The organism is Bacteroides sp., assembly GCF_029057325.1.
Taxonomy (GTDB): Bacteria; Bacteroidota; Bacteroidia; order Bacteroidales; family Bacteroidaceae; genus Bacteroides.
Genome location: NZ_JAICZW010000154.1, coordinates 1 through 41,575, shown reverse-complemented (window position 1 = coordinate 41,575; position 41,575 = coordinate 1). Strand labels below are relative to the sequence as shown.

The window sequence follows — 41,575 nt, the reverse complement described above, 5'->3', positions numbered from 1 at the left end:
TCCTTAGCTCAGTCGGTTAGAGCATCTGACTGTTAATCAGAGGGTCCTTGGTTCAAGTCCAAGAGGAAGAGCAGAAAGGTTCATCACAACGATGAACCTTTTTTTATTTCCACACCACCATGACAACATAGCGATTAATGCTTTATCTTTGCACCACATAAATCAATGCGATTACTAAAAAACAAATCGGTTATGGATACAACTACTCTTTATTCAATATTCCAGCAGTGCTCCTGCGTCACCACCGACAGCCGCAATTGCCCCGAAGCCTCCCTGTTCATCGCCCTGAAAGGCGAGTCGTTCAACGGAAACGCCTTTGCCGCCAAAGCACTGGAAAGCGGATGCGCCTACGCCGTGGTGGACGAAACAGAATACGCCCCTGCCGGAGACGTGCGATACATTCTGGTGGAAAACGGCCTGAAAACCCTGCAAGAATTGGCACGCCACCACCGCAGGCAACTGGGCACGCCCATCATCGGAATCACCGGAACCAACGGAAAGACCACCACCAAGGAACTGATTGCCGCCGTGCTCTCGCAATCGCGCAACATCCTCTATACGCAAGGCAACCTGAACAACCACATCGGCGTGCCCCTCACCCTGCTGCGCCTGCGCCCGGAACACGAAGTTGCCATCGTAGAGATGGGTGCCAGTCATCCCGGCGACATCCGGGAACTGGTAGAAATTGCCGAGCCGGACTATGGCATCATCACCAACGTGGGAAAAGCACATCTGGAGGGATTCGGCTCTTTTGAAGGAGTCATCCGGACCAAAGGAGAGCTGTACGACTTCCTGCGAACCCGCAAAAACGCCACCATCTTTATCCACGCCGACAATCCGTATCTGAAAGAGATGGCGCATGGGCTGACCCCAATCACCTACGGCAGCGAAGAAGGATTGTACGTCAGCGGACACATCTGCGGCAATTCTCCATACCTCACCTTCGAATGGAAAGCAGACCGGGAAGAGGAACGCCACATCGTGCAGACGCAGCTTATCGGCGAATACAACCTCCCCAATGCACTTGCTGCCGTCGCCATCGGACGTTTCTTCAACATAAAAGCTGAACAGACAGACCGGGCACTGGCAGAATATGTTCCGCAAAACAACCGCTCACAACTGAAAAAAACGGTGGACAACACACTAATTATCGATGCCTACAACGCCAACCCCACCAGCATGAAGGCTGCCATCGGCAACTTCCGCCACATACAGGCAGAAAAGAAAATGCTGATTTTGGGAGACATGCGCGAACTGGGCAAAGAGAGTGCCAACGAACATCAGAAAGTGGTAGATTATCTGGAAGAATGCGAATTTGAGGACGTAGTATTGGTAGGAGAGCTGTTTGCCGCCACCCGCCATACCTATCCCACCTATCCCGACGCGCCATCGCTTATTGCCACCCTGCAAACAGAAAAGCCTTGTGGAAAAACCATCCTGATAAAAGGCTCAAACGGCATCAAGCTGAGCACAATAACGGAATACTTATAACCTTTACCACCTATCACCTACCAACAATCCGCGGCCTCACCAGAAAATAACCGGCCAAAGATGCCAACACAGCTCCCGTGGCATTGGCTGCAAAGTCCAGCCAATCGCCACCACGGTAGGTGGTGCAATACTCTTGAAGCAGCTCCACCACTCCACTGAACAACACCGGGCAAAGCAACGCTCCTACCCACGCATGCCACAGGGGAGCTCCGCCATCGCGATGCCCGCGAAGAAACTCCAGCCACAACATGCCGGACATGCCGAAGTACATGCAAACGTGCACCACCTTATCTATATGGGGGATTTTATACACTTCCAACTCATCGGAAGGCGGCTTGAAGAACGAAAGGTAAATCACCGCCAAAATGACGAACAACGACACCGGATATTTCTTAATATAATATAGCATATTTCAATTTATCAACGAACCATGTACAAAAATAGAGAACTTTTTCTATATTTGCACATTTTTGCTGGTATTAATAACGAATTGAAAGAAAAATCTACGTTTTATGACAAAAAGTGACAGAGCCAACTTCGGAAGTAAACTGGGCGTTATCCTTGCCTCGGCAGGCTCCGCAGTCGGTTTAGGAAACATCTGGCGTTTCCCCTTCGAAACCGGAAACCACGGAGGCGCGGCATTCATCCTGATATATCTGGTTTGCGTACTGCTTCTCGGAATCCCCATCATGATTGCAGAATTCCTTATCGGCAGACGCTCGCGGGCCAATACAGCAGGAGCATACCAAAAGCTGGCACCCGGCACGCATTGGCGCTGGGTGGGGCGCATGGGCGTATTGGCCGGTTTCCTCATTTTGGGATATTATTCCGTAGTGGCAGGATGGACGCTGGAGTTCATCGGCGAAGCCGCCACCAATAGCTTTGCCGGAAAGTCGGCAACCGATTTCATCGCCTCCTTCAACAGCTTTGTCAGCAACCCCTGGCGACCGCTCGTCTGGCTGGTGCTGTTTTTGCTTGCCACCCATTACATCATCGTGAAAGGAGTGGAGAAAGGCATTGAGAAATCGGCCAAAATCATGATGCCGATGCTGTTTGTCCTATTGCTTATCCTGGCCGTCTGCTCCATATCCCTGCCCGGAGCGGGTGCGGGCATTGAATTTCTGTTGAAGCCCGACTTCAGCAAAGTGGACAGCAACGTGTTTCTAGGAGCCATGGGACAAGCGTTCTTCTCGTTGAGCCTCGGCATGGGATGTCTCTGCACGTATGCTTCCTACTTCCGCAACGATACGAACCTGCCCCGAACGGCATTCAACGTGGCAGCCATTGACACACTGGTCGCCATCCTTGCCGGCTTCATCATCTTCCCCGCCGCCTTCTCGGTAGGCATACAGCCGGATGCCGGTCCCAGCCTGCTGTTCATCACGCTACCCAATGTCTTCCAGCAGGCATTCGGCAACCTGCCATGGCTGGCGGTGCTGCTCTCCTTGCTGTTCTACATCCTGCTGGCACTGGCGGCACTGACTTCCACCATCTCCCTGCACGAGGTGGTGACTGCCTATCTGCACGAGGAGTTCAAGTTCTCGCGCAGCAAAGCGGCAACACTCGTCACGGCGGGATGCACGCTCCTGGGAGTACTCAGTTCCCTCTCCCTCGGCATCGGCAAAGACTATACGCTGTACGGAATGACCCTGTTCGACCTGTTCGACTTCGTCACCGCCAAGCTGATGATGCCGGTGGGCGGCCTCTTCATCTCCCTCTTCACCGGCTGGTATCTGGACAAGAAAATCGTGTGGGAAGAAATCAGCAATAACGGCACCTTGAAAGTATCGGTTTACAGGTTTCTGATATTCATCCTGAAGTTTATCGCCCCGATAGGCATCACGGTGATATTCATCAACGAACTTGGATTCTTGAAATAAGCCGTCATGCGGAATCTCCTGAAAGAATTTTTCTATTTCTCCCGGGAAGAAAGACGTGGAATACTGGTACTGATGGCCGGCATCCTCCTCGTCTTCCTCTCCGGGCAAATCTACACATACCTGCGGAAGAGCCGTCCTCTTCCGAAAGAAGATATCGAACGGCAAGCCGCAGCCATGGCAGAATACGAGTCGTTCATTGCCTCCATCGAAAAGCAGGAGGAGAAGCAGAGCTACCGCTTCAAGCATTCCGCCCCGGAACATCCGTCAACAGCCGTTGCCTTGATGCCTTTCGATCCCAATGAAGCCGATTCTTCCACCCTTTGCCGCTTGGGTTTGCCCGGATGGATGGCACGAAACGTCCTCCGTTATCGCAGCAAGGGCGGCAAGTTTCGCAAAGCCGAAGATTTCAAGAAGATATACGGGATGACGGAAGAGCGGTTTCAAACACTCTTGCCCTATATTCGCATCACTTCGAAAGAGAAAGAAAAAGAGAAAAAAGAAAAAGAAACCACGCCAAAAGCCACCCCGCTCTACACCCCTCCGGCAAGCGGCGACAGCACCGTTCTAGCCCGAAGCAGGCAAGAGAAATATCCGGCAGGCACCATCATCGACCTGAACCGCGCCGACACCACCGAATTGAAGAAAATACCGGGCATCGGCAGTGAAATTGCCCGAATGATAGTCGGTTATCGACAACGCTTAGGAGGTTTCTACAGCATCGAGCAGCTAAAAGAAATCCATCTGGATGCCGCCCGGCTACAGCCATGGTTCTCCATCGACACCTCGCTCATCCGCCTCCTCAACCTGAACCGTGCCGGCATAGAGAAACTACGCTCCCACCCCTACATCAACTTCTATCAAGCCAAGGCGTTTGTGGAATACCGCAAAAAGAAGGGAAAGTTCCAAAGCCTGAAACCTTTCACCCTGTACGAAGAGTTTTCGGAAGCTGATTTAGAGCGAATCAGTCATTATGTCTGCTTTGAGTAGATACCTGCTTCTGTTCACTATCTATCCTTTCTTCATCTTTCTATATTCCCGTGGCGGCATTCCCATGATTCTACTAAAAAGGCGGGAAAAATAATAGGTATCTTCAATGCCTATCTTATAGCAGATTTGGTTCACTTTCATGTCTGTAAAGTCAAGAAGCCGGCAGGCTTGCTGTATTTTCAGCTGATTAAAATAAGTCAACGGAGCATAACCTGTCTTTTGATTGAATAAGACAGAAAAATGAGATGGAGAGTATCCCACATGTGCTGCAATCTCTTGCAACATCAGTTTCTTCTCAATATTTTCTTTCATAAAATAAATGGCAGCCGTTACGACGTCATACTGCCCCGGTTCATGGTGGGCAGCATCCCGATATTGCTGCAGATAGCGCAAAGTGCCAAAATAATGGTAGAATACGGAGCAAGCATAAAGCAGGTTTTCATGGCTATAGCCCATTTCCAACGTCCGGAGTATCTCTTCAAACATGTCAATCCGGTCGCTTATACGCGAATGCGCCCCTGGTTTAACCTCAATGGGACGCGCGCACCGCTTGGCGAAATAAGGAGCCAATTTCCCTTTAAAGTGAATCCAATAGATGGTCCAAGGGTCCTTTTCATCGGCTCCATAAGCATGTTCTTTCCCTGCCGGCAAGATGAAATATTGGTTGGCGGTCACCCGGTATTCCTGCTCTTCCGTCCGAAACCAGCCTGCTCCCTCTATACAATGGATAAAAACGAACTGCGAAATAGGTTTCTTCCGCTCCCGAAAATGATGCCATGCTTTCGGATAATAGCCTATGTCGGTAATGTGTAATATAGAGGAAATGGGATCTTCTTCCATTTCTTGGACAATGGATTGCGGAAGGACAAGCGCCCGTTCGCCATTGAAACCGTCTTTCTTTCTAATCATAATATTCAAACTTAAGAATAGTACAAACTTACAATTAAAAATCGGAAGATTATCCATCTTATCATTTTTTATCTATCTATTTTTCTTTTAAAGGGGGCTTTGCTTTGCACCAAAATCTTGTTCATTCATTATCATGAAACAAACAACAGGCTATTTATTATTAATCCGCCTCGTTTCGGCAATGGGCGGATTGCTTTTCGGATATGACCGGGTAGTAATCGGAGGTGCTAAAATTTTCCATTTTGCTGTTCGGTGTTGAGACACCGCTTTGGGGGACAGGTGAAATCCCCGCTTCCATATTCAAACAAAAAACACTACAATGGGGGTGTCAAAATGTCCAACAGTACACAGACAAGTTTTGACTCACCCCCATTGTAGCGCATCAATTCTCAATAAATAGATTCAGGTTTTTCCCGGGATGTTGTTTGTCCGGATGTCAAGAATTCTCCAATTGCTTCAAGAGAGGTTTGTCGTGTCGGACTGAATTTATCGGATTTCATATATTCTATGATACTATACAACAATTGCTTCTTTTCCGGACTCTTTTCCTGTTCACGGAGCAGATCCAGGCTGCATACGACCAGTTTTCCGTTCAAGCAGCCGGCTTCAAACAGATTGGCCAGTCGGCGGTTGTTGGCGAAGTTGTCCACACACTCAATAAGGGGAGTGACTTCGGTATGCAAGCTATCAATGCAGAGTGTCTTCGACTGCGTCGTAACCCTCCACCATTGCCAGTCGGTATGCCCTTCTGTCGGGAAGTATGCGAATGCCGGATGATTCGGATCAAGCAGCAATCCCATGGTTCCCGCCTGCTTGGGAAAATGTACCGGACTCCAAAATACGGGGACAAACTTTCCTTCCAGTCCTTTCAAAGATTCGTAAGGAGGGTTGAACAGTACTTTTTTCCCTTCTTGCAACGCTTTTTGGGCAACGGTAAAACGGTCTGTGACAACGATGTCCCCCTTGTCCACAATCAGGGATGCCGGATAAACCCATATCTTCCATTCATTCGCATAGGAGGTTCCCTGCAACGCAGCCGACAAGGTTAATTCCTTGGCTTCCGCAATTTGATTCAACGGACAACGAATGTTGCCGACAGCACTGTTTTCTCCAATAGGCAGCAAACGTGCAGGAAATTCCCCTTGCGCAACCGTTTGCCCGTTCCGGTCGGTCAAATTCCAGTTGACGACAGCATCTTCTATCGCTTTGTCGCTATAATTCACCATTTCGATGGACGCTTCAAATGTTTCATCGGATGTATAAACCGCTTTAGAGAAACGCGCCAACGGAGTCACTGGGGCACAAAACTGACGGAACGCAGCGGCTTGTATGATGCCTTTGCTTTCCCAGAAAGCGTTCAGCAGTCCAACAAGAGCCGTTCCCTGTCCGGGGAAGTCGTGCAGGTCCAACAATTGAAAACCGCTGATTCCCGGAGTCTTCATCGCTCTTTCAATCTCTTCTTTATAGAGCAGGGCTGCCAGCTTGCCGCTTGCCATCAAGTAGTCATCTGCCTTTCCTGACAATCCTTTTCTTTCAAGGTCTTCTTTTACGCCCTTGAAGTTCAGCGGTTCCAATACGCCGGTATATTTCTCTATCTCTTTCAGGTCGGGATAGACGGCATACTGCCCGACTTCATGCGTAATGAGCGGTACATCCATTCCTTCGACCGAAGCGGAATAATCCTTGTCGAATCGGGGCGATTCCGCATTGAACACACCTTGACCACGCACCCATCCTTTTTTGGTCCACTGGGTGATAAAGAAATCATCATCCGCTTCCGGCCAATCTCCATGACCTCTTTCGAAAGTAAATGAAGTGGTGGTGTAAAGACGACGCGAGTCTTTCCCTTTAACATGGTTCAAGAGCGATTTCAAAAAGGTGAAGTCATATTGGAGTTCGTTTCCCAAACTGAGCATACAGAAAGAAGGGTGGTTACCGTATGTTTCCAAGATGCGGTCCGCCTCGGCATACAGATAAGGAGCACGCTCATCCTCTTTCAAATCGGTTGACCAAAGAGGAAGTTCCACCTGAAGATAGAAACCAAGTGAGTCCGCCACCTCAAACGCCACTTCCAGAGGACACCAAGAGTGAAAACGAAGATGGTTCAGTCCCCATTCACGGGCAGTTGTGAAGACCTTTTCCCAGCCTTCATGCTCCATCGGCGGATAGCCGGTAAGGGGAAATATGCAGCACTCCAATGTTCCTCGCAAGAAGATTTTATGACCATTCAGCAATAAAGCCGATCCCTTCTTTTCCAAATCCCGGAAACCGAATTTGACTTTCCGGATATCTTTATACGATTCTGCCTCGATGGAAGCCTGAAGCGTATAGAGGTTGGGAGCAAATTCGTCCCATACCAAAACATCCTCTTTGACCGGACAAACCAGGTCAATGATATTCTTTCCGGGCTTGAGGGTCACGTGCTGCTGCATTTGTGTAGCAGATCCGATTGCAGCTTGGATGTCGGCGGTCAATGTGCCGGCAGTAGCAGCACCTCTGTTGTCTATCTGACACGTCACCCGTACCTGCCTGTTCTTATAGTCCGAATACACCTGCAAATCGCGAATCGAAACGGCATCCTTGGCAGTCAGGCTTATCTCCCCGATGGCTCCGTTCCACATAATCTGTGTCTCGTTGGTATAGGCATGAGCCATGTCACCAGCCGTAATGTCATATCGCTTCCGGTTATCGATACGGATGGTAATTTTATGCTTGCCGGGCGTCAGCTGTTCCGTCAGGTCATACCGATGTGGAGCGACCAAGCTCTCTTGCATGCCCTTGACACGATTCCCGTCTATCCAAACAGATGTCTGCCAGATGACACGTTCCAATTTAAGTTCAATCGCCTTACCTTCCCATCCGGAGGGTATATCGACTTCTTTGCTGTACCAAGCCGGGCCTACATAATTGTTTTTGCGGGTCAAGTGAAGGACTTGCGGCTTCTGGATAGATGGTTCCAACGTATTGGGAGTTCCATATCCGGCATCATCAGTTGTTCCGGGTAAATGGATAATGCTTTTAAACTGTCGTCGAGCCCATTCCTCGTTTATTCCGACATCGGTACTATCTAATGCAAATTCCCATTCCCCGGCCAAAGATATGGCGGAAGGAGTGTTTTTGCATGAAAACAGGCACATCAGCAGGCCTGTCATCAGAAAATAAATGTTTATTCGTCGCATAAATCAGGTATTAAGTTTATCGTATGCAAATTAAGCCCTTTTTCATTTTCTAAGAAATAGACTAAACAAGGATTCTAATGGAGAATTTTATGATTTTCCGCCAAACAAATATCCCTTGTCTAAGAACGTTCAATGGACGTCCAAACAAGGGATATTGATTGTCATTGCCTGCCTGTTGGCGGAATTAAATCAACAAGAAAATGACTTCTGCAATTCCCCTATATTCCCCGGCTTGACAGACACTTGCATCTGTCGTCTCAAACACTTGTGTCTGTCAGCTTGAACACAAGTGTCTGTCATGTTGAACACAAGTGTCTGTCAACTCTTTTTTCAACCTCTGATAATCAGTATATTAAAAAAAACGAGGGAAGCAATTTTGCAAATGAATTTCGCCAACAGGTCATTGCCTCCATGTTCATTATTTAATAGCCGGCAAGTTCGCTTCTGTAGGCCAATAAGGATTCTGGTAAATCGGAGAATTTTCCACACCGCCTGTAATATCGAAATGCTGTATATTGTACGGTGTCAGATAATGTGCCATAGACCATCTGTAACCATCTTTCGCAATGTTGTTGCTGACCTTTTCGTATGGACGCAAGTAGTCACTACGTGTAAGTTCGGATACATTGGATTTCGTATTGTCCATGCCATATACCAATTGCGAAGAACCATCTTCGTTCTTATACCAATTTTGCATTTCACCCCAGATTTTGAACCCTTCGATGTGGTACGGCGTGTCAATCATTTGATCCATCGCTCTCCAACGGCGCAAGTCCATATAACGCAAAGCCTCAGCCATCAATTCGCAACGACGTTCGCGACGGATATTGAACAAAGTCGGATCCACCAATTTTCCTGCCGAATATGCTCCCCAATCATTGGGTGCTTCTTTCGCCATATCTGTTGCGCTGATTGTTTTATTGTAATCCGGATCAAGATGAGAACGTTCACGGATTTTCCTCCAATAGTTTTGGGCGGTTCCGTCTAAAGCACCATCCCGTTCGTAGCAAGCCTCGATATAATTGAGTAAGGCTTCCGTACCACGAAATATCAGAGCACCGGTATAGTTTTCCACATTGCAGCACTGCTTCTGCTCATAACTGCTGCCTTTGCGCAAAGCGTAACCGGTAGAATATCCCTTTTCCGGATTACTGTTCAGTATGACCGGATAAGGTTCAACGGGTACTGCCATATCTCCATCTGCCGAAGGATACAGAATATTCTTTTGTCCCGGTTCTTTAAGGAAAATCGTAAGACGAGAATCACGGTCTTTGCGCACATCAGCAATCGTCTCATCGCCATGATAACCGCTGTTTGCCGCATAAATCGGCAGACCATTCGCCATCAAAAAGCCCTCTACCATACCGCGCGTAAGTCCAATACCATAATTACCATGTTGGCCGGCTGTCACTACATTGTGGGTAACTCCTAAGGCTTTACTATAAGGGCGCCACAATAATACTTCGCTATAACCAGACATATTTTCTGCCGAAAACATATCCATGTAAGGGTTGGCAGCTTCTTCGGAAGATTGCTGCACCAGACCCGTATTCTCAACCAAAATGACTTCATCGGCCACAGCTTTGGCCGCCTCCATTGATTGAGTCAGGATCGAACATATTCGCCAACGAAGTACCGGTCCACAAGTTCTCGCCGGAAACGAACAAGCGAAGTTTCGATATATGGAACTTACTTGTCAGATTTGCAGGTAAAGTATAGCCTAGCTGTACATTCTTCAGACGAATGTATGCCGCATTTTGCAAATAAGCGGTCTGTTTCTGTCTGTTCTTGCTTGAATCGAATACAGGACGGGGGTAATAAGCATTTAAATTTGCCGGCAGGTCATTGGACGCCTCGGCACGGAAATAGTCCGTATGTTCTACAAAGCCGGTGGAATGCCAAAGACCAGTAGCACCCCAAAAATAGGCACTGCCTTGCCAGTAATCGCGTTTCATGACACCCTGGAAGAAAGCGCGGAAATCAAATCCTTTGTAATCGGCGTTCAAGTCAAGACCGAACAGATAGCGGGGAGTATCGTTGCCTATCTTCTTCAAATCGCCCATATCGTTGTATTTATATCCGCCATTGTCTATTTTGCCGTCTCCATTCAAATCTTTGTACATGATGTCACCTGCATCCCAATTGGTACCTAACGCGTCTTGACCGCCGTTGGGAAGTGAAGCCAAGTGTTGCTCCATCTCCTCTTTTGATTTGGCAATGCCGATTGTCTCATATCCGTAGAGATCTCCCATCATCTCACCTGACAGATATTTATCCAATGTATTGGTCGGATTGGGATAACGGGTGATTTTGGTACGGGCGTCGGAAAGTATAAACTTGATTCCATATCCCAATCCGTTCCGCAACCGGTCGTTCCAACTGATATCCAGGTCAAAGCCGTATGTCTTCAAGTCCGTATTGTTTGTTTTAGGCACTTCCAGCCCAAGAATATAAGGCAATCGGGAGCCGGGCCTACCATGTCGAGCGTCAAACGGTTGTAATAATCGAATGAACCTGTCAGGCGGTTATTGAAAGCCCCGAAATCCAATCCGATATTCCAGTTACGGACACGTTCCCAGCCCAAAGATGCACTGATAAGACCCGGAACCGTCGCTGTATTCGGTCTCATTCCGTTCTGTAACCAGTATCCGCTACTTGCGCTTACGTTCAATACCCGATAGGTCGGATACCAATCTTTTGTATTTTGGTTTCCCAATTCCCCGTAAGAGCCACGCAATTTCAGCGTTCCTACATAATCCGCAATCGGTTTCCAGAACTCCTCACGTGCGATGTTCCAACCTAAGGAGAAAGAGGGGAACCAATTCCAGCGTTGCTCTCTGCGGAAACGGGAGGTACCGTCATATCGCAGGTTGACTTCCGCCAGATATTTACCTTGGTAATCATAGTTGACACGCCCGAAGAAACCTGCCGTGGACCACGCATAACGCGCACCGTTAGTACTCGGAGTAATAGTGTTTCCATAATAATCCTGTCCGGTGGTTATATCAACTTCCGGTTGTCCCGGGACAATGATACCGTTACGTTGCAGCCCGAACTCTGTCATTTTCAACTGCTCCGCCTGAAAGCCCACCATACCTTTGAAATTATGTCCGGATTCAAGGCTATAGGAGTATTCCGTGTAAGCGTTGATATTCATATAGTTTTCCTTGAGTTGGTCTTCATGTACATTTGAACTTGAATCGTAAATATACGGATTTCCATGGACATCGTGGTTATACAGATATTGTTTGTCCCAATGACGGTTAGCAGACATGAATCTGTAATTAAAGTCAGCATGGGTAATCCAGTTTTTAATGGGTTCCAAAATCAATGAGATTTGTTGATAAACATTGTCGGTCTGAGTTTTATCCCGTCCTCCATCTCTCAATCCCAAGACAGGAGAAGGAGAAGAGTACATATAACCGTTGTCGTCATATACCGGCAATGTCGGCCATCCCTGCCTGGCGAGGTCTCTGAACAGATCGTTCGTCAGAGAAGAAGGACGACCGAAATCTTCCCGGGTAAAACGATTACTATAATTCAACTTTGCCCAATCTGCCAATGTAAGGTTGATTTTTGCTGTCGCCGTATAACGGTCATAGGTATCCTGATTAAACTCCATCAATCCGTTTTGGTCCAGGTAATTCATGGAAAGATAATAACTGACCTTCTCCGAACCGCCATTCAGGCTCAGATTATGCTCTTGCGAAAAAGTGTGGTCACGATAAATCACATCGTACCAATCCGTATTGGCATTACCGGCGGTATATCCATCATACCAATAATCTCCATTCGCAAGGCTGACAGTAGATATTTTGCCGTCTTGGTAATCCTTGATGCGTTGTAAATGTTCAGGGGTGAAATAGGCTCCTGCCCCGTTATTCAAGCACGCATCATTGTAGAATGTGGCAAATGTGTAGGAGTCCATCTGTTTGGGTATCTTGACCGGGCTTCCCCAACGGAAACTGTTGTTGTAGTTGATGGTCGTTTTCCCGCTCTTTCCGCTTTTGGTTGTCACCAGGATAACTCCGAACGGTGCGCGCGAACCGTAAATAGAAGAAGCTGCCGCATCCTTCAATACAGAGATATTCTCAATATCTTGTGGGTTGATGGAATTAATGTCGCCCTCCATACCATCAATCAAAACCAACGGACCGCCTTCCGAGCCTTCGCCGATAGTACCTGTTCCACGGATATTCATATCCATTTTCTTATCCAGCGTACCACTTGTGGTTGAAATCTGCAAACCGGGAATCATGCCTTGCAATGCCTGAACCGCATTTTGGACAGGGCGAGACTCCAACGCCTCGGCATTGACTGTTCCCACCGAACCTGTCAGATTTACTTTCTTCTGCGTTCCGAATCCGACAACAACGACTTCGTTCAGCATCTGCGTATCTTCGGTTAAAATGATTTTCAGGGTTGCCTGCCCGGTATATTTGATTTCCTGAGTGACAAATCCAATATATGATATCTGTATGATATCGCCTTTTGTCACTCCTTCCAAAGTGAATTGTCCGTCCATATCGGTTATGATACCGTTTGTGGTGCCTTTCACCATCACAGAAGCTCCGGCCACCGGACCGAAGCTATCTGCCACCGTACCGGTAATTTTCCCGTTCTGTTGGGAAATACCTACATTCGACTGATCTAATGTTACCTCTGCATGGCCGGTCTCAGGATAACTTAACGCTCCGGCTAACAGGATTAAACTGATCTTTCTTAAGCTCTTCAACATACTTAACGTGTTTAATTAATTACTTTTTTTAATTAAATAGGACCTATCTTGTTATATGCATATCATTTTTCATGGCAGATTTACAATATATCTGAAATCATCTTTCAGTCTTATAGTAAAATCTGCCGCAAAGTAACTATATTACAAACAGGAATGAAATGGACTATCGCATGAAGGGCATGGACTATTTTACGAATCTTAAAAACTGTTTTTATGTAGAGCCACAGTTCTTTAAAGAAGTTAAAAGGAGTTATCAGCCAACAAGTCGGCTTAGGGGTTAAAGCGGTCAGAGCCACTTCTGCTTCGGATGTCCTTCGGACAAACTCCACTCTTATAAATCCGAAGAATGTCCGAAAAAACACGAAGAAAGTACAATACAGAAAAGAACCGGATAAGCCCCGGACAAGAGAAATAAAAAATTTCCGATTTCAGGTTTCAGCGTTCAGAAGAGTATCCACGATGTTAATATTTGCGATTCTTCCATATAGTCCAAATAGAAGAAAAGAAAAAGCAAGAATCAAACTCCGCCACAAATCTCCCCATCCACAATATGTATCGTCCGGTCAGTGAGTTGTGCCAGTCCTTCGTCGTGGGTGACGATGACAAAGGTCTGCCCCAAGCGGTTGCGCAGGTCGAAGAAAAGCTGGTGAAGCTCCTCCTTGTTGTGGGTATCCAGACTGCCGGAAGGTTCGTCGGCCAGCACGACAGCAGGACGGTTGATAAGCGCACGCGCCACAGCGACACGCTGCTTCTCGCCTCCGGAGAGCTCGTTCGGCTTGTGGGAAGCACGTCCGGCAAGTCCCATGAACTCCAGGATTTCCGTGGCAGCCGCTTTAGCTTCCTGTTGCCCTCTTCCGGCAATGAAGGCTGGTATCATCACATTCTCCAAAGCCGTGAATTCCGGCAACAGCTGATGAAACTGGAAAACGAAGCCGATATGCCGGTTGCGGAAGGCGGAGAGCTCCCGCTCCTTCATGCGGTCCACCTGTGTGCCGTCAATCACCACCGAACCGCCATCCGGCCTGTCCAACGTACCCATTATCTGCAACAACGTCGTCTTGCCTGCCCCGCTGGGGCCGACAATGCTGACCACTTCGCCTTTCTCTATGGATAAATCAATGCCCCGCAATACTTGCAGGTTGCCGAAGCTTTTCGTTATATTCTTTAATTGTATCATAAGTTTTATTTTAAGAGTTATCGGGAGTCAGCAGGAGCTATCATAACCTCTTTATCACATACTCCGCCAAATAGCACCCGAATACCGCCGGCAGATAGCTCACCGTGCCGCAAGTCGATTTCTTGTTCAGCTCGTCCTCCGTCAGCAACACGGCCTTCGGATCCGCCTGCTCCGTACTGAATACAACGGGCAGCTTGCGCCTGACGCCCATCTTCTGGAGCCGCTTGCGCACCGCCTTGCTCAGCCCGCAATGATAGGTGTCCCATATATCGGCAAAACGCACCTGCGTGATGTCGCTCTTGGCACCCGCTCCCATACTTGACACAATCTTGATGTGCCGCCTCATCGCTTCCACAATGAGGTGGCATTTCGGTGCCAGCGTATCAATGGCGTCCACCACAAAGTCGTAGGTGGAGGCATCCAATAATTCGGGGATATTCTCGTCTTTCAAAAATAGAGGAAGCACGGTCAGCTCCAGTTCGGGGTTGATATCCCTGAAACGTGCCGCCAGCACTTCCGCCTTCTGCTGTCCCACGGTAGAGTGCAAAGCCGGCAACTGACGGTTGATGTTCGTGGGTTGCACCATATCCGCATCGACAATCGTCATGCGTCCCACCCCGGCCCGGCAAATCATCTCGGCGGCGTATGCGCCTACGCCTCCCAGCCCCACGACAAGCACGTGCGCCCGTCGCAGCCGTTCAGCCTTCTCCTCTCCCAACAAAAGCTTTGTCCTCTGTTGCCAATCTTCCATCTGTTTATTCCTTTTCTTTCTTAAACCATTTATAGAACCATGTGCCCACTTTCTCGTAATACTGCGCCTCATTGTTGCCATGCGGATTAGAGAAGGAGACCGAATCCTGCGGTTCGCCCAACTGATCGGGATAAACCACAATCAAGCTGTTATTCGCAAAATACTTGCTGATTTGCGTAGGCAGTTTCTCGAACGAGCTATCGTAGGAAATGGAGCCTCGACGGGCACTGATGATGCCCAGCAGGTGATCGTAATTCACCTGCCCCGTCAGCAGCAGCAAGTCGTCCCAATCGTCCAGGCGGGAGAAGTCCGTCAAGGTCTTTCCATATTTCTTCTTCACCAATCCCTGCAAACGGGCGGTGGTCTCTTCGTTGGCATAGAAATGCACCCGGCAGCCCAGCATCGAGCCCAAGCGGCAGAAATGTTCCACCCACTTCTGGAAGCCCGCCTCATATTCGGCCTTCGGAGGAACAGCCACTATCACCCGCCTGATAGTGTTGATAGGTATCAGCAATTTGGAGACGATGACCTCACGGTGCAAACCCTTCAGCAAGTTCTCCGTAAGCATGCCGAAGAACGAATCCACAATATTGACCTTGCGATGCAGTCCGATGATGATGTCGGTCGCCTCATACTCTTTCGCCGTATGGATGATGCCGGAAGCGATATTCAGGTCGTAACGGGTAATCTGCGTCAGGGGTACATCCGCCGACGCCGTTATCATAGCCGCCTTCTCCAGGCAGCGTTTCCCGCGGAGTTCCGCGTTCTCCGAATGAGCATCATCGTTGATGACATTCAAGGCGAGCAAGTTGTCCTTCTGCTTGGAGTCACGTATCACCAAAGAGAGACTAATCAAGTCCTCAATAGTATCCGGATTGGCTATAGGAATCAGAATCCGTTCTTTCTCCGTCGAGCGGTTCTCCTCGATGTGGACCTCTTCCATCGCTATCTTCCGCGCGGCACGCTCCGTAATGAATGAGCTGACGATGCAAGTCACCAGAATCAGCAGCACCGTACCGTTCAGCACATCGTCGTTCAAGAGACGTTCTCCATCAGGCAAGATGATGTTGTAGCCCACCAATACCGCCGCCAGCGTCGCCGCCGCCTGCGCATTGCTCAATCCATACATCAGCTCCCGTTCGACGCCTCCCATCTTATATATCTTCTGCGTCAGCCAGCAGGCTATCCATTTGCCCAGCAACGCCACCACAATCATCACACCAGCCACCTTCAAGGCATCTCCGTGCCCGAAAATCACATGCACATCAATCAGCATTCCCACGCCTATCAGAAAATAAGGGATGAAAAGCGCATTGCCCACAAACTCCAAATGGTTCATCAGCGGAGAGACGTGCGGAATCAGGCGGTTCAGCACCAAGCCCGCGAGGAAAGCACCCAGGATGCCCTCCATCCCCACAAACTCCATCAGTCCCGCCCCAAGGAACACCATCGCAAGAATGAAAATGAATTGCATCACATTGTCATCATACCGCCGGAAAAACCAGCGCCCGATACGCGGGAAAAAGTAAATGATCAATGCTCCCAGAAAAATCACCTTCACCACCAGCCACAGCCAGAACCAGCTGCCCGACTCACCCTTGAACAGGCCGCCGACAACCGCCAGCACCAGCAACGTCAGCGTGTCGGTCACCGCCGTACCCCCTACGGCAATGCTCACACTGCGATGGCGCGACACCCCGTAACGGATGACAATCGGATAGGCGACCAACGTATGCGAGGCATACATACTAGCCAGCAGGACGGAGGTCAGCACGCTGTATTTCAGCAACGCCATATTCGTGACCAATCCGATGCCTATCGGTATGATGAAAGCCAGCAGTCCCAGCACCACCGCCTTGCCGCGGTTCTGTTTGAAATCGCCCATGTTCATCTCCAAGCCGGCAAGAAACATGATGTAGTACAGCCCCACCTTGCCGAAGAGCTCGAAACTGCTGTCACGCACCAGGATATTGAAGCCGTGCTCACCGATGACGAGGCCCGCCAGAATCATGCCGATGATATGCGGGATGCGCAACCTGTTCAGCAACATAGGCGCAAACAATATGATGAGGAGTACAAGGAGAAATATCCAAGTAGGGTCGGTAATCGGGAGTTTCAAGCTAAAGTCAAACCAGTTCATAGAGTACAAGTTTTAGGTTTATGATGCAAAATAACGAAAAACTTTTCACTTTGTGCGTTGCTATACAGCATTTTGTTATAAATTTGCAGCCTGCCTGATAAAGTTGACAAAATTTTAGGTAAAAAAACCGAAAGATTTCCGGTCGGCTTATCAGTCATCGGCTGAGATAACTTTATTATAAATCTAAAAAACAAAAGAAAAAATGAAAGTAGCTATTGTTGGAGCAAGCGGAGCCGTGGGACAAGAGTTCCTGCGAGTGCTCGATGAACGAAATTTTCCGTTGGACGAATTAGTGTTGTTCGGTTCTAAACGCAGCGCCGGTACCAAATACACCTTCCGCGGTAAACAGATCGAGGTCAAACTCTTGCAACACAACGATGACTTCAAAGGGGTAGATATCGCTTTCACTTCCGCAGGCGCAGGCACCTCCAAAGAGTTCGCCGAGACCATCACCAAGCACGGAGCGGTGATGATTGACAACTCCAGCGCCTTCCGCATGGACGCCGACGTGCCTCTGGTTGTGCCCGAAGTGAATGCCGCCGATGCCAAGGATCGCCCGCGCGGCATCATCGCCAACCCCAACTGCACCACCATCCAGATGGTAGTGGCATTGAAAGCCATCGAACAGCTGTCACATATAAAGACCGTACACGTATCTACCTACCAGGCCGCCAGTGGTGCAGGTGCCGCTGCCATGGACGAGCTGTACGAGCAATATCGTCAGGTACTGGCAGGCGAGCCTGTAAAAGTCGAGAAGTTCGCTTACCAGCTTGCCTTCAACCTCATCCCGCAAATCGACGTGTTCACCGAAAACGGCTACACCAAAGAGGAGATGAAGATGTATAACGAGACTCGCAAAATCATGCACTCCGACATCAAGGTCAGCGCCACCTGTGTGCGCGTCCCCGCCCTGCGTTCCCACTCCGAAAGCATCTGGCTGGAGACCGAACGCCCCGTCTCCATCGAAGAGGCGCGCGAGGCATTTGCCCAAGGCGAAGGCCTGGTGCTGATGGACAACCCGGCAGAGAAGGAATACCCCATGCCGCTGTTCCTGGCAGGCAAAGACCCCGTTTACGTAGGCCGCATCCGCAAGGATCTCACCAACGAAAACGGACTGACCTTCTGGATTGTGGGCGACCAAATCAAGAAAGGTGCCGCGCTGAACGCTGTGCAGATTGCCGAATATCTGGTGAAGGAAAAAGCATTGTAACATACACATTTCGCCATTATCAGGAAGAGGGTGCACCGACGCACCCTCTTTTTTTGTCCCAATTCATTTTGTGACAAATGAGAAGAGGCAAATTGTCCTCTAATTCCTTTTACCCCCCTGTAAATGAAATAACATTGGAAACGGCGTCTTATTCCCTCCAAATGTAAAAACTTTTCCCGTCTCTTTCTCACAGCCGAAACATTTCGGTGAAAAAACGCCCTTCCCCCTTTTCCTCGCCGCTCTCCCTATCTGCTCCCGGTCCACCCCCTACCAGGGCCTATTCGGCTTCGGACGTTCTTCGGACAAACTCCACTCCCTAGGACCGAAGAACGTCCGAAGAACGTCCGAAGAAACACCGAAGAAACTATGGAGAAGAAAAGGACCGGATAAGAGGCAGGCAGGAAGAACAGAGGATAATGGAATTTGTGGGAGAAAGAAATATCGTGTAAACATTTATGATTTCATCCCTTTTAGAGGACTCAAAGGTGTCATCAGCCGACAAGCCGGTTTAGGAGTTAAAGCCAATACTTTCGCAACGGCATCCTGCACAAACGTATCGGCTTTAGCTCCTAATGAAGCAAAGCGAAGTGATAACTCCTATAACTCCCGTAAATGAAAAAGCCGTGATGAAAAACACTTTTTCTCTGACAATCCCTTGAAAATACTAAAAAATAGTCATACATTTGTTGATTAATTCCAAAACCAACTACCATGAAACTAATTGCAGAGAGCAGTTCCACAAAAACAGAATGGGCACTGGTTGAAGACAATCATCTGATACAACGTGCTTTTACGGAAGGGCTGAATCCTTTCTTTCAAACCAGAAGAGAAATCAGCCGAAGTGTGCGGTTAGGGCTACCGGAGTTTTTTTTCAAGAAAAGGCCGGAACAGGTGTATTATTATGGTGCCGGCTGCACCTCATACGAAAAGAAAAACATATTGGGAGCTTCCCTGGTAGCACAATTCAAAGCCCCCATTCAGGTAGAAAGCGATTTGCTGGCTGCCGCCCGCAGTTTGTTCAAATGCGAAGCGGGTATCGCCTGCATTTTGGGAACCGGTTCTAATTCATGCTTCTACAATGGAAAAATCATCGTGAAGAACGTAAAAGCGGGAGGCTACATCTTAGGCGATGAAGGCAGCGGTGCCGTACTTGGCAAGCTCTTCCTGTCAGACGTATTGAAAGGATTGGCCCCTAAAGACGTGACGACCGATTTTTTCGATAAATTCCGCATCAACCCCAATGAAGTAATGGAATCGGTTTACAATCGCCCGTTCCCCAACCGCTTCTTGGGCACACTCTCCTACTTCTTGGCAGACTACCTTCACGATGATTATGTATTTGAGTTGATAACAAACAATTTAAGGAACTTCTTCACCCGAAACGTATGCCAATACGACTATCAGAACTACCCCATCCGCTTTGTCGGTTCATTGGCCTATAGCTACGCCGACATATTACGCGAAGTTGCCGGTGAGTTCGGGATAGAGCTGAAAGTCATCGAAGAGACGCCTATGAGCGGATTGATTGAATTTCATTCACTAAATTTAAATCTAGAAGAACCTTAAATCATTGTCAAAAGGGGATATGTGGATGAAAATAGGAACATTCCCTTATCGTACAGATAGCTTTCGCCGGGATTGAATAAAGGGAGGGAGTCAAAACAAATGCCTCGTTTTCTTTTAGGCACGGATTACACGAATTTACACGGTTTTCTTCTTGATTAATCCGTGAAATCTATGTAATCCGTGCCTAAAATCTATCATTATGTCAGTTCCTTTCCGTTTTGACTTTACCTCCTTCATTATGTTAACAAGCATGACAATCACGCCAAAACGATGTGTGGCAAAGAGCGAATCTCACTCTTCTGCAAAATAAGATTGATAATATCAAAAATAACCAAATAAGTGTTTTTGATATTAAAATAAAATGTATCTTTGTTGCATACAAGGTACCTCTTAAAATTACTATCATGAAGAAACTACTTTTTTTGGCCTTTGTGCTGTGTAGTTCTTTGCTGTGCCAGGCACAAAAAGAACGGGTTATTTTAGGTGACGAGCAGACCTCCGAATACTTTCCCATCCTAAAAGGTAAACGAATTGCGATATTCTCCAACCACACAGGAATGATTGGCGACAAACACCTGCTGGACATCCTACTGGAAAACAAATTTAATGTAACGGCTATTTTTTCACCGGAACATGGTTTCAGGGGGAATGCGGATGCGGGCGAGCATGTATCCAGCTCAACGGATCCAAAGACCGGTGTACCCATTCTCTCATTGTATGACGGCAAATTGGGGAAACCGAACGACAGCTCCATGCGCAAATTCGATCTCCTGATTGTGGACATACAGGATGTAGGGCTCAGATTCTACACCTATTATGCCTCCATGTGCAGACTGATGGATGCCTGCGCCGAATACAACCGCAAAGTATTGGTACTGGATCGTCCTAATCCGAACGGGCACTATGTGGACGGTCCGATATTGGATATGAAGTATAAATCGGGGGTGGGCTGGCTGCCGATTCCTGTAGTACACGGCATGACATTGGGCGAACTTGCACTGATGGTAAACGGCGAACGTTGGTTACCCGCTTCACGCGTATGCGACCTGACCGTGATTCCCTGCAAGAACTACACACACCAAACCATGTACAGGTTGCCGATTCCTCCGTCTCCCAATCTGCCGAATATGAAATCCATCTATCTCTATCCCTCCCTCTGCTACTTTGAAGCGACTCCGGTCAGCCTGGGTAGAGGAACCGACCTCCCGTTTCAGATATATGGACACCCCAACATGACAGGATATGACTACAGCTTTACTCCTCGCAGTGTTCCGGGAGCCAAGAACCCGCCTCAACTGAACAAGCTTTGCCACGGCGTGAACCTAAGCAACCTGAGCGATGAAGAGATTTGGAAACGCGGCATCGATTTGAGCTACGTCATCGACGCCTACCGGAACCTAAACATGGACAGCCATTTCTTCCGTTCCTTCTTCGAACTGCTGATTGGCACAGACTATGTACGCAAAATGATAGAGGAAGGAAAAAGCGCCGACGAAATCAAAGCGACATGGAAAGAAGACGTTGAGAAGTTCAAGATACAGCGCAAGCCCTACCTGCTATATGAAGAATAATTGAGAATTGAGAATTGAAAATTGAGAATTGATAAATCTGAAATCATGTCCCCCCTTTCTGTCATCATCACTATCGCCGCTTATTTCGTGATACTATTCACGGTATCCTATATTGCGGGAAGAAAAGCCGATAACGAAGGTTTCTTTGTCGGCAATCGCAAATCATCTTGGTATGTCGTGGCCTTTGCCATGATTGGCTCCGCCATTTCAGGAGTGACCTACGTATCTGTGCCGGGTATGGTCGCAGCAGGTAGTTTCGGTTATCTGCAAATGGTATTGGGGTTCATTGCAGGACAACTTATCATAGCCTACGTACTGGTTCCATTGTTCTACAAAATGAACCTGGTCTCCATCTACGAGTATTTGGAGAATCGCTTCGGCGTCTCCTCCTACCACACAGGTGCCTGGTTCTTCTTCATTTCCAAAATGCTTGGTGCGGCCGTACGATTGTTCCTCGTCTGCCTGACGCTGCAACTGCTGGTATTCGAACCGCTTGGCCTGCCGTTCATCCTCAATGTTATCATCACGGTGGCACTGGTATGGCTATACACCTTTCAGGGCGGAGTCAAGTCTCTGATTTGGACCGATTCGCTGAAAACATTCTGCCTGGTGGTGTCGGTGGTGCTTTGCATCTGGTACATCGCTTCCGACCTGAATCTGTCGTTCACCGGCATGATAGGTACCATTGCCGATAGCGACATGTCGCACATCTTCTTCTTCGATGACGTGAACAGCAAGCAATACTTCTTCAAACAATTCCTTGCCGGGGCTTTCACCATGATTGCCATGACAGGATTGGACCAGGACATGATGCAGCGCAACCTGAGTTGCAAGAATTTCAAGGATTCACAGAAGAACATGATTACCAGCGCCATCTCCCAATTCTTCATCATCCTGCTTTTTTTGATGCTGGGCGTGCTGCTGTACATCTTCGCCGCCAACCAACATATTACGGTAGAGAAGAGCGACGAACTCTTCCCGCTGATTGCCACCGGCGGCTATTTCCCCACCGTTGTGGGTGTCCTTTTCATCATCGGCTTGATCTCTTCCGCCTATTCCGCTGCCGGTTCGGCACTTACCGCGCTGACAACCTCGTTCACCGTTGATATTCTTGGGGCAAAAGGCAAATCGGAAGAGTCGATAGTCAAGATACGCAAGAAGGTGCATATCGGCATGGCGGTCGCCATGGGCACCACCATTTTCATCTTCAACCTTCTGAATAACACGAGCGTTATCGATGCCGTATATATCCTGGCAAGTTACACGTATGGCCCGATACTCGGATTGTTCGCATTCGGTATCTTTATGAAACAACAAGTGCACGACAAATATATCCCGTTGGCAGCCATCGCCTCCCCCATCCTCTGCTTCATCTTGCAGAAGAACTCCGAAGCGTGGTTCGGAGGCTATCAATTCAGTTACGAATTGCTGATATTCAATGCATTGTTTACGTTCATCGGGCTTTGCCTGCTGATAAAGAAAGAAACGAAAAACATTTAACTTAACAATGCTTCACCTTATGAATGTAAGACCCATATTTCTGCTCAGTTTACTCACCGCCTTCCTCCTCCCCCGGACAGGAAGCGCACAAGAGCTTTCGGCGGAAGTCCGCCAAAGCATCGGAAACCTGCTGAATGCCACCGCCCAAAAAGAGATTTCCGTAGGACGCATCCGGATTGACTCGGTTGCCACAGAGGGACGCACATTGCAACTGTTTGCCAACATGAATTGCGCCTACATACCTTTCCGCGAAAAGAACGTAGCCGAAATCTACAAAGGTGTAAGTGCCCTGTTACCGGCAGCGTTCGCCAAATACAAGGTGCAAATCCGCACCAACAACCACAGCATTGAAGAGCTGATACCCCGTGCCTTGCGCAGCAAGAAAGAGAAGCGAGCAAGCACATTCAATCCAGCAGTTTCCGTTCCCTTGGTGACCGATGTTTCCACTCCTTATACCCCTACCCATGGTTTGCAAAACCGCCACATCGCCTTGTGGCAAAGCCACGGCTGGTACTACGAACCGAAACTAACCCGCTGGGAATGGCAACGTGCGCGCATCTTCCAAACCGTGGAAGACCTATACACCCAGAGCTACGTATTGCCTTTCCTTGTCCCGATGCTGGAGAATGCAGGTGCCTACGTACTGCTGCCGCGTGAGCGCGACTGCCAGACAGCAGAGGTCGTCATCGACAACGACGGCTGCTTGGGAAACCGTTCCACCTATACGGAGCACAATGCCGACAAGGCATGGACACAAGGCGACGGAGAAGGCTTTGCCCATCTGCGGAACCAATACATCGACTTCGAGAATCCGTTCAAGGAAGGCACCTTCCGCACCATCGAAACCATCCGGAAAGGGAAAGAGAGCACAGCCGAATGGATTCCCGAAATCCCCGCCGATGGCAGATATGCCGTATATGTATCTTACCAGACCCTTCCGAACAGCACAGATGACGCACTCTACACCGTGCATCACAAAGGAGGAGTGACGCAATTCAAAGTGAACCAGCGAATGGGAGGCGGAACTTGGATTTACCTCGGCACATTCGGTTTCAGTGCCGGGCAGGACAACGCCTGCAAGGTGACCTTGAGCAACCGCTCCGCCAAAGCCGGCCGGACAGTAACGGCAGATGCCGTAAAGATTGGCGGAGGCATGGGAAACATTGCCCGCCGTCCGTCCGTGATGCCCCAAGCGGATTATCCGTATGAGACAAGCGGCTATCCCCGTTTCTGCGAGGGTGCCCGCTACTGGCTGCAATGGGCCGGCATGCCAGACAGCGTCTATTCCGAAAGCCATGGAAAGAACGACTATACAGACGACTATAAATGCCGCGGCATCTGGGTGAACTACCTTGCCGGCGGTTCTTCCGTCAATCCGAAAGAGAAAGGGCTGAACATCCCCGTGAACATGGCTTTCGCCTTCCACTCGGATGCAGGAACCACCTTGAACGATTCCATCATCGGAACACTCGGCATCTACTGCACCAAAGGTGAGAAGTTCGCCAACGGAACCTCCCGCTATCTGAGCCACGACCTGACAGACCTGGTCCAATCCAACATCGTACACGACATCCGCACCTTGTATGAGCCCAACTGGTCGCGACGCGGCAAATGGAACCAATCTTACTACGAAGCCCGTGTCCCGCAAGTGCCTACCATGCTGCTCGAACTGCTTTCCCACCAGAACTTCGCCGACATGAGGTACGGACTGGACCCGCGCTTCCGGTTCACCGTGAGCCGCGCCATCTACAAAGGAATGCTCCAATTCCTCTGTTCACAATACAACATGGATTACGTAGTCCAACCACTTCCGGTGGAGCGCCTGTCGCTGCGCATGACCGGCGAGCGTGAAGTGGAACTGACCTGGTCGCCCGTTGCCGACCCGCTGGAGCCGACCGCCACCGCAGAAAAATACATTGTTTATACCCGTATCGGAGACGGCGACTTTGACAACGGCACGCCGGTAGATAAAAACAGCTACCGAACCACGCTGCCCGCCGATGTGGTTTGCAGCTATAAGGTAGTGGCCGTCAACAAAGGCGGCAAGAGTTTCCCGTCCGAGGTATTGTCCGCCGGCTATGCCACCAACGCCCAAGGAACGGTATTGGTGGTGAATGGGTTCGACCGCATCAGCGCACCCGCCGACTTCACCATAGCCGCTACGGACAGCACATCGCTTGCCGGATTCCTCGATGACCTGGACCACGGAGTGCCCTATCTTCGCGACATCAGCTACATCGGCAAGATGAAAGAATTCCGCCGTTCCATTCCCTGGATGGACGATGACGCTTCCGGTTTTGGCGACAGCTATGGAAACTACGAGACGCAGGTAATTGCAGGTAATACGTTCGACTATCCCGCCGTACACGGGAAGGCGATTCTGAAGGCGGGGTATTCGTTTGTTTCTTGCAGCCTCTCCGGCCTCTCCCCCGACCCCTCCCCAGCAGGGAGGGGGGAAGTGACCCCTCTAAATGAGTACCGGTATGTGGATTTGATTTTGGGAAAACAATGTCAAAGCAAAATGGGACGAGGCGGGGTGACTGCCTTGGAGTTCAAGACATTCAGCAAGGAGACGCAGGAAGCTATCACGGCCTATTGCAAACAGGGTGGAAACATCTTCGTATCGGGGGCGTATGTGGGAAGCGACTTGTGGGACAACCGACTTGCCAAAGCGGAAGATGCCGACAAGAAGTTTGCTATGGAGGTACTGAAATACAAGTGGCGTGTGGGACAGGCCGCTACTATGGGTAAAGCGACAAGCGTCGCTTCACCGTTCACAGCCTTTACCGGCAACTACAGTTTCCACAACGAACTGAATCCGGATACCTACGTAGTGGAATCACCGGACGCCATCGAACCCGCAAGCGAAGGCGCCCACACCATCATGCGCTACACGGAAAACAACTTGAGCGCAGGCGTGGCATACAGCGGCGACTACAAAACGTGCATCATGGGATTCCCCTTTGAGTCCATACGCACCGAAGCTGAAAGAGATGCCTTGATGAAGGCCATATTGAGTTTCTTCAACCCCCAATAACCATTTATAGAACTAAAAATTAAAACGATACGACATGAAGAAAATCAGCTGCTTTCTGCCCTATTCCGGAAAAGAACAGGCAGAACAAACCGTAAAGAACCTGCAAGACTGCGACCAGGTAAATGACATCGTTCTGATGACCACCGATAAAACCGCAGAGGCATTGCCGGGCTGTCGCCTCCTCTGCATGGAATCACCCTTCAGCAGCGAAACGTTGCGCACCGTCGCCGCCCTGTCCGAAGCCGACTATACCCTGCTCTATACCAAAGAGACCACCCTCGAACTGGGGCTGTTCGCTCTGGAACGCATGGTAGCCATCGCCGGCGACAGCCGTGCCGGCATGGTGTATGCCGACCACTATCAGATAACAGACGGCAAACAGAGCAACGCTCCGGTCATCGACTATCAGTTCGGAGCATTGAGAGACGACTTCAACTTCGGTTCCGTACTCCTGTTCGATACACAGAGACTGAAAGAGGCCGCCGGACGGATGAAGCAGGAATATACCTTCGCCGGGCTCTACGACCTTCGCCTGAAATTGAGCCAAAAGGCCGACTTGGTGCACATCAACGAATACCTGTACAGCGAAGTGGAAAACGACACCCGCAAGAGTGGTGAAAAAATTTTCGACTACGTTGACCCGCGGAACCGTAACCGCCAGATTGAAATGGAGCAGGCATGCACCGAACATCTGAAAGAGATAGGCGGTTACCTGAAACCGGAGTTCAAGCAGATTGAGTTCTCCGCCACTTCCTTCGAATACGAAGCATCGGTCATCATCCCCGTACGCAACCGCATCCGCACCATCCGCGATGCCATCAAGTCTGTACTGATGCAGCAGACCGACTTCAAATACAACCTCATCATCATCGACAACCACTCCACAGACGGCACCACCGAAGCCATCGACGAGTTCAAGGACGATGAACGCCTCATCCACCTCATCCCCGAACGCAACGACCTCGGCATAGGCGGTTGCTGGAACATGGGCGTGCACCATCCCAAATGCGGCAAGTTTGTCGTGCAACTGGATAGCGACGACGTATATAAGGACGAGCACACACTCACCACAATGGTCCGCGCCTTCTACGAACAAAACTGCGCCATGGTGGTGGGCACCTATATGATGACGGACTTCCACATGAACATGATTGCCCCCGGCATCATCGACCACAAGGAATGGACCCCGGAAAACGGTCGGAACAACGCCCTCCGCATCAACGGACTGGGTGCCCCGCGCGCCTTCTACACGCCGGTGTTGCGCGAAGTGAAAGTGCCCAACACCAGTTATGGCGAAGACTATGCTCTGGGACTGAACTTCTCCCGCCAATACCAGATAGGCCGCGTCTATGATGTGGTATATCTCTGCCGCCGTTGGGACGACAACTCGGACGCCTCCCTCGACATTGTGAAGATGAACGCCCACAACCTCTACAAAGACCGCATCCGCACGTGGGAACTTCAGGCACGAATCGCCTTGAACAAACAGCGTCAGGAGGAGGAAATGAGAGGCATTTGAACCCCGTTTCTCAGACACTTGTGTCTGGCGTGACAGACACAAGTGTTCAAGACGACAGACACAAGTGTTTGAGACGACAAACACAAGCGTCTGTCACACACTAATAATCAACCATTTAGAAAGCGGTATGAACATAACGATACACAATCTGCTAACCGAGCAATTAGCCACATGGGAAACGGCGCGAGACAACTACGCCGCCCTCTCCGGCGTGCAGGTGAAAGAACTGAACGTGAAAGGCATCCCTTACAAAGTGCAATTCAACCCTGCCCGCATCGTTTCCTCAGGCGCCAAGGTGGATGCCAAATCCATCAGCGAGCGGAAGTGCTTCCTCTGCCCCGCCAATCTGCCGTCCGCGCAGAGAGGTGTCCCCTTCGGAGGGCACTACCACATACTGGTGAACCCATTCCCCATCTTCCCCCGCCACCTGACGATACCCGAAACGGAACACCTGCCCCAACGCATCGCCACCCGCTTCCCCGAGATGCTGGAGCTGGCACGCGCGTTGACAGAATATACCCTCTTCTACAACGGCCCCCGATGCGGCGCCTCCGCCCCCGACCACGCCCACTTTCAGGCAGGCAACAAGGGATTCATGCCGATTGAAAAAGATTGGCGTGGACAAGTTGGCGGCAAAGTGACCGACTGCGGAGAAGCCGTCTTGTGGTACCTGAACGACGCTCCGCGTACCACCTTTGTCATCGAATCGACCGGAAAAGAAGATGCCGAAAAGCTGTTCGGCCGCCTCTATCATTCCCTTCCCGTGAAGCCGGGCGAAGAAGAGCCGATGATGAACGTGCTCGCCCTCTATGAGGCCGACCGCTGGATTGTCTTCGTCTTCCCACGCGACAAGCATCGCCCTGCCTGCTACACCGCCGAAGGGGAAGCCAACCTGTTGAGCAGTCCCGCATCCGTCGATTTGGGCGGCGTGTTCATCACTCCCGTTGAAAAAGACTTCCGGAAAATCACTGCCGAAGACGTGGCTCAGATTCTGAGCGAAGTATGCCTTCCGCCTGAGAAGTTTCAAGAAGTCATTCAGAAAATCTCCGATTTCAGTTCTCACCCCGACAACATCTGAAATCATAAATTATAAATCTAAAATCACCCAATATGAAAGAGCCCAAAGTACACGTAGGTATTCTGTCCGACAAACAAATCAAGTTTGTCTTGCCGACTTACTATGAAGCACAAGGAAGTTATTGTCAAGGAGTAGTCACTCGCTGCAAGGTAGTCAGCGGCGAACAGGAAGTGACGTATGATGACGGCGAAATCCAATGGGATGGTCTATCATACGAGTCTTTGGTGTTCATTCCTTTTGATTATGACAACGATGCTTTTGAACTGAAAGATGTCACCATCGGCGTCAACTTCCATTGGGAGCGCAAAGAAAACCAGCGTTTTCAAGGTGCATTGAAATTCATCGTCGAAGACGAAAAACTGACTGCCGTCAACCTCATCAATGTGGAAGATTACCTGACGAGCGTCATATCTTCTGAAATGAGCGCCACCGCCTCCTTGGAGTTGCTGAAGGCACATGCGGTGATTTCGAGAAGCTGGTTGATAAGTAGCCTCTCCAGCCTCTCCCCCAACCCCTCCCCCGTAGGGAGGGGGGCAGATAGTCCCTGTTATAGGACGGCGGATAGGGGGCATTATGAAATATTAAAAGGGAATCAGAAACGACTGAAGGGAGAACCGACAGAAGCGGAAAAAATTCTTTGGGAAAGGCTGCGCAACGGTCAGTTAGGGACTAAGTTTAGAAGACAGCATATCATAGATAACTACATTGCGGACTTTGCATCCTTAGAGAAAAAACTCATCATTGAAATAGATGGGGAATATCATAATACCCCCACTCAACAAGAAAAGGACAAAGAACGCACTGCACATTTAGAAACTTTGGGTTATCATCTTCTACGTTTTACCAACAATGAAGTCATCGCCCACCCCGATACCGTCATCGAAAAAATCAAAGCCGATATCACCCACTCTCCCCTCCCTACGGGGGAGGGGTCGGGGGAGAGGCTGGAGTTCATCCGCTGGTACGACCGCGAAGACCACACCCATTTCGATGTCTGCGCCGATGACCACTGCCAACGCTACCAAGGCATCACCCGCGCTTCCACCGACATTGTGAAACAGGCGATTGCCGCCACCCGCGGGCAAGTGCTGATGTCCGGCGAAAAAATTTGCGATGCCCGTTTCTCCAAATGCTGCGGCGGTGCCCTCGAAGAGTTCCAGTACTGCTGGGAAAACATCAAGTATCCATACCTTGCCTACAAACGAGACTGGATTCCTTCCACCAACACCCCATCAACAGCCCCATTTCCTTCTCCCCTCCCTACAGGGGAGGGGTCGGGGGAGAGGCTGGAAGACTTTGACCGCTGGATTCGCACCTCGCCGGAAGCTTTCTGCCATACCACCGACAAGAAGATTCTCTCTCAGGTGCTCAACAACTACGACCAGGAGACCACCGACTTCTACCGCTGGAAGGTGGAATATACCCAAGACGAACTTGCCAGACTGATACGGGAGCGTTCGGGCATCGACTTCGGACAGATTATCGACCTTATCCCCGTGGCACGCGGTACATCGGGACGTATCTGGAAGTTGAAAATCGTAGGCACGAAGCAGACACTCATCATCGGAAAAGAGTTGGAGATACGCCGCACGCTCTCTCCCTCGCATCTCTACAGTTCCGCTTTCGTGGTGGATAAAAAGGAGATCGCAGCCGGAGATGTTCCGGGCCGCTTCATCCTGACCGGAGCAGGCTGGGGACACGGTGTCGGATTGTGCCAGATAGGTGCCGCCGTGATGGGCGAGCAGGGTTATAAGTACGACCAAATCCTGCTGCACTACTACACCGGCGCCACTATCGAAAAGCTATACGAATAATTGAGAATTGAGTATTAAATCATAAATCCAACCATGAACAGCATCAAACGAATATCACCGTGGGCGTGGGTGCCCACCTTGTACTTTGCGCAGGGCATTCCCTACTTCATCGTCAACAATATCTCTGTCCTGATGTTTGCCAAAATGGGAGTGCCCAACGGAGACATGGCTCTTTTCACCAGTCTTCTCTACCTGCCTTGGACCATCAAACCATTCTGGAGTCCTTTTGTCGATATCATCAAGACCAAGCGGTGGTGGGTGATTTCCATGCAGATACTTATGTCGGTGGCATTCATCCTCCTGACACTCTCCATTCCCCACCCGGACGAAGCGGTCATGGCGGCAGGCGAAACGCCCATCAGCCTGTTCACCGTCACGCTGATACTGTTCATTATCACGGCATTCGCTTCCGCTACGCACGACATCGCCGCCGACGGCTTCTATATGCTGGCACTCAGGCAGGGCGAACAAGCCGAATTCGTAGGCATCCGCAGCACTTTCTACCGCCTTGCCTCCATCTTCGGACAAGGGGTACTGGTCGCCATCGCCGGAGCCATCGAACTGAAGTACGACAACATCCCGCTGTCGTGGACCATCACGATGTTGGTGACAGCCGTCCTCTTCAGCGCGGTCAGCTTCTATCACCTCTTCGCCATCCCCAAACCCGCTTCAGACAAGTCCGTCCTCGAACCGGGAGCGGCAAGCGCAAAGGCAATCTTCATTGAGTTCGGACGTACCTTCGCCACCTACTTCACGAAGCCCGGCGTGGTGCTTGCCATCACGTTCATGTTGCTCTACCGCCTGCCCGAAGCATTCCTCATCAAGATGTGCATGCCCTTCTTGGTGGCAAGCCGGGAAGCGGGCGGACTGGGACTCTCCACAGCCGAAGTAGGCATCGCCTATGGCACCATCGGAGTCCTCTCCCTGACGATAGGCGGCATTCTCGGCGGCCTGTTCGCTTCACGCATCGGGCTGAAACGCTCCATTTGGTGGATGGCGGCGTGCATGACGCTTCCTTGTCTGACTTTCGTCTATCTGGCCATCTGCCAGCCGGACAGTCTGTTTGCCATTTCAACGGCCATTGCCATCGAGCAGTTCGGCTACGGCTTCGGTTTCACCGCCTATATGCTCTATATGATGTACTTCTCCGAAGGGGAGTTCAAGACTTCCCACTATGCCATCTGCACCGCCTTCATGGCATTGAGCATGATGATTCCGGGTATGTTTGCCGGGTACATCCAAGAAGCTATCGGCTACACAAATTTCTTCTGGATGGTAATGGTATGCTGTGTGGCAACCATAATTGTTACTATCTTTGCTGATAGAAAGATTGATGCCGAATATGGGAAGAAGTGACGAGTGACAAGCGAGTAATGATTAATGATAAGTGATTATGACAAAGAAGAGTATTGTAATATTGTTGCTCTGCGCCTTATGCGGCATCGCGCAAGCGCAGAAGATAAAGATAAAGACCGGCATAGAGGTGCTGAAAGAGCAGCGCTTCCGATGCCTGGAAGGCAAGCGCGTGGGACTCATCACCAACCCCACCGGCGTGGACAACCGGATGCGTTCCACCATCGACATCCTGCACGAAGCGCCGAACGTAAACCTTGTTGCACTCTACGGACCGGAACATGGCGTGCGCGGCGATGTGCACGCCGGCGACCACGTGACCGACATCAAGGATGCCACCACCGGACTGCCCGTCTATTCGCTCTACGGGAAAACCCGCAAGGCTACTCCCGACATGTTGAAGGACGTGGACGTGCTGGTGTATGACATTCAGGACATCGGTTGCCGTTCGTTCACCTACATCAGCACCATGGGACTTGCCATGGAAGCTGCCGCAGAGAACAACAAAGAGTTCATCGTCCTCGACCGTCCGAACCCCGTAGGCGGATTGAAAATAGAAGGCAACCTCGTGGAAGACGATTGCGTCTCCTTTGTCAGCCAATTCAGAATTCCGTACCTGTATGCCCTCACTTGCGGTGAGCTGGCACTGCTGCTCAACGGCGAAAAGATGCTGAAAGACGGAAAGCAGTGCAACCTGCAGGTCGTCAAGATGAAAGGCTGGAAGCGCAAGATGGACTATACACAAACCGGATTGCAATGGGTACCCTCTTCCCCACACATCCCACATCCGCACTCGGCATTCTTCTATCCCGTCAGCGGCATTTTGGGTGAGCTGGGCTACGTGTCCATCGGCGTGGGCTACACCATCCCGTTCCAGATGTTTGCCGCACCATGGATAGAAGCGGAGAAACTTGCCCGCAACTTGAACAGCCTGAAAGTGCCGGGCATCATTTTCCGCCCGATGTATCTGAAACCGTTCTACAATGTAGGCAAAGGCGAATTGCTGCAAGGGGTGCAAGTGCACATTGTGGACTTCGCCCAAGCACCGCTGAGCGACATCCAGTTTCTGGTGATGCAGGAAGTGGCCGCCCTCTATCCCGATCGTGCCGTCTTCGACCATGCGGACAAAGGACGTTTCAACATGTTCGACAAGGTGAGCGGCTCACGGCAGATACGCGAACGTTTCAGCAAGCGCAACCGTTGGGAAGACATCCGCGACTATTGGTACAAGGATGCCGAAGCGTTCCGCCGGCTGTCGAAACGATACTATTTATATAAATAAGTTGACAAACAGAAAAGACGGCAGACCAGGCCCATATACAGAGGCAGTCTCAGTCCTATACTTAGATAGCCTCGGTCGTATAGTCAGGGTACCTCAGTCGTATAGTTAGATACCCCTCCTCTCTAAAATCCCTACAGCCTATTGCAGGAAGGGGGTACGGAGAGTAGGAAGCATAATAAAAAATTCGCACATTATGAAAGAACGTAACTACATGGCTTTCCTGCAAGAAGCAAGCCGGTTTATCCCGCAGGAGAGAATATACACCGACGAACTTCGTCGGATTGCATGGGGGGCGGATGCAGGCTTCTATCGGCTCATCCCGCAAATCGTCATCCGTTCGGACGGAGAGGACGGAGAGGACGGGGAGGAGGAAATCTCCCGGTTGCTGCAACTTGCCGACCGCCACGACCTGCCCGTCACCTTCCGTGCGGCAGGCACCAGCCTGTCCGGACAGGCCATCAGCGACTCCATCCTTATCGTGGCGGGCAAGCACTGGGAGAAATGCTACATATCTCCCGACCACGAGACCATCACCATGCAACCCGGCATCATCGGACAACGGGCCAATGAGCTGCTGGCTATCTTCGGACGTAAAATCGCTCCGGACCCCGCTTCCATAAAAAGCGCCATGGTGGGCGGCATCGTCATGAACAACGCCTCAGGCATGAACTGCGGCACACACGCCAACAGCGACAAGATGCTGATTTCCGTCCGCATCGTGCTGGCAGACGGCACGGTGCTCGACACAGGCAACAGTGCAAGCCGTGCCTCCTTCGAAAAGACACACCGCAGCTTCCTCGACCGCATCTGCACGCTACGCGATGAAGTGCGTGCCAACGAAAAGCTGGCGGAACGCATCCGCTACAAATACTCCATCAAGAACGTGACGGGATTGAATCTGCTGCCCTTCGTCCGCTTCGATGACCCGTTCGACATCATCGCCCATCTCATGGTAGGTTCGGAAGGTACGCTCGCATTCCTCTCACGGGTGACCATGAAGACAACGTATGACTATCCCTGCAAGGCAAGCGCCATGCTCTACTTCAAGACCATCAAGGAGGCGTGCCATGCGGTGGTAGCGATGAAGAAGCTGAACAAAGACGATTCCTTCATCGTGCACAGCGCAGAGATGCTGGACTACAAGAGCCTTTCATCCGTCAACGACCCCGTGTTCCTGAGATACAAAGGCGAAGTAGCCTCCTCTCTCCTGCCCGGCGTGGAACCGGGAGACGAGACCGGACTGACCGCTGTACTGACCGAGACCAAAGCTTGCAGCGCGGAAGAGCTGAATCAGAACATCCGCACGATAGAGCAATGCCTCTCCGCTTTCCAGACCTACACACCCGTACACTTCACCGACAAACCCGAGGAGTACTCCAAGTACTGGGCCATCCGCTCTGGTATCTTCCCCTCCGTGGGCGGCACACGAAAACTGGGCACCACGTGCCTCATCGAAGACGTGGCCTTCCACATCGAAGATCTGCCCGAAGCAACCGCCGAATTGCAGCAACTCATCGCCCGCCACGGCTACGAGGATGCCTGCATCTACGGACACGCACTGGAAGGAAACTACCACTTCATCCTCAACCAGTCCTTCAGCAGCGAGGCCGAAGTGAAGCGTTACGAAGAGTTGATGAACGATGTCAAGACCTTGGTCGTGGACAAATACGACGGCTCGCTGAAGGCAGAGCACGGCACGGGACGCAACATGGCCCCCTTTGTCCGCTACGAATGGGGCGAGGCCGCCTACGAGGTGATGAAAGCCGTCAAACAGCTGTTCGACCCGAAAGGGCTGTTGAACCCCGGCGTCATCTTCAACGACGACCCGCAATGCCACATCAAGAACTTCAAGCCGCTACCGCTGTTAGCCACCAATGAGCACAATCGAGCAACAGGATACCAGCTGCAAATCACCTCCGGCATACCAAACATCGTAGCCGTCTGCCCGCCACTCGCAGCAGACAAGTGCATCGAATGCGGATTCTGCGAAGTGAATTGCCTCTCCTGCGGCTTCACCCTCTCCTCGCGCCAGCGCATCGTGGTGCAACGCGAGATAGCACTTCTCAAGTTACATAACTTGGAGGAGCAAGCACAGCTGCTTGAAAAACAATACCGCTATCTCGGCAATCAGACTTGTGCCGGCGACGGGCTTTGCTCCATGTCCTGCCCCATGGGCATCAACACGGGCGACCTGGCACACCTCATCCGCCAGGAAGAGCTATCGCCAATCAGCATGAGATATAAAGCCGGCAATTTCGCCGCCAACCACTTTGCCGGCATCAAAAGCGCCCTGCGCCCCATACTGGCACTTGCCAATTTCGGGCATTCCATCCTGGGAACCAAAGGGATGAGCAGCCTCACCAAAGGGATGCACAACGTGCTCGGCATTCCGCAATGGAACCCGGCAATGCCGAAACCTTTCCGGATGAAAAATAAAGGATTAAAACAAGCTCCTTCATCAGACAAGGTCGTTTACTTCCCCAGCTGCATCAACCAGACCATGGGGCTTCCCAAGAAATCGCCGGTGGAGCAACCCTTGGTGAACAAGATGATTTCCCTGCTGCAAAAAGCCGGCTATGAGGTCATCTTCCCGAAAGAGATGGAGAAACTTTGTTGCGGAACCATTTGGGAAAGCAAAGGCATGCCGGATATCGCCGACCGCAAGACGGCAGAACTGGAAGCGGCACTCTGGGAAGCCAGCGAACAAGGAAAATACCCGGTGCTCTGCGACCAAAGCCCCTGCCTGCACCGCATGCGCAAGTGCATCAAGAAGATGAAGCTGTATGAACCTGCGGAATTTATCTATACATTCCTGCGCGACAAGCTTGTCTTCACGCCCACCGACCGTTCCGTAGCCATACATATCACCTGCTCCATGCGGAAAATGGGACTGGCAGACACCCTCATTGCCCTTGCCCGGCTCTGTTCCTCCGACGTCTTCATTCCGGAAGAGGTGGGCTGTTGCGGCTTTGCCGGTGACCGCGGTTTCACCCATCCCGAATTGAATGCCTACGCCCTGCGCAAGCTCCGTCCGGAAATCGAAGATGCCGGAACATATATCGGCTACTCCAACAGCCGTACGTGCGAAATCGGGCTGACAACCCATGCAGGAATTCCATACGTTTCCATTGTCTATCTGGTAGATCAATGCACGAAGAGGAAAGAAAACCATCAATCTGAAATCTGAAATCATAAATCTGAAAACGTCTTATGGATAATACCAAAACAAATAAACGCATCCTTGCACTCGATATCCTACGGGGTATCACCATCGCAGGCATGATTATGGTAAACAATCCCGGTACGTGGGCGCACATCTATGCCCCGTTGCGCCATGCAGCGTGGAACGGGCTCACCCCCACCGACCTTGTTTTTCCTTTTTTCATGTTCATCATGGGAATATCGACCTATATCTCTTTAAAGAAGTATAACTTTGAGTTCAGCCGCCCGGCTGCCCTGAAGATACTCAAACGCACCATCGTCATCTTCCTCATCGGACTGGCAATCGGGTGGTTCTCCCGATTCTGCTACTATTGGGCATCCGCACCTGACGAACTCAGCTTCGGCGAAAACCTATGGGCATCCGTCTGGACTTTCGACCGGATGCGCATCTTAGGCGTGATGCAGCGGCTGGCGCTCTGCTATGGAGTCAGTTCCATCATCGCACTGACCATGAAGCATAAGCACATCCCCTACCTCATCGTCACGCTATTGACGGGGTACTTCATCCTGCTGATGTGTGGCAACGGTTTCGCCTACAATGAGACGAACATCCTTTCCGTCATAGACCGCGCCATCCTGACTCCCGCCCACATGTACAAAGACAATGGCATCGACCCGGAAGGCATTCTGAGTACCATTCCTGCCATTGCACACGTGCTGATCGGTTTCTGCGTAGGTCGTATGATGTTGGGAGACAGCCACAATGCTTCCAAGGATCGGGCGTCTCTGCTCAACTCACATCTCATCAAGCTCTTCTTAGTCGGCACCATCCTTACATACGCCGGCTTCTTGCTGAGCTACGGCTGCCCCCTCAACAAGAAAATCTGGTCGCCCACTTTCGTACTCACCACTTGCGGACTGGCTTCCGGTTTTCTGGCACTGCTCATTTGGATTATCGACGTGAAAGGCTATAAGAAGTGGAGCGTATTCTTTGAATCGTTCGGTGTCAATCCACTGTTCATGTATGTGCTGGGCGGTGTGCTCAGTATCCTCTTCGGCTGCATCCGGCTTCCGTGGGGAGAAGGCAGTATCAGCATACACGGCATCTTGTATGACAAAATGCTTATGCCGCTTTTCGGTGAGACCGGCGGTTCGCTGGCATACGCGTTGGCATTCGTTGCCATCAACTGGTGCATCGGCTATCAGCTGTACAAACGGAAAATATACATTAAAATATGATTTCAGATTTATGATTTCAGATTTCAACGTTTATAATTCAATACTCATAATTTAAATATACCTAAAGTTATGATTCTAATAGCAGACAGCGGCTCTACAAAAACCGATTGGTGTGTTGTAGAGAACGGAGTAATCCTCCAGCAGATATCCACCAAAGGAACCAATCCTTTTTTCCAGTCGGAAGAGGAAATCAGCGATGAAATAGCGACTTCGCTACTGCCACAACTGAAAGCGAACGAACCGGATGCCGTGTACTTCTACGGTGCAGGATGCGGTTTCCCGGACAAGATAGCAATGGTGCACCGTGCCATTACCAAACATCTGAAAGTGAAAGGCCCGATAGAGGTCAATACCGATATGCTGGCTGCCGCACGCGGCCTTTGCGGACACGAAGCAGGCATCGCCTGCATCATGGGAACAGGCTCCAACTCATGCTACTACGACGGAGAAAACATCGTCAGCAACGTATCTCCGCTGGGCTTCATCCTGGGCGACGAAGGCAGCGGCGCATGTCTGGGCAAACTGTTGGTGGGCGATATCCTGAAAAACCAGATGACACCCGAACTGAAAGAAAAGTTTCTCAAACAATTCGACCTGACACCCGCCGACATCATCGACCGTGTCTATCGCAAGCCGTTCCCCAACCGATTCTTGGCAAGCCTCTCCCCCTTCCTTGCCGAGAACCTGGACGAGCCTTGCGTACATGCACTAGTGTTGAACAGCTTCAAGGCATTCCTCAAACGCAACGTGATGCAGTACGAAGGCTATCAGCAGAGCAAGGTGCATTTCATCGGCTCCATAGCCTTCTATTACAAAGAGGTGCTGGCAGAAGCCACCCGGGAGACAGTCATCCAATTGGGGACGGTTATCAAGAGCCCGATGGAAGGGCTGGTGAGGTATCATCAGGCGCTCGAGCCGCTCCCCTAACCCCTCCCCCGTAGGGAGGGGGGATAGAGATAGTTCCGGTACTAAAAGAAAAGAACAATAAAAAAAATCAATAACAACGCTAATCCCTACTTCCCTCCCTACGGGGAAGGGGTCGGGGTAGAGGCTGTTTTTAATTTAATTTAATTTCATTTCATGTCATTCATAAAAATCTCAGAGCAACCTTCGCTCTACAACGACTTGGAGAAGAAGTCGGTCCGTGAAATCCTGGAAGACATCAACACGGAAGATCAAAAAGTGGCACTTGCCGTACAGAAGGCAATCCCGCAAATCGAGAAACTGGTCACACAAATCGTGCCCCGCATGAAACAAGGCGGACGCATCTTCTACATGGGCGCAGGCACCAGCGGACGCCTCGGGGTGCTCGACGCATCGGAGATACCGCCCACATTCGGCATGCCGCCCACACTGGTCATCGGCCTGATTGCCGGAGGTGACACCGCCCTGCGCAATCCGGTGGAGAATGCGGAAGACGACATCCATCGCGGCTGGGAAGAACTGACTGAACGCAACATCACCGACAAGGACACCGTCATCGGCATTGCGGCATCGGGAACCACCCCCTACGTCATCGGTGCCATGCACGAAGCGCGCGAACACGGCATCCTGACCGGATGCATCACCAGCAATCCCGATTCGCCCATGGCCGCAGAGGCCGATGTAGCCATCGAAATGGTGGTAGGGCCGGAATATGTAACGGGAAGCTCGCGCATGAAGTCCGGTACGGGACAGAAGATGATTCTGAACATGATTACCACCTCCGTCATGATACAGCTGGGCCGCGTGAAAGGCAACAAGATGGTGAATATGCAGCTCAGCAACAAGAAGTTGATAGACCGAGGCACGCGAATGATTGTCGAAGAGCTCGGCCTGGACTACGGCAAGGCGAAAGCACTGCTGCTGATGCACGGGTCGGTGAAGAAAGCGGTGGAGAGCCTCTCCCCTAACCCCTCCCCCGTAGGGAGGGGGACAGAAAAGTCCGAGAAATAAACACTCACACTCCAATAAATCCATAACAATGAAAATTACCACTTTATTCAATTCCATAAAGAAATCCATCCTTTCTCCCCTCCCTATGGGGGAGGGGCTGGGGGTGGGGCTATTGTTTCTGTGTCTCAACCTCACGGCACAGCCTCTGCAACGTGTCGCTCCCGAACAAGTAGGCATGGATTCCCGCCAGCTGATGTACGCCGACGAAGCCATTGAGAAAGCGATTGCCAACAAAGATATTCCCGGCGCCGTGCTTGCCGTGGTGCGCCACGGAAAGATGGCATACCTGAAAGCCTACGGCAACAAACGGGTCTATCCCAACACCGAGCCGATGACTACAGGCACCATCTTCGATATGGCCTCGTGCAGCAAGTCCATGTCAACCGCCGTATGCGCGATGATACTTGCCGAACGGGGCAAGATACGGATGCTCGACCCCGTCAGCCTCTACATCCCCGGATTCAAGAACTGGGAGAGCGAAGACGGCAAAGAGCAGAAGACCATCCGCATCGCCGACCTGATGACACACACTTCCGGCCTGCCGCCCTACGCGCCGGTCGCCGAACTGGAGAAAAAATACGGCTCGCCCAATCCCGACGGACTGATGGAATACATCGCCACCTGCAAACGCGACTTCAAGCCGCAGACCGACTTCCAATACAGCTGCCTCAACTTCATCACCTTGCAGCACATCATCGAAACGGTCAGCGGACAATCCTTGCGCGACTTCGCCCGCGAAAACATCTTCGATGTATTGGGCATGAGCCACACCGACTACCTCCCCTGCCACCGCGACAAAGAGGGAAAATGGATTACTATAGTTGACGAGAAAACGAGAAGACAAAAAGACAAGGAAACAAGGCCACAAGGAGGCAATTCTCAATTTTCAATTCTCAATTCTCAATTAACCAACATCGCCCCCACCGAAAAACAGCCCGACGGCCAAGTGCTTTGCGGACAAGTACACGACCCGCTGGCACGCATCATGAACGGAGGCATCAGCGGCAATGCCGGCGTGTTCTCTTGCGCCGACGACATCGCCCTCCTTTGCGCCGCCCTGCAGAACGGAGGCGAATGGAACGGCCGGCGCATCCTCAGTCCGCTTGGTGTGCAGGCCATGCGTACCGTGCCCCGCGCCACTGCCGGACTGGGCCGCACGCTTGGATGGGATTGCTTCACGGCATACGCCTCGAACAACGGTGACCTGTTCGGCCCGAACACCTACAGCCACACTGGCTATACGGGCACATCCATCGTCATCGACCCCGACAACGACACCTCCGTCATCCTGCTCATCAACGCCGTGCATCCGGAGGACGGTCATAGCGTGGTGCGCCTGCGCTCGCTGGTAGCCAATGCGGTGGCGGCTTCCATCCGTCCCGTGCCGCGCACCTATACGGAGCACTACTACCGCCGCTTCCTGCAATTCATGGACGAGCCCGCCCTTACGGACAAAGACATCGTGATGCTGGGCAACAGCCTGACCGAAGGCGGCGGAGACTGGAGCCAACGCCTCGGCAAGAAGAACGTGGTCAACCGCGGCATCATCGGCGACGAGGTGATGGGAGTCTATGACCGCCTGCACCAGATACTTCCCGGACACCCCGCGAAGCTCTTCCTGCTCATCGGTGTCAACGACATCTCCCACGACCTGACGGCAGACAGCATCGCACAGATGATTCGCCTGACCGTGGAACGCATCCGCCGCGAATCGCCAGACACGAGACTCTACCTGCAAAGCCTGCTCCCCTTCAACGAGAGCTTCGGGCGTTACAAAAGACTGACCGGGAAAACCGGCATAGTTCCCGAAATCAACGCCCGACTGGAAGCAATAGCGAAAGAGGAAGGTATCGATTTCATCAACCTCTTCCCCCTGTTCACAGAGAAAGGCACGAACGTGTTGCGCAAAGAGCTGACCACCGACGGGCTGCACCTGAATGAAGAGGGATATCGGATTTGGGTGAAGGCACTCAAAAAGAAGCTATAGCACGCAGCGAAAAACGTAGATGTGTCAAAACATGCATTTCACTTTCTTTTAGGCACGGATTACACGGATT

Annotated in this window: 27 protein-coding genes and 1 tRNA gene; 19 read left to right on the top strand and 9 right to left on the bottom strand. The window is 50.8% G+C overall.

The window, feature by feature from the left end; all coding sequences use genetic code 11:
* Positions 1-68: transfer RNA gene (locus tag K2G43_RS09885), tRNA-Asn, on the top strand.
* Between the two features lie 124 nt (positions 69-192).
* Entirely contained in the window at positions 193-1,491 is a 1,299-nt protein-coding gene (gene murF, locus K2G43_RS09880) for a UDP-N-acetylmuramoyl-tripeptide--D-alanyl-D-alanine ligase (RefSeq protein WP_300154681.1), read from the top strand.
* Positions 1,492-1,504: 13 nt separating this feature from the next.
* On the opposite strand, the gene K2G43_RS09875 is transcribed toward murF, so the two are convergent.
* A complete protein-coding gene (locus K2G43_RS09875) occupies positions 1,505-1,900 on the bottom strand; it encodes a hypothetical protein (RefSeq protein WP_297644918.1) in 396 nt (131 codons plus the stop codon).
* Between the two features lie 103 nt (positions 1,901-2,003).
* Here K2G43_RS09875 and K2G43_RS09870 point away from each other — a divergent pair, with 103 nt between their 5' ends.
* Positions 2,004-3,371, top strand: a complete 1,368-nt coding sequence (locus K2G43_RS09870) for a sodium-dependent transporter (protein WP_297644920.1) — start codon at positions 2,004-2,006, stop codon at positions 3,369-3,371.
* Between the two features lie 6 nt (positions 3,372-3,377).
* Complete coding sequence (locus K2G43_RS09865; RefSeq protein ID WP_300154677.1) at positions 3,378-4,358, top strand: helix-hairpin-helix domain-containing protein; 981 nt, start codon at positions 3,378-3,380, stop codon at positions 4,356-4,358.
* A 21-nt stretch (positions 4,359-4,379) separates the two neighbouring features.
* Here the strand turns inward: K2G43_RS09865 and K2G43_RS09860 are convergent, their stop codons facing one another.
* The 8 genes from K2G43_RS09860 to K2G43_RS09825 form a co-directional block, all read right to left on the bottom strand.
* Positions 4,380-5,267, bottom strand: a complete 888-nt coding sequence (locus K2G43_RS09860; RefSeq protein ID WP_300154674.1) for an AraC family transcriptional regulator — start codon at positions 5,265-5,267, stop codon at positions 4,380-4,382.
* A gap of 389 nt (positions 5,268-5,656) precedes the next feature.
* Positions 5,657-8,446 carry a sugar-binding domain-containing protein gene (locus K2G43_RS09855; protein WP_300154671.1) on the bottom strand — a complete coding sequence of 930 codons (2,790 nt, stop codon included), beginning with the start codon at positions 8,444-8,446 and terminating at the stop codon, positions 5,657-5,659.
* A gap of 418 nt (positions 8,447-8,864) precedes the next feature.
* The gene (locus tag K2G43_RS09850) at positions 8,865-10,043 is read right to left on the bottom strand and encodes a RagB/SusD family nutrient uptake outer membrane protein (RefSeq protein ID WP_300154668.1); all 1,179 of its coding nucleotides are present in this window, start codon (positions 10,041-10,043) and stop codon (positions 8,865-8,867) included.
* The gene (locus K2G43_RS09845; RefSeq protein WP_297644354.1) at positions 10,015-10,857 is read right to left on the bottom strand and encodes a hypothetical protein; all 843 of its coding nucleotides are present in this window, start codon (positions 10,855-10,857) and stop codon (positions 10,015-10,017) included. The genes K2G43_RS09850 and K2G43_RS09845 overlap by 29 nt, the downstream gene beginning before the upstream one ends.
* On the bottom strand, positions 10,854-13,184 hold the full coding sequence (locus K2G43_RS09840; protein ID WP_300154665.1) for a SusC/RagA family TonB-linked outer membrane protein: 2,331 nt from the start codon (positions 13,182-13,184) through the stop codon (positions 10,854-10,856). Before K2G43_RS09840 ends, K2G43_RS09845 begins: the two co-directional genes overlap by 4 nt.
* A 517-nt stretch (positions 13,185-13,701) precedes the next feature.
* Complete coding sequence (locus K2G43_RS09835) at positions 13,702-14,361, bottom strand: ABC transporter ATP-binding protein (protein ID WP_297644488.1); 660 nt, start codon at positions 14,359-14,361, stop codon at positions 13,702-13,704.
* 40 nt (positions 14,362-14,401) lie between these two features.
* Complete coding sequence (locus K2G43_RS09830; protein ID WP_297644490.1) at positions 14,402-15,112, bottom strand: tRNA threonylcarbamoyladenosine dehydratase; 711 nt, start codon at positions 15,110-15,112, stop codon at positions 14,402-14,404.
* Between the two features lie 4 nt (positions 15,113-15,116).
* Positions 15,117-17,252 carry a cation:proton antiporter gene (locus tag K2G43_RS09825; protein ID WP_297644492.1) on the bottom strand — a complete coding sequence of 712 codons (2,136 nt, stop codon included), beginning with the start codon at positions 17,250-17,252 and terminating at the stop codon, positions 15,117-15,119.
* 202 nt (positions 17,253-17,454) lie between these two features.
* Here K2G43_RS09825 and K2G43_RS09820 point away from each other — a divergent pair, with 202 nt between their 5' ends.
* From K2G43_RS09820 to K2G43_RS09750, 15 genes are all read left to right on the top strand, one after another.
* Positions 17,455-18,462: an aspartate-semialdehyde dehydrogenase gene (locus K2G43_RS09820; protein ID WP_297644494.1), complete on the top strand. Its 1,008-nt coding sequence runs from the start codon at positions 17,455-17,457 to the stop codon at positions 18,460-18,462.
* 711 nt (positions 18,463-19,173) lie between these two features.
* Positions 19,174-20,028: a hypothetical protein gene (locus K2G43_RS09815; protein WP_297644496.1), complete on the top strand. Its 855-nt coding sequence runs from the start codon at positions 19,174-19,176 to the stop codon at positions 20,026-20,028.
* 404 nt (positions 20,029-20,432) lie between these two features.
* Positions 20,433-21,599: a DUF1343 domain-containing protein gene (locus K2G43_RS09810; RefSeq protein ID WP_297642875.1), complete on the top strand. Its 1,167-nt coding sequence runs from the start codon at positions 20,433-20,435 to the stop codon at positions 21,597-21,599.
* 45 nt (positions 21,600-21,644) lie between these two features.
* Complete coding sequence (locus K2G43_RS09805) at positions 21,645-23,099, top strand: sodium:solute symporter (RefSeq protein ID WP_300154658.1); 1,455 nt, start codon at positions 21,645-21,647, stop codon at positions 23,097-23,099.
* Between the two features lie 19 nt (positions 23,100-23,118).
* A complete protein-coding gene (locus tag K2G43_RS09800) occupies positions 23,119-26,136 on the top strand; it encodes a xanthan lyase (protein WP_300154656.1) in 3,018 nt (1,005 codons plus the stop codon).
* 34 nt (positions 26,137-26,170) lie between these two features.
* The gene (locus K2G43_RS09795) at positions 26,171-27,655 is read left to right on the top strand and encodes a glycosyltransferase family A protein (protein ID WP_300154653.1); all 1,485 of its coding nucleotides are present in this window, start codon (positions 26,171-26,173) and stop codon (positions 27,653-27,655) included.
* A 127-nt stretch (positions 27,656-27,782) separates the two neighbouring features.
* Positions 27,783-28,733 (top strand): DUF4922 domain-containing protein, encoded by a 951-nt coding sequence (locus tag K2G43_RS09790; RefSeq protein WP_300154650.1) that lies wholly within the window; start codon positions 27,783-27,785, stop codon positions 28,731-28,733.
* A 32-nt stretch (positions 28,734-28,765) separates the two neighbouring features.
* Positions 28,766-30,547 (top strand): SpoIID/LytB domain-containing protein, encoded by a 1,782-nt coding sequence (locus tag K2G43_RS09785; protein ID WP_297642865.1) that lies wholly within the window; start codon positions 28,766-28,768, stop codon positions 30,545-30,547.
* Between the two features lie 33 nt (positions 30,548-30,580).
* The gene (locus K2G43_RS09780) at positions 30,581-31,903 is read left to right on the top strand and encodes an MFS transporter (RefSeq protein ID WP_297642863.1); all 1,323 of its coding nucleotides are present in this window, start codon (positions 30,581-30,583) and stop codon (positions 31,901-31,903) included.
* A gap of 37 nt (positions 31,904-31,940) precedes the next feature.
* A complete protein-coding gene (locus K2G43_RS09775; protein WP_300154647.1) occupies positions 31,941-33,182 on the top strand; it encodes a DUF1343 domain-containing protein in 1,242 nt (413 codons plus the stop codon).
* A 193-nt stretch (positions 33,183-33,375) separates the two neighbouring features.
* On the top strand, positions 33,376-36,369 hold the full coding sequence (locus K2G43_RS09770) for an FAD-binding and (Fe-S)-binding domain-containing protein (RefSeq protein WP_300154644.1): 2,994 nt from the start codon (positions 33,376-33,378) through the stop codon (positions 36,367-36,369).
* Positions 36,370-36,392: 23 nt separating this feature from the next.
* Positions 36,393-37,583, top strand: a complete 1,191-nt coding sequence (locus K2G43_RS09765; protein ID WP_297642859.1) for a heparan-alpha-glucosaminide N-acetyltransferase domain-containing protein — start codon at positions 36,393-36,395, stop codon at positions 37,581-37,583.
* Positions 37,584-37,652: 69 nt separating this feature from the next.
* Positions 37,653-38,510, top strand: coding sequence for an ATPase (locus tag K2G43_RS09760; RefSeq protein ID WP_297642858.1), 858 nt, complete (start codon positions 37,653-37,655; stop codon positions 38,508-38,510).
* A gap of 153 nt (positions 38,511-38,663) precedes the next feature.
* Positions 38,664-39,518 (top strand): N-acetylmuramic acid 6-phosphate etherase, encoded by an 855-nt coding sequence (gene murQ / locus K2G43_RS09755; protein ID WP_297642857.1) that lies wholly within the window; start codon positions 38,664-38,666, stop codon positions 39,516-39,518.
* 85 nt (positions 39,519-39,603) lie between these two features.
* Entirely contained in the window at positions 39,604-41,505 is a 1,902-nt protein-coding gene (locus tag K2G43_RS09750) for a serine hydrolase (protein ID WP_300154684.1), read from the top strand.
* The last annotated feature ends 70 nt before the right edge of the window (positions 41,506-41,575 follow it).

What these genes read in the sequence shown, in the direction of transcription:
- K2G43_RS09750 (WP_300154684.1), top strand. Translation starts at nt 39,604, where the DNA reads ATGGGGGAGGGGCTGGGGGTGGGGCTATTGTTTCTGTGTCTCAACCTC.
- K2G43_RS09830 (WP_297644490.1), bottom strand. Translation starts at nt 15,112, where the DNA reads ATGGAAGATTGGCAACAGAGGACAAAGCTTTTGTTGGGAGAGGAGAAG.
- K2G43_RS09810 (WP_297642875.1), top strand. Translation starts at nt 20,433, where the DNA reads ATGAAGAAACTACTTTTTTTGGCCTTTGTGCTGTGTAGTTCTTTGCTG.
- K2G43_RS09765 (WP_297642859.1), top strand. Translation starts at nt 36,393, where the DNA reads ATGGATAATACCAAAACAAATAAACGCATCCTTGCACTCGATATCCTA.
- K2G43_RS09770 (WP_300154644.1), top strand. Translation starts at nt 33,376, where the DNA reads ATGAAAGAACGTAACTACATGGCTTTCCTGCAAGAAGCAAGCCGGTTT.
- K2G43_RS09780 (WP_297642863.1), top strand. Translation starts at nt 30,581, where the DNA reads ATGAACAGCATCAAACGAATATCACCGTGGGCGTGGGTGCCCACCTTG.
- K2G43_RS09800 (WP_300154656.1), top strand. Translation starts at nt 23,119, where the DNA reads ATGAATGTAAGACCCATATTTCTGCTCAGTTTACTCACCGCCTTCCTC.
- K2G43_RS09760 (WP_297642858.1), top strand. Translation starts at nt 37,653, where the DNA reads ATGATTCTAATAGCAGACAGCGGCTCTACAAAAACCGATTGGTGTGTT.
- K2G43_RS09835 (WP_297644488.1), bottom strand. Translation starts at nt 14,361, where the DNA reads ATGATACAATTAAAGAATATAACGAAAAGCTTCGGCAACCTGCAAGTA.
- K2G43_RS09840 (WP_300154665.1), bottom strand. Translation starts at nt 13,184, where the DNA reads ATGTTGAAGAGCTTAAGAAAGATCAGTTTAATCCTGTTAGCCGGAGCG.
- K2G43_RS09790 (WP_300154650.1), top strand. Translation starts at nt 27,783, where the DNA reads ATGAACATAACGATACACAATCTGCTAACCGAGCAATTAGCCACATGG.
- K2G43_RS09785 (WP_297642865.1), top strand. Translation starts at nt 28,766, where the DNA reads ATGAAAGAGCCCAAAGTACACGTAGGTATTCTGTCCGACAAACAAATC.
- K2G43_RS09860 (WP_300154674.1), bottom strand. Translation starts at nt 5,267, where the DNA reads ATGATTAGAAAGAAAGACGGTTTCAATGGCGAACGGGCGCTTGTCCTT.
- K2G43_RS09795 (WP_300154653.1), top strand. Translation starts at nt 26,171, where the DNA reads ATGAAGAAAATCAGCTGCTTTCTGCCCTATTCCGGAAAAGAACAGGCA.
- murF (WP_300154681.1), top strand. Translation starts at nt 193, where the DNA reads ATGGATACAACTACTCTTTATTCAATATTCCAGCAGTGCTCCTGCGTC.
- murQ (WP_297642857.1), top strand. Translation starts at nt 38,664, where the DNA reads ATGTCATTCATAAAAATCTCAGAGCAACCTTCGCTCTACAACGACTTG.
- K2G43_RS09875 (WP_297644918.1), bottom strand. Translation starts at nt 1,900, where the DNA reads ATGCTATATTATATTAAGAAATATCCGGTGTCGTTGTTCGTCATTTTG.
- K2G43_RS09805 (WP_300154658.1), top strand. Translation starts at nt 21,645, where the DNA reads ATGTCCCCCCTTTCTGTCATCATCACTATCGCCGCTTATTTCGTGATA.
- K2G43_RS09815 (WP_297644496.1), top strand. Translation starts at nt 19,174, where the DNA reads ATGAAACTAATTGCAGAGAGCAGTTCCACAAAAACAGAATGGGCACTG.
- K2G43_RS09870 (WP_297644920.1), top strand. Translation starts at nt 2,004, where the DNA reads ATGACAAAAAGTGACAGAGCCAACTTCGGAAGTAAACTGGGCGTTATC.
- K2G43_RS09820 (WP_297644494.1), top strand. Translation starts at nt 17,455, where the DNA reads ATGAAAGTAGCTATTGTTGGAGCAAGCGGAGCCGTGGGACAAGAGTTC.
- K2G43_RS09865 (WP_300154677.1), top strand. Translation starts at nt 3,378, where the DNA reads ATGCGGAATCTCCTGAAAGAATTTTTCTATTTCTCCCGGGAAGAAAGA.
- K2G43_RS09855 (WP_300154671.1), bottom strand. Translation starts at nt 8,446, where the DNA reads ATGCGACGAATAAACATTTATTTTCTGATGACAGGCCTGCTGATGTGC.
- K2G43_RS09825 (WP_297644492.1), bottom strand. Translation starts at nt 17,252, where the DNA reads ATGAACTGGTTTGACTTTAGCTTGAAACTCCCGATTACCGACCCTACT.
- K2G43_RS09850 (WP_300154668.1), bottom strand. Translation starts at nt 10,043, where the DNA reads ATGGAGGCGGCCAAAGCTGTGGCCGATGAAGTCATTTTGGTTGAGAAT.
- K2G43_RS09775 (WP_300154647.1), top strand. Translation starts at nt 31,941, where the DNA reads ATGACAAAGAAGAGTATTGTAATATTGTTGCTCTGCGCCTTATGCGGC.